This window comes from Pseudarthrobacter sp. NPDC080039, assembly GCF_040702335.1.
In the GTDB taxonomy this organism is placed as follows: domain Bacteria; phylum Actinomycetota; class Actinomycetes; order Actinomycetales; family Micrococcaceae; genus Arthrobacter; species Arthrobacter enclensis_A.
Map to the genome: position 1 here is coordinate 1 of NZ_JBFBKY010000011.1, position 56,559 is coordinate 56,559.

A 56,559-nucleotide genomic window follows, 5' to 3' on the forward strand; every position below is an offset into this window, starting at 1 on the left:
ACCCACAACACACCCACATTCATCCCGCCACCCCACATCGACCCCACCCAAACACCCCAACAAAACCACTACTTCAAACCACCCCCACCACCCCATCCACAAGAATGATCACTGGTGAGAGCCGTCGGTTAGGCTTCACGCATGACTGAATCCAGCAGCGCCAAAGCCTCGGAACTTCTCCGCCTCCACCGCGCCCCCGGGATCCTCCAGCTGGTCAACGTCTGGGACGCCATCACCGCCAAAGTCATCACCGAAGTTCCCGGAACCACTGCCCTCGCCACAGCAAGCCACTCAATCGCCGCAACGCTGGGATACGAGGATGGTGAGAACATTCCCGTCGACGAGATGATCAGCTTTGTGGGCCGCATCGCCGCAGCCACCCATCTGCCGGTAAGCGCGGATCTTGAAGCCGGTTACGGCAATCCGGGCGAGACCGCCCGCAAGGCCATGGGAGTGGGCATCGTCGGGGCAAACATCGAGGACCAGATGCGGCCGCTGACAGACGCCGTCAACCAGATGGCAGCCGTCGTTCACGCCGGCGCTGCTGAGGGAATTGACTTCGTCCTGAACGCCCGAACCGACGCTTTCCTGAAAGGCAGGGACCGGGAGCCCGGTGACGTACTGGCGGATGCCATCGAACGCGGAAGGGCATTCCTGGACGTAGGTGCCACCACGGTCTTTGTCCCGGGCCTCCTGGACGAAACGACGGTGGCTGCCCTGGTGGAAGGCATCGGCTGGAACAAGATCTCTGTCATCAACGTCCCCGGATCGCTGCCGCCTGCCAGACTGCAGGAATTGGGCGTCGCCCGCATCTCGTACGGTCCCTGGACGCAGCGGGTCGCCCTGACCGCGCTGGCTGACGCCGCCGCCGGGCTTATTGCAGGTGGCCAGCTCCCTGAGAACACGCGTCAGTTGAACTAGCGGCTACCGCGGCCGTACCGAGCAAAGGAGCCAAAGACCTTGACGAGGAACTTGAGTGCAGCAGAACTGTGGCCGCTGCCGGCCGCCTTGCCGCAGCCGGTGTTCTCGGACCAACGGTGGCTCGACGCCGTCTTCCTCCACTGGCGCATTCCGGAAGCCTTGGCTGCCAGCTTCATGCCTGACGGTGTACAACCGGATGTGTTCGACGGCAGCTCGTGGGTTGGCCTTATCGGATTCCGCATGGAGCAAGCCGGGCTCGGACGCGGACCCGGCATCCCCTACCTGGGAAGCTTCAACGAGGTCAACGTCCGGCTCTACTCGCGGGAGCCGGACGGGACCCGCGGGGTAGTGTTCCTGACCCTGGATGCAAATCGGCTGCCCGTTGTCCTGGCCACCAGGGCAGCGGGAATCCCCTACGTGTGGTCGCGGATCCGGCACTGGCCGCCCTTTCCCGGGAACGGCGGCCAGGTCCAGGGGACCACCGGCGAAGCCGCTGGCGGCAGCCGTGCCGGTGACTTTCCCCTGGGCTATTCCGTCCACAGGTTCGGCGGCTCAGGGGCACGAAGCGACTTCACTGTGATCCCCAGGCTCCGCACCGCAGCAAGCGATCCGCTGTCCATCTTCCTGACCGCCAGGTTCGGGATGCACGGCCGGTTCCACGGCAGGACAATTTACGTTCCGAATACCCACCACGAGTGGCCACTCTTCGAGGCTGACGTCCACCAAATCACCGACGAATTGGTCGGAGCGGCGGGCATCCCCGTTAGCGGGCCGCCGGAATCTGTCCTGTACTCGCCAGGGGTCCGGACGAGGTTCGGCAGGCCGCGCCTGCTCGGAAACGGCGGCTAGAAAGTGGCGTCCTGAACGTCCTGAACGTCCTGCCAGCCGCTGCCCTCCGTGTAGGTACTGACCAACGTGCCAATCCCTGACTGCAGAGAGTTGGAAGGGTCGAAGTACAAGGACGCTGTTGACGCACGGCTGTGGGTGATCAACTGCTCAGCCTCAAGCTTCGCTTCGGGTACGGTGGCACCGATAATTCCGGTCCGCGCCGGCAGATCGGGCGTATGCACACGTTCGGCGTGTGTCTGGGTGAGGGGGACCGTCGTGCCGGAGTTGATTTCGTCGTGCGGGAACTCGAATTCGGCTTCGCCAGGGACGGCAGGAACGCTGTACTCCAGGAAATAGGTCATACCCCACCCTCGCAGAAAAGCCGTCCGCACCAAAAGCCCACTCCGCTACTTCCCCAGCCCAGCCTTCCTCAGCGCCTCGGCCATTGCGGTGTTGACGGGCTGGGGTTTCGGGGCGGGACGTCCACCGCTACCGCCGCTGCCCGGCACTTGCTTTCCCTGCTGCTGCCGGTCCGGCCGGCCGCTGCGCCCAGCCTTTTGGTCCGCCGCTCCCCCACGGTTCCCTTGCCCGCCCGGCTTGCCCTGGCCGGCCGGCGCCGTCGTGCCTTGTCCGGAAGGACGGCGGCTGGAACCCGAACCGACGGCGGCAGGTTCGTCGTCGAGCCTTAGTGTCAGGGAGATGCGCTTCCGGTCCGGGTCAGCCTCCAGGACCTTGACGCGGACGACCTGCCCGGATTTCACCACCTCGCGCGGGTCGGACACAAAGCGGTTGGACAGGGCCGAGACGTGGACCAGGCCGTCCTGATGAACCCCCACGTCCACGAATGCGCCAAAGGCGGCAACATTGGTCACCGTTCCCTCGAGAACCATGCCCGGCCGCAGGTCCGAGATCTTTTCGATTCCTTCGGAGAAGGTTGCGGTAGTGAAGGCAGGACGCGGGTCGCGGCCCGGTTTGTCCAACTCGGCGAGGATGTCCTTGACGGTCGGCAGGCCAACGGTATGGTCCACGAACTTGTGCGGGTCCAGGGACGACGCGGGTGCCGGGCCGGCGGCCACCAGGATCTTCCGCGCGACCGCGTAGGACTCCGGGTGCACGCTGGAGGCATCAAGCGGCTCCGCTCCCCCGGTGATCCTTAGGAACCCGGCGCACTGCTCGAACGCCTTGGCGCCCAACCGCGGCACCTTCTTGAGGTCGGTCCGCTTCTTGAAGGGTCCATGTTCGTTCCGGTAGGCCACAATGCTTTCGCTGAGCAGGGGCCCGACGCCGGCCACCCGGCTTAGCAGCGCGGGCGACGCCGTGTTGACGTCCACCCCCACGGCGTTCACGCAGTCCTCCACCACGGCATCCAGGCTGCGGTCCAGTTTTGATGCCGTTACGTCGTGCTGGTACTGGCCCACGCCGATGGATTTGGGGTCGATCTTGACCAGCTCCGCGAGCGGGTCCTGCAGGCGTCGGGCGATGGAGACGGCCCCGCGCAGGGAAACGTCCATTCCCGGCAGTTCGGCGGCAGCGAGCGCCGAGGCGGAGTACACGGACGCGCCGGCTTCGGACACCACGAGTTTTTGCGGCTTCCGGTCCACTTCGGGCAGCAGTTTGATCAGTTCGGCGGCGAGCTTGTCCGTCTCCCGGGACGCCGTCCCGTTGCCGATGGCCACGAGTTCGACGGCGTGCTGCCGCGCCAAACGGACCAGAGTGGCCAGGGCATCGTCCCATTTACGTGCCGGTGCATGCGGGTAGACCGTGTCAGTGGCTACCACCTTGCCGGTACCGTCCACCACAGCAACTTTCACGCCGGTCCGCAGCCCCGGATCGAGGCCCAGCGTGGGACGGTTTCCCGCCGGGGCGGCCAGCAGCACGTCCCTCAGATTGGCGGCAAACACCCGGACTGCTTCGTCTTCGGCTGCCATGAACAACCTGGAGCGGAGGTCCGAGGTGAGGCGTGCCAGCACCCTGGTGCGCCAGGCCACCTGTGCAGTCTGCATCAGCCACGCGTCGGCGGCCCGGCCGCGGTCAGCGACCCCGAGGAACCTGGCCACAGCGGACTCGTAGCGGGCGCGGGCGGCGGTGAGGGCGGCGTCGTCGGACGGGTCGGCTTCGGCAAGGTCCAACTCAAGGATGCCGTCCTTCTCGCCGCGGAACAGCGCGAGCACCCGGTGCGAAGGCATGCGATCTGGCGACTGGGCGAACTCGAAGTAGTCCGCGAACTTCTGGCCTTCCGCTTCCTTGCCCTTTTTGACGCGCGACACCATCCGGCCCTGCGTCCACATCCGGTCCCGGAGGTTCGCGGCGAGGTCGGGATCCTGCGCTACCCGCTCGACCAGAATGGCCCGCGCGCCCGCCAGCGCGGCAGCGGCGTCACCAATTGAGTGTTCGCTGTTGAGGTACTTTCCGGCCTCACGCTCGGGATCCAGGTCCGGGCGCTTGAGCAGCGAGTCCGCCAGCGGCTCAAGGCCCGCTTCCCGGGCGATCTGGGCCTTGGTCCGGCGCTTGGACTTGAACGGCAGGTAGATGTCCTCGAGCCGTGATTTGGTGTCTGCTGCGAGGACGGCCTCGCGCAGTTCCGGCGTCAGTTGTCCTTGCGCCTCGATCGCTTCGAGAACGGCGCGACGCTGGTACATGAGTTCGCGGAGGTAGCGGAGCCGCTCGTCGAGGTCACGGAGTTGGGTGTCGTCCAGCGTCCCGGTGGCTTCCTTGCGGTACCGGGCGATGAACGGCACTGTTGACCCGCCGTCGAGCAGTTCCACCGCCGCCTTCACCTGCCAGGCCTTCACGCCCAGCTCTGCCGCGATCTGCGTGAAGATCGCGTGTTCCTCCGAGGCATCGGAGGAAGTGGGAACGGGAGAAGGTGCAGGCACTTGAGTCACCAGAACATCTTGCCCTACCGGCTTGCCGGGCTCCACCGGACGCTGCCTCTATGTGGATGGCGCGGCTGGGAGAGGGTATTCCTTTGGGCCCTGCAAAGTGCTGTAGTGGACATGCCGTTACTGGCGTTCCGTGTTCGAGGAAGAGGCCGTCATGCGGGAGCTGCTTGTGGTGTTTCAGGAGGGGTTCGAGGACGCCAACATCACCATGACCGTCAACGGCAAGGAGGTGCGCAGGGAAGTGGGCGTCTCCACGAATCCCCTGCTGGGCATCGCGTCGGAGGTGTCCGTGGAGCTGCCGGCGAAGGGTGCCCAGGTGGGAGTGGAGGTCACCAACCGGGGACTGAAGGCCATTACCAAGGTCAGTGGCAAGCCTAAGAGCGTGCTGGTCTCCATTGAGGACGGGCGGCTGCAGATGAAGGAAGGCACCGGCCGCGAAGCCGTGCTCTAGACAGTTTGCCCGGTCCGGAAACTGGCTCTGGTAAGAGTCCATTCGTTGGAGTAGCATCTGATCACCGCCGGCTTCCGTTGGAGTCCGGCGGGCCACATGAGTCTTCAGCCGGGGGTCGTCGGATGGCCTCCGGCGCCGCTGCCCGGGACCAGCACCCCAGACAGCCAACGACGGCGGCACCCGTGGTGGGTGCCGCCGTCGTCGTTTTGATGCGGTTGGCCGGTGGGCCCTACTTTAGCCCTGGTACACCGGGTAGTCCGTGTAGCCGGTGGCGCCCTCGGCGTAGAACGTGGAAGCGTCGGGCTCGTTGAGCGGAAGGCTTTCCTTCCAGCGGCGGGCAAGGTCCGGGTTGGCGATGGCGGGCCGGCCAACGACGACCGCATCAGCGTGTCCCCCGTCGACCAGGCTTTCGGCTTCTTCCCGTGTGGTGATCACGCCGAAGCCGGTGTTGACCAGGAAGGTGCCGCCGAAGCGTGCGCGGAGGTCCTGGACAAGCTCACCGGTTGGCTCGTGGTGCAGGATGCTCAGGTAGGCCAGGTTGAGCGGGGCGATGCTGTCCACCAGGACTTCGTAGGTGGCACGGACATCTGCGGCGTCAGTCTCGGCAATGCCCTGGACGTTGTGCTCCGGGGAGATGCGCAGCCCCACCCGGTTCGCACCGAGTGCAGCCACCACAGCATTGACCGTTTCGATGACGAAGCGGGCCCGGTTTTCCGGCGACCCGCCGTAGCTGTCGGTGCGGACGTTGGAGTTCGGGGCCAGGAATTCGTGCAGGAGGTAGCCGTTGGCGGAGTGCAGTTCCACACCGTCAAACCCTGCCTCGATGGCGTTCAGCGACGCGTTGACGATTTCCTGGATGACCATGGGCAGCTCGTCGGTGGTCAGCGCGTGCGGAACCGGGTACGGCTGCTTGCCGGCGGGAGTCCGGACGACGCCGTCGATTGCCACAGCGCTGGGAGCAACGATGGGAAGCCCACCGGTAATGTCGGAGTGGGACACCCGGCCGCCGTGCATGATCTGGGCGAACATGCGGCCGCCCTCGGCGTGGACCGCGTCGGTGACCTTCTTCCAGCCGGCAACCTGCTCCTGGGTCACGATTCCCGGCTGTCCCGGGTAGGCCTGGCCTGCAGGAGTGGGGTACGTTCCTTCGCTGACAATGAGGCCGAGGGAAGCGCGCTGGCGGTAGTGCTCGACCAGCAGCGGGCCCGGGATTCCCTTTTCGCCGGCGCGGAGGCGGGTCAGGGGCGCCATCACCAGGCGGTTGGGAAGTTCAAGTTCGCCGAGGGTGAGCGGGGAAAACAGCATGCGCAGTTCCTTTCAGAGGCTGAAAACGTACTGCCTATGCCAACTGTGGGGCGCGTGCAACTATTCCGATATCGCGCTCATGCGACGGGGATCACAGTATCCGGTGGTCGGGCCTACCGTTCTGCGGCTCTCAGCGGACGCCCCCGGCTCCGACACCCGGGCAGCCCTGGCCTTGCGGATTCACGTGGCAGTCGTCGGCGTAGTTGCGGGTGAGCGAGCGCCACACACTGATGGTTTGCGGCGGGGCGCTGAACTGGCCCTGGCCCGGGATTTGCAGCGGCGGCCCGGAGTTCACGGAATAGGTGCCTTGGAATGAGGTGGTCAGGACAACCTGGAAATCTCCCGTGGCACCGTAGGCGTGGCTGGTCCGCGTCTTCTCACCCCATCGGTCCTGGGGCAACGGGCCCCCCATCGATGGTTGCGGCCCGAATACCGTCCCGTCCCCATAGTTCCAGGTGTACTGGACTGGCGTGGCCACCACGTGAACTTTCTGGCCAAACATGGTGATATCGAACTGCTGCTCAACTGCGTCGGCATAGAAGTTCGTTTCTGCGCCGCGGAGGGTGTTCGGGCTGGGCTGCGCGACGACCTGCCCTGCACTGACCGGGAGGTTCTGGAACTGCCGCTGGATGTCCGCGGCGATCCGGGGCAACAGGTCTTCAGGCTTTGGATCGTAAAGGCAGGTCGGTCCCGAATGATGTGCCCAAACCGCGCCTGGCACGCCTCGGGGCCGGGACAGCCACGTGACGGGGATGCCCTTGGCGCCGTCCTCCCGGTCCTTGCAGTCGAGCTGGCGTGCGAGGCAGGGAGTGTCAAAGTCTCCTCCACCGAGGTGGCACTGGAGTTCGTATTTGTACTCGTTGGGGTCGGTGCTTACCGCGCCTGGTTCGGCGCGTACTAGCTTCCCGCTGTCTGAATCCTTTACCCATTGGTCAGCGCCAACCGTCAAGCCCCTGTCCTCATAACCCACCGCGACGTCCGCGTACGCAACAGACGGCGCGACAGCTAGGAGGAGCAAAACTACAGACAGAATCTTTGGTCCCGGTGCCCGCATTTCAGTTACCGGATTAGTCCGAGGTCTGTCATTGTCCATCCGGACGCCCCGAACGTGATGCCGGCCCTGCTACCTGTGTTGGTGGCAGGAGTTGGTTTTTGAAGCAGGGTTCCGTCAGGTTTCCTGATCTCGATTGTTGATTGAATGACCTGGACCACCGCGAATGGTTCCGTTCCCGGTTCGATCGTGGCAGTGATCGCAGGTGTCTGAATCTTCCCACCTGATATCCAACGACCATCACTCCAAGCTTCGGCTATACCGTCTCTAAGCCCTTTGCAGAAGACGCAGCCAGGCCCGCTGATTTTTTCTAGACTTGCCGTATCGCCCGTTTCGTAACCAAAGCTCAAAGTCTCATACCAGAAGCGAACAAAGGCCTCTGCACCCTCCTTCGTCTCCGTCTTAGCGACCTCCGGGAGCACAGGAACGGGGACGTTTTGGGCGGGCCCTGACGCGTCGGCGGGCTTGTAGACAGCGCTGGGTGTCGGGGTGGGAGTGGCAGACGGGGTGCTCGTTGCGCCGTCTGTTGTAGGAGGCGACGTGGAGCCGGGATCTGCAGGGGCTCCGCCCGCGCACCCGGTCAGGCCGAGCGCAACAGCGACGAACAATGCTCCTGCGCCGGAGCGAAAGGCTCCCGTCGGCACAGCGAGGGACGTAAGGAAGTTCTGTAATGTCATGGGCCGCTATTTCCCCCAGTAGTTTCAAGACGGCTTGCTCCGAACAGTGAGTTAAGGGTAGCCCACGTCACAATTTCGCGATCAAACTTATCCACAGGCACCGCCACCGTTGTAGCACCACAGCCGCACGCACAGAAGTCAAAAAGGAAGCCGGCGCAAAAGCTGCGCCGGCTTCCCCTGGGATGGAAACAAATTTATTGCTGGCTCGGCAGCACCAATTCCCCCGTCTTATCCGTCGACAGGGCGAGCGATGAAACATACTGGGGGCCGCCGTCGGGAGCGTCCTGGGCGGAACGAACCATGTCCGGACGTTCGAACTCCAACCCGGTCACGTGGCACAGCAACTTGGCGTCGCTGGGGTTCCCGTCGGTATCGAACATGGGCAGATCGATTCCGTCGTCAGCACGCCGCAGGTAGTACCGCCCGCGGGTCAGTACCGCCAGGACCGGCGGCAGCACCAGCGCCAGGCCCACCGCGAAGATGGGTGAATACGGCTGGATCATGGCACCAAACGCCCCGAAGAACACCGCGATGGAGACCCCCGCCGACACCAGCATGGACACAAAGCCCACCGGGTTCACGGCGTACAGCATGCCGCGGCGGAACTCCGGCACTTTCGGGGAAATCTTGAGGAGGTACTTGTTGATGGCGATGTCGGACGCCACGGTGACCACCCACGCCATGGCGCAGTTGGCGTAGAACCCAAGGATGGTGTTGAGGAAGTCGAACATGTTCGCTTCCATGAGCACCAGCGCGATCAGCAGGTTGACCACTACGAACACCATCCGGCCCGGGTACGTCTTGGTGATGCGTGTGAAGGAGTTGGTCCAGGCCAGCGAGCCCGAGTACGCGTTGGTGACGTTGATCTTGATCTGGGAGATGACCACCAGCACCACGGCCAGGGTCATGGCCAGCCACGCCGGCATCATCTCCTGGTAGACGCCCAGGAACTGGTGCACGGGCTCATTGGCGGTGGCGGAAGCGGCGGGGTCGAGCGTGGCGATCAGGTAGATGGCAATGAACATGCCCACGGTCTGCTTAACAGCCCCGAAGATCACCCAGCCCGGACCGGCAAGGATCACCGCGCGCCACCACGCTGACCGGTTGGCATCGGTGCGGGGCGGCATGAAGCGGAGGTAGTCGATCTGCTCGGCGATCTGCGCCATGAGGGACAGGCACACACCCGCCGCGAGCATTACAGACGCCAGGTTCGGTCCGCCGTCCCCGGATGCGCCCGTGTAGGCGAAGAAGCTGTCGATGCTTTCCGGATGGGAGACCAGCAGGTACCCCACGGGAACCACCATCAGCAGCAGCCACAGCGGGGTGGTCCACACCTGCAGCTTGGCCAGCGTGTTCATCCCGTAAATTACCAGCGGGATGATGACCATGGTTGACGCCGCGTACCCCAGCCACTGCGGAATGCCGAGTCCCAGCTCCAGCCCCTGCGCCATGATGGAACCCTCGAGCGCGAAGAAGATGAACGTGAACGTGGCGAAGATGACGTTGGTGACCACCGAGCCGTAGTAGCCGAAGCCGGAGCCGCGGGTAATCAGGTCCAGGTCGATGTTGTAGCGCGCGGCGTAGTAGGCCAGCGGAAACCCCGTCGCGAAGATAACGACGGCTGCCACCACAATCCCCAGGATCGCGTTGACCGTGCCGTAGGAGATTCCGATGTTCGCACCGATCGAAAAGTCGGCCAGGTAGGCGATACCCCCGAGTGCGCTGGTGGCCACCACCCCGGCGCTCCACTTGCGGTAGGACCGCGGAGCGAACCGGAGCGTGTAATCCTCAAGGCTTTCCTTCGTGGCGTTGAGCGCGGCCGTGCTGGCCGCCGTCGGGGTTGCCGGAGGATGTCCGACGACGGCGGCACCACCAGGTGCCCCCGGTTCCAGCAGTTGGGTTGTTTCCAAGTCGTTGCCCATGGGGTGCGTCGCTTTCGTTTGGGTCCGGGATTCTGCGACTGACGCTATCCATCCCAAAAGACAGCCCGATCACCGTCCTGTTTCTGCCGTGTAAAGCCTTGACTGGACTTGTCAACAAAACGGTGGGGCCGGCATTGTTCCCACCCAACAAAACTGGCCCGCGACGGCCGAACTAGCGTCGGAGGAGACTTATCCCGAGCAAAAGGACGGCAATGACCATTCCGCATCATTCCGTGGAGCACCCCATCCTGGAAACAGCCCGCCAGCAGGTCCTTGAACAGGGCGTCGGCCTGACGGAGACACAACTTGTGGACGTCCTGAGACTGCCCGATGACGCCCTCCCGGCTGCCCTTGACCTGGCACATCAGGTGCGCCTGCGCCACTGCGGGGAGGACGTGGAAGTGGAGGGCATCGTCTCCATCAAGACAGGCGGCTGCCCGGAGGACTGCCACTTCTGCAGCCAATCCGGCGTCTTCGACAGCCCCGTCCGAGGCGTCTGGCTGGATATTCCGGAGTTGGTCAAGGCCGCAAAGGAAACAGCCGCGACCGGGGCGACCGAGTTCTGCATCGTGGCAGCGGTCCGGGGGCCCGACGTCAAGCTGATGAACCAGATCAAATTTGCCATCGACCGGATTCGGCAGGAAGTGGACATCAACATTGCCTGCTCCCTTGGCATGCTCGCCCGCAAGCAGGTGGACCAGTTGGCTTCGTGGGGTGTGCACCGCTACAACCACAACCTCAAGACCGCGCGCAGCTACTTCGCCCACGTGGTCACTACCCACACTTATGAGGAACGGCTGGAAACCTGTGCCATGGTCAAGGACGCCGGAATGGAGCTTTGCTGCGGCGCGCTGATAGGCATGGGGGAAACCCTGGAACAGCGTGCCGAACTCGCCGCCCAGCTCGCAGCGCTGGAACCGCACGAGGTTCCCCTGAATTTCCTCAACCCCAGGCCCGGCACACCGCTGGAAAACCAGCAGGTCATGGACGGGAAGGACGCCCTGCGCGCCATCACGGCCTTCCGGCTGGCCATGCCCCGGACCGTACTGCGCTATGCGGGCGGAAGGGAACTCACCCTCGGCGACCTTGGCACCCGGGAAGGCCTCCTTGGTGGCATCAACGCCGTGATCGTGGGGAACTACCTGACCACCCTGGGCCGCCCCGCCTCTGCCGACCTCAACCTCCTGGTGGACCTGAACATGCCCATCAAGGAACTGCAGAAGACGCTATGAGCACGCCGCACCCGTCGCACGCAACTGACGCCCCATACTGCGAACTCTGCGGCCTCCTCCTTCAGCCTCAGCCCACCCAGGATGACGCGTCCCTGGAGGAGAAGCACGACGGCGGCCACGCACCGCCGTCGTACCACCACTCCAGGTGCGCGGACCTTCTCCAGCTTGAGCCCCCGCGCTACTGTGCCTTCTGCGGCCGCAGGCTCAAAGTCCAGGTTTCCCCAACGGGGTGGTGGGCCAGCTGTGCCCGGCACGGAAGGAACGCCTCGTAACCGGGCCTTCCGGCCTCTGGTGTGTTCCTGCCCGGCTGGGAAGAATGGCCGCATGATGTTTGAACACGCGGACGGCAATCCCGTCCTGGAACTCGATGACGAGCAATCGTGGCGGCTTTTGGCGGCAACCCAGCACGGCCGGTTGGTGGTATCCGTCGCAGGGGAACCTGACATATTCCCCGTGAACTATGTGACCTCCCACCGCAAGGTTTATCTCCGCACGGCGCCCGGCAATAAACTCGCCCAGCTGACAATCAACGCCCAAGTGCTTTTTGAGACAGACGGCATCCTCTCCCAGGAGGCGTGGTCGGTCATCCTCCGGGGGACAGCCCGGGTGCTGAGCAACTCGGACGAGGTCGCCGCTATCGAGGAACTCGGCCTGAAGACCTGGGTTCCAACGCTCAAAGACTTCTACGTCGAGATCGAGCCCAAGTCCGTCAGTGGACGGCACTTCGTGTTCGGCGAACAACCGGAACGGGAGATCTAGGGACTCCTAGACTGGAAGGATGCCGGACCCTTCCAGCGTGGACAAGCGCCCCGCAGACAAGCCCAGCGCAGACAGGCTCACACCTGAGCAGCGGAGCTGGAACATGTCCCGTATCCGCGGTAAGAACACCAAGCCCGAGCTGCTGGTCCGGAGGCTCCTGCACGCCAAGGGCTACCGGTACCGGCTGCACGGCCGGTCCGGGGGTGCCAAACTCCCGGGAAACCCGGACCTCGTCTTCGCCGGCCGCCGCAAGGTGATCTTCGTGAACGGCTGCTTCTGGCACTTCCACGAGTGCAGGGTGGGGCTGCACGCGCCAAAGGCCAACGCCGACTTCTGGGCCGCAAAGCGGACCCGGACGCGGGAGCGTGACGCGGGCCAGCGGCGCGAACTGCAGGACGCCGGCTGGGAAGTGCTGACAGTCTGGGAGTGCGAACTGAAGAACCACTCAGCGCTCGAAACCCAGTTGGTGCGCTTCCTCGAAGCCGGCGCCTGGCAGACAGGGAAATCTTGAGGCAATCTTTAGCGGCTGCCGGGGGTGGCCTTGATCCTGGCAAGGCAGGATAAACGGGTTGCCGCGATCAGGCAGCCACTGGAAGTTTCGGAGCAGCTACCCTATCCCCTAGCTCCTTCGGGCCAACAGGGCGGACTTGAAAGCAGCAGACGAATCACTGCTGTTGATGCGCCAGTCTGTTTCCTTCTGCATGTCGAACCAGACGAAGCCCATCACATCGGACTGGGCAGCCAGGTAGGACACCAGGTCCGTGTTCCAGGTGGCTTTGGACCCGCCCAGTTCGCTGGACGCCGTCTCTGCGATCAGGACCGGCTTGCCAGGTGCCAGGCTGCGCAACTGCGAGATGCCGGGGGCGAAGAGATCCACAGGGGAAACCCAGCTGCTCCAGGTTTGTGAGGTGCCCCAGTTGTAGCCGTCCAGGGCCACAATGTCCACGTAACCGGCCCCGGGAAACAATCCGGCAAGGTCGGTGGAGCCCCAGTAGGGCACGTTCGGCGACCAAACCCACTGGACGTTCGTAGCACCGGTGGCGGCGACCACGTCATGCACGTGCCGCCAGGCGGCCACGTAATCTCCCGGCTGGTTGCCGTTGACGCCCTCAGCCCACGGGTACCAGTTGCCGTTCATCTCGTGCGCAAAACGCAACATGACCGGCTGGCCCCAAGCGGCGAAGGACTGGCCCCACTGGGTGATGTACGCATCAAAGTCACCTGCCGTGATCCGGGCCAGAGCGTATGCCGGCTGGTCCACGCCGCCTCCCCATGCCCAGGGTTCCCAGGTGACCAAGGGTGTTGCTCCGCGGGAACGGACAGCGTCCATCTCGGTAATCGGCGGAGACTGCAGGAAGTCCTTGTAGCTCATCACGATGGACGGGCTTTCCCCTGCAAGGGTGGCAACCTCGTCCAGCTCTGTGCTGGCCAGCGGTCCTCCGGCAGTGGCCACGCCAAAGCGCAAGGCTGCTGTGCTTACGGCCGGCGGCTGCGGGGCTGGAGCTGCCTGCACCACAAACGTGGCAGAGGCCTTGATGGAGGATGTCTTGGCTGTGATGGTCAGGTTCCCGGTGGACCCGGCGGGAATCGTGATGCCGGTGCTGAAGGCGCCGGTTGATGTGGTTTGGAACGCGAAGGTAGTGGAGCCCACAATCACGGTGCCTGTGGTAGTGGCCTTGAAGCCTGTGCCGGCAACTGTGACAGCTGAGCCGGCCGGCCCGGAGGTCGGATTGAGCGTGATTTGCGCTGACGCGGCTGCGCTGGCCGGCTGGACGATGGACAGCGCCAACCCAGCCCCGACTATGAGCGCGACAAATAAGGTCCTCATGGTTCGGAACACGGCAATCTATCCCCAGATTGAAAGGCGGCAACGGCCGCAGACGGCATCAATGCAGAAAGCATTGGCCTCGATTTTATGGGCAAAAATCCGCAGTCCCATCAAGAAAGCCACAATTCTTGCCGAGTCTTCTGCCAGGAAAAGGCATCAGTCCTAACCTGAAAAAGTACTCGGCACCACCCCCACAAACCCCTGTTTCCCCCGCCCGCAACACCAGCAGAAAGGAGTGTCATGAGCACATCGGACGATGCGCCCAGGCCGCTGGTGGACCAGTCCGTCCTGGACCGGCTGCGGGAGGAACTCGAAGAGGAAGAAGGCTACAGCCGCGTCTTCGTGGGGAACTTCATCGAGTACCTGCCACAGCGGCTGGGCCGGCTGCGGCTGGCCCTGACCACCGGTGACCTTGAGGGCTCCCTGGACGCCGTCCTGAGCCTCAAGACGTCAAGCCAGATGGTGGGAGCCGAGCGACTGGCTGGACTGGCGCTCGAACTGGAGAACGAGATCCGGGCCGAAGCCCGGCACGCTGACATGGCAGTGGTATTGCCCAGGCTCGCGGCCACATTCCTGCGGCCCATCACGCAGTGCAGCAGGCAGACCATGCACCGGTTGCAGGCTCAGTGCTGTCCCGGTGCCAAGCGGTAACCCACCCCGCGGACGGTCTGCAGCCAGCGCGGCTGCTGCGGGGAGTCGCCCAGCTTTTTGCGCAGGTTCCCCATGTGGACTTCCACGGAGCGCTCGTCGGCCTCGCTGATGTAGCTGCCGACGTCGTAATCCTCGTCGCGGAGCCGGCGCACCAGGTCTGACTTGGTCCGCACCGTCCGGCCAGCTTCGAGGAGCGCATAGAGGAGTTCGAACTCGGTACGGGTCAGGTTCATCTCCCTGCCGTCGACGGTGACGGTGCGTGAGGCGTAGCTCAGGTCCAGCCCGTTGTGGCTGAAGTTTCCACGCTCGGGGTGTGCTGCGCTGTCCGGCGACGAGTCAACAGCCACGTCAGCGGGGTCCGGAACCGACCGCGGCCGGCGCATCATGGCCGCCACCCGGGCCCGCAGCTCACGCGGGCGGAACGGCTTGGTGAGGTAGTCATCGGCCCCGGACTCGAGCCCGATCAGGGTGTCCAGCTCCTCGGTACGGGCCGTCAGCATCACAATGTAGGCATCGGAAAACTCGCGGATCTGCCGGGAAACCTCAAAGCCGTCAATGTCCGGCAACCCCAGGTCCAGGGTGATGACGTCCGGGTTAAGGCTCTTCGCCATCAGCACGCCTTCCGCCCCGCCGCTGGCGACGGTGACGTCAAACCCAGCCTGGGTCAGCACAGTGCGAACCAGTTCCCGAATGTCGTGGTCATCTTCGATGACCAGACCCACACGTGCCTCACTCATAGAGCCCCCTCAGTGCCAACGTCAGAAGTATAGCTGGCTGCGGATATCCTGCTGGTATGGTCCCGCACACCCCCACTTCCGCGTCCCCGGCGCCATGACCACCCCCACGGCCTGGTCATCGGGACGGCTGCGGTTTTTCAAGCGCCCCTTTCACGAATACCGCCTGACGGACAGGGTGGCCATGAGCCAGATGCCCCTGTTCGTGACCACCATCCTGACGGCCGCGCTGATGTGGGCGTTCTTCCCGGACACGATGAACAACCCCCTGTTCGTGGCGTTCCTCGTCTCGCAGCTGGCGATCATGGTGCTGTGCTACGCCATCCCGTGGGACCGGCTGCCCTACACCAGTTTCCTTGCCATCCCGCTGCTTGATTTCGTCTCCATTGCCGCGGGCAGGGAAGGCGGCCAGGACGGCCTGACGGGGATCAGCCTGCTCGCCGTGTTTCCGGTCATCTGGTTCTGTGCGTCCGGATACCACGCGCGGGCGGCCCTGTGGTTGTCCTTCCTGGGACCGCTGGCCATCATCTGGGTGCCGCTCGTGCTGAACGGCGACCACAATCCACAGGATTTTGCGCGGTCCCTGTTGCTTCCGGTCATGATGCTGGGCATCGGCGTGTCGGTGAGCGTCCTGACCCTGAGCATGATGCGCCAGCAAAAGCAGCTGGAGGAGAAGGACGAGCTGCTGCGGGCCAACCTCCGCACCAGCAAACGCCAGGAATCACTCCTCAACACCATTCTGGACACCGTGCACCTGGGCGTCCTGGCCGTGGATGCGGACGGCCACGACGTCCTCATGAACCGTAAGCAGCGCGCAAACCATGAGCTGGCCCGGCCCAAAGACATTGCGGACCCCAACGAGTCCCAGCTGCTGGTCTTTGGGCAGGACCGGAAGACGTTGATCCCCGTCCAGGAGCGCCCGGTCCGGCGGGCCGTTCTTGGCGAAACCTTCACGGACTACCTGGTGTGGCTGGGTGAAGGGAAGGACCAGCGCGCCCTGGTGACGACGGCGCGTGCCATGAAGGATTCCGACGGCAACTTCACCGGCTCCGTCATCGTATTCAGCGACGTGACGGATCTGGTGAACGCGCTGGCCGCCAAGGACGACTTCGTCTCGAACGTTTCCCATGAATTCCGGACCCCGCTGACGTCCATCCTTGGCTATGTGGAGATCCTGCTCGCCGATCAGCCGGACGAATCGCAGCGGGACATGCTGGAGATCATCCGCCGGAATTCGGAGCGGCTGCTGACCCTGGTCTCGGACCTGCTGTCCAGCCGGAACGGGCAGCTGATTGTCATGCCCCATGCGGTGGACGTGGCCGAACTGGTGCGCAGCAGCGTGTCATCGGCAATGCCACGGGCGGCGGCCGCCGGAGTGGAATTGCGGGCCGAAACCCCGGAGCAGCTGGAGGCCCACGTGGACAGTGCCCGCATTTCCCAGGTCCTGGACAACCTGGTGTCCAACGCCATTAAATACTCGCCCGACGGCGGTGAGGTGGTGGTATCGCTGGCACAGGAGGACGGGCACCTGGCCTGTCACGTTTCGGATACCGGAATGGGCATGAGCCCGGAGGACGCTTCAGAGGTGTTCGCCAAGTTCTTCCGCACCAGCAGCGTGCGCCGCACGGCCATCCCCGGCGTGGGCTTGGGGCTGCCCATCAGCAAAGCGATCGTCGAGGCGCATGGCGGCACCATTGGCGTCGACAGCAGCCTGGGCAAGGGAACGACCTTTACGTTCCGGGTGCCGGTGTAGTCCCCACCCGCACCCTAACCACTTCGCCCCAGGACTGGCGGGCAAGTTCCTGGATCGAGGCAAGAATGGCCGACGGCGGCTGGCTGAGGTCCAGCGGGTACTCCACGATGTCGATGTCGGTGTTGAGGATGCGGCGGAGCTTGACCTCACCCTTGCCGGCGTAGACGAGCCAGGCAGTGGGCACGGCGAGAGCGGTGCAGTGGGCCAGCATTTGGTAGTGGTCAGCCGTCAGGGAGGCACCGGCGTCCGAGGCGGCCTTGTACTTGGCGTTGTACGCCACCACAGGTCGGCCGCCGAGCATGTGGACCGCGTCCGGACGCACGCACAGGCGGTCGGCGTCGTTTACGGCCTCGCTGAGCAGGACGTTGAAGCGCAGCCGCAGCTCCCCTGGGTACGCGGCCATTGCGCTGCGCAGCGCGGTGCCCACAAAATCCCCGAACACCTGCGCCATGTCCACGACGAACGAGGCCGTCTGCTGCTTGCCCTCGCGGGCTTCCGCCGATGCGTTCCGCAGGATCAGGTCGGCCAGGCGAAGCACGGCGTGGTAGCGCTGGTTCATCCGGGTGGCCTGCCAGGCTGGGACCGGGGCGCCGGACGGAAGGCGGGTGACGCCGTCGAGCTTTCCCTTCAGCTGGCGCAGCCGGCCCAGCACCTCGGGGCGGACACCAGGCACCTGCCCCATCCGCTCAAGCGCGGCGCGCAGTATCCGGTTTTCGGCGATGTCCTCGGTGAATTCGTCGTACGACACCTCCAGGGGAACCAGCATGCCGGGGCGCCGGGAGATCTGGTCGGAGATCCGGATCCGCCCCTTGACCGTACGCAGCGACTCGTCCACGGTGAGATAGCCCTGCAGGACACCCCGGCCCAGGGCCCGTTCGGCGAGCTGCGCCAGCGATTCGGCCAGCGCACTCCAGAGGTCCTGTTCCTCCTCCGCTGCCACCAGGCCGGGCCGGAAGCCCTGCTCCCCCGCGTAGCTAAGCAGGAACAGGAGCCGGCTGAGGCCCAGCCGGTCCTTGGGCCGCACGTCCAGCTGGATGGTCGGCGTCCGCACCGACCCCACCTTGCCCACCGGCTCGATCCGGTACAGGCCCATGCCCAGGGGCGATGCCTTGGCCAGCCCGCTGGAGTTCAGGAATGAAGCGCTGGGCGCGTCCAGCCGTTCCACCAGGCCGCTGGACAGTTCGTCCAGGACCAGGTGCCGAACAGACGCCCGGGGATCAGCGCGCTGCAATGCGTCCCAGCAGCTGGTCCAGCCCGAACCGCTCCTCCAGCTGCGACCGCGTCAGCTGGCCGTGGTAATGCTCCTCCAGCAGCGGCATCAGCTCGTACTTCCAGATCCGGCGCAGCCCGGCAGGGGTCTGGGCGGCGGCCTTCATGAAGTAGGACGGTCCGATCATCAGGTCGCGGTCCCATTCGTCAATGGCCCCGTTGAGCGCATCCAGCAGCAGCGCCGGGGTGGGGTCGAGCTGGCGGGCCTGCAGGAACCGGTGGAGGGATCCCTTCACCGGCTCGGTCTGCGGGTGCAGTTCAATGAAGGAGAACCGGCGCCGGATGGCGGCGTCCATCATGGCAATGGACCGGTCCGCGGTGTTCATGGTGCCGATGATGTACAGGTTGTCCGGCAGCGTGAACGGCTCATTGGGGCTGTACTGCAGGTAGATGCGGTCATCGCGGTATTCCAGCAGGAAGTACAGCTCGCCGAACACCTTGGCCAGGTTGGCCCGGTTCATCTCGTCGATGATCAGGAAGTACGGTTTCTTCTCGTTGCCGGGCTTCGCGGCTTCCTCCGCCAGCCGGCGCAGCGGGCCGGCCACGAGTTTGAATGACACCTGGCCTTCGTCGGTTTTGTCCGGCCGGTAGCCCTCGAAGAAGTCCTCGTAGGCGTACGACGGGTGGAACTGGACGAGTTTGACCCGCTCGTCCGTGCTGTCGTCCGCCAGCTCGGCAGCAAGGTGCTTGGCCAGGTACGTCTTGCCGGTGCCGGGTGGACCGTAGAGGACCAGCTGCCGGTTTTCCTCCAGCAGGTCGGCGATCTCCTGCAGCGGTTCCAGTTCCATGTGCAGCGACGCGGCGAACTCCCGGGTCAGCGGGCGGAAGCCCTCCTGCACGGGAGGGACGACGGCGGCGCCCTCCGTGTCGGCGTCAGGTTCGGTCTCCGCTTCCGGCGGCAGCAGCGCCTGCAGCGCCTGGACCACGCGGGTCACGTCCACCACGATGCCGGGGGTGGCCAGCTGGCGCTGGACGTGCCGGGGCAGGCTGGTGGTGGTGTGGCCGTCATCGAACCAACGCACCTTGCGCCGCAGCCGGCGGTTGTCGTCGTTGTACTCGGGCTCCCCCAGCACACCGCCGAGGCGTACCGTTCCGGCGTGCTGGTACAGCACCAGGTCGCCCGGCTTCATGACGGTCAGGAAGGCGAAGACCGCCGTCTTGGTGTCCTCGCGCTCCACGTAGCCCAGGTGCTTGTAGTCCTCGTCCACGGCGTGCTGAACCACACCGGCGGTGACGCCGGGGTCCAGGTGGCGGAGATGTTCGACGTCGAGAGTCACCTTTTCCTCGCCGTGCCACGCGGTGAGCAGCTCGGCATGGTCGCTGTGCGTCCGCAGCAGCCACGCCCGCCGGCCGGGGTCGCCCACCTTCCGCCACTGGCTGACCAGTTGCCGGGAGTACCAGTCGATGCGCTGGCCGGCCTGCTCGTCCAGGTGCCGGCGGATGCGGTGGATATCGGCCGTGATGTCTTCTTCGGTGTCGCCGTTGGCCCCGCCCACCAGCGAGGCGAACGCGTCCCGGATCTCCTGCCGCTCCACGTCCGCCACCACGGGCTCGAAGTAGCTGGGCCACGCCAGGAATTCAATGCTGCGGCGGATGGCGGGCTGGTCCTCCGGGGTGGACGCGGCCAGGTGGTGGAACTGCAGCGGGTCCTTGATGGCGGCCTGCACCACGGCGGCCGGGCGCTGCGCAACGTTCCGGACAAACCGGCACAGCCACTTGAGGTGGTCCCAGATGGTCCAGTTGAACTCGGCGGTCCGGTCGCGGATCACACCGTGGTCCGTCATGCCGGCGTACAGCTCCTCGGGGAGCTCAAGCGGCGGTTCCAGCCAGCCGGCGGCTTCAGCCACGCGGGCGCGTTTGACCTTCAGGGACTTCACTTCGTGGGCCAGCGGCAGTGACTGCAGGAACAGCAGCTCGACGGCGAGCTGCTTGGCCCCGCGCGTGGCACCATCCAGGTTCTCCCGGAGGTTGGTCATCATCGGGGCCTTTGGATCCGGGATGCCGCGGTCCAGCCGGTCAAGCAGCTCGGCGGCCGCCGGAACGGACCAGGTCCTGGTGCGGCCGTCCAGGGGTGACGCTTTTCCCTGCAGGCCGGGCCCCAGCACGAACCATGCAGCGTCCTCGATCTCCTTCGAGATGCCGAGGGCGCGGGTCATGGCAGCAGTGGCAGTGGGGGTCATGCCCTCAAATTTACAGGGTGAAGCTGGACGCCCGCTCCACGGCACCTGGCCGCCCCTGCCCCGCCAGGGTTCCGGACCTGCCTATTTGCCGGTGGCGGACCGCCTCCTGCCGAACACGAAGTACCCCATGGGACCGATGAAGTTAACAAAGGACGCGGCCCGCCACGCAACCTTGGGGCCGTTGATGAGCTCGGCAGGCCGGCGCGAGATGTCCCGCTGGGCGGCAACCAGCAGGGATACCTGCGCCACGGCGCCGAGGATGGTGCCCGCCTTGCGTGAAGGCGACATCTCTTTCCACGTCTTCTTCTGCCTGCCTGCGTGGGCCTTGTTCCTGCTGCTCCTGTTCAGTGCCATCTTGTTCGGGGCCTTGCTCTTGTTCCGGGCCATCGGGCTTCCTTTCGCTCTGGTGGTTGTTCCAGTCCAATGTGTCCGGTGCAGGCCTGACCAGAGTCTTAGTGCCTGTAGGGCGCCATCCGGTCTTTTTGTTCCTGGGTAATCCGCTGCACCCGGCCGGTGGCTTCGTCCACGAACGCGAGGTGGCTGCTGGCCTTCACGCAGTCCTCCCTGGTGACAGGGTCCTGGAGCAGGTAGTGGATATCGAAGCTCGCGCCTTTTACGGCACCAATCCACACCTGCACCACCGCCGGCACGTTGCGGTACTCCAGCGTCCTGACATACCGGATCTTGTGGTCCACCACCAGCGCCAGGGTTCCGTCCGGGACGTCGTTGAACAACGACACGGGAGGTTCGATCCCCGGAAGCCCTGCTCCCCGCGGCGGCCCGAAGGCCGCGATCCTCGCTTCCTCCAGCATCCGCACAATCTGGACGTTGTTGATGTGGCCATAAGCGTCCATGTCACCCCACCGCATGGGCACCAGGACTTCGATCCTCTGGCCGCCGTGCGCGCTCAGCTGCGCACCGCCGTCGAATCATCCGCGGTCTCCCCCGCGTCCGCACCCGCAAACTGTGACATGTAGAGGCGATGGTACGCACCGCCCGCCCCCAGCAGCACCTGGTGGTTGCCCTGTTCCACGATTCGTCCGTTCTCCATGACCAGGATCGTATCGGCATCGCGAATGGTTGAGAGACGATGCGCGATCACGAAGCTGGTCCGGTCCGAGCGCAGGGCCGCCATTGCTTTCTGGACCAGGAGTTCGGTGCGGGTGTCCACGGAACTGGTGGCCTCGTCCAGGATCAGCAGCGATGGGTTGGCCACGAAGGCGCGGGCGATGGTGATCAGCTGCTTTTCGCCGGCGCTGACGTTGTTGCCCTCTTCATCGATGACGGTGTCATAGCCCTCGGGCAGGGCCCGGACGAACCGGTCCACGAACGTTGCCTTGGCCGCCGCCATGACCTGTTCCTCTGTGGCCCCAAGGTTGCCGTAGCGGATGTTGTCGTAAATGGAGCCGCCGAACAACCATGCGTCCTGCAGGACCATCCCCACCTTGGAGCGCAGCTCGGAGCGGCTGAGGTGGGTGATGTCCACGCCATCCAGCAGGATGGACCCGGAATTGAGCTCATAGAACCGCATCACCAGGTTCACCAAGGTGGTCTTGCCTGCTCCGGTGGGACCGACGATCGCCACGGTGTTGCCGGGCTCGGCAGTAAAGGAGAGGTTTTCGATGAGCGGCTTGTCCGGGGTGTAGCTGAAGGTGACGTTCCTGAAGTCGACGTGCCCGTCGGTCTTGGCCGGCAGGTGTTCGGTGGCGGTCTCCTGGTCCTGTTCGTCGGCGTCCAGGAATTCGAAAACTCGTTCCGAGGACGCCACCCCGGACTGGAGCATGTTGGCCATGCCGGCCATCTGGCCCAGCGGCTGGGTGAACTCGCGGGAGTACTGAATGAAAGCAGTGGCATCGCCCAGGGACATGGCCCCGGATGCCACGCGAAGACCGCCCACCACGGCGATGCCCACATAGCTGAGGTAGGAAACGAACTGCATGACGGGGAAGATGATCCCGGACACGAACTGCGCCCCGAAACTTGCCTTGTAGAGCGCCTCGTTGCGTTCCTCGAACCGTGCCAGCATGTCAGCGTCCCGGCCAAAAACGCGCACCAGGTCGTGGCCCGAGAAGGATTCCTCGATCTGGCCGTTCAGTGACCCGGTGTTCTTCCACTGGGCAGCGAAGAGTTTCTGGCTACGGGCACCGATGATGCCTGCTGCCACCCCTGACAGCGGCAGGGCAACCAGGGCGATCAGGGCAAGCTGCCAGGAAACGATGAACATCATGATCACGATGCCCACCACGGTCAGCACGGAGTTGACCAGCTGTGCAAACGCCTGCTGGAGTGCCTGCTGGATGTTGTCGACATCGTTTGTCACCCGGGACAGCACGTCGCCGCGCTGGCGGGTGTCAAAGTAGTTCAGCGGCAGGCGGTTCAGCTTGGTTTCTGTGTCGTCGCGCAGCCGGCGGATGACCTTCATGACGATGCGGTTCAGGACGTACCCCTGCAGCCACATGAAGATGTTCGCCACGAAGTACATCAGCAGGACGATGGCAATGAGCATGGTGAGCTTGTCGAAGTTGATGCCGGTGCCGGGCACCACCTCCATCCTGGACAGCATGTCCGCGAAGTTGTCCTGGCCCTGCTGGCGCAGGCCTGCAACAAACTGTTCCTTGCCCGCGCCGGCGGGCAGTTGTTTGCCCACCACCCCGGCGAAGATGACGTCCATGGCCTGGCCCAGGATCTTGGGGGCAATGACGTTGAGGACCACGGAAATGACTACAAGGCCCACCACTGCGGAGATGCCCGGGGCCTCGGGCTTCAGCAGCCCCATGAGCCGTTTGGCGGAAGGCCAGAAGTGCTGGGCCTTCTTGGCGGGCATGGCGCCGAACATGCCGCCGTCGGCTTCGGTGGGTTGGAATTCATCCTCGATGAAATCGTCGTCCGACGGCTTTTGCGTGGCGGGCTGGGCCTCCCCCGGAACAGGCTGGGCGGGCAGCAGTATCTCCTCCACGGGAGCGGCGTCCTTCTTCCGGAGCCTCATGCCACTTCCTCCACGCTCAGTTGGGATTCGACAATTTCCTGGTAGGTGGGCGACGTTTCAAGGAGTTCCTCGTGCGTGCCGCGGTCCACGATCCGTCCGTTGTCCAATACCAGGATCTGGTCAGCCCCGGTGATGGTGGAGATCCGCTGGGCCACGATGATCACCGTGGCGTCGGTGGTGGTGTCCTTGAGTGCGGCACGGAGCCGGGCATCGGTAGCGACGTCCAGTGCGGAGAAAGAGTCATCAAAAAGGTAGACGCGCGGCTTGGTGACCAGGGCCCGGGCAATGCAGAGGCGCTGGCGCTGCCCGCCGGAAACGTTGGTCCCGCCCTGGGCGATCCGGGAATCCAGCCCGTTCTTCTTCTCCCGGACAAAGGAGTCGCCCTGGGCCACCCGGAGGGCATTCCAGAGTTCCTGGTCTGTTGCCTCGGTCCTGCCGAACCGCAGGTTGTGCGCAATGGTTCCGGAGAACAGGTAGGGACGCTGCGGGACCAAGGCCACGCGTTTGGTGATTTCGGCACGGTCAAGTTGGTCCACGGGCACTCCGTCCAGCAGCACCTGGCCCTCCACGGGGTCGTACAGCCTCGGCAGGAGGGACAGTAGAGAGGTCTTGCCGGCGCCCGTTGACCCGATGATGGCGATCGTCTGCCCGGGACGGGCAGTGAAACTGATGTTACTGAGAACCGGAGACTCGGCGCCCGGGTAGGCGAAGGTGACGTTGCGGTACTCCACCACGCCGGCGAGCGAGGCCGGCGATTGCGGATGCCTGGGCTCGTGGATGGAGGGTTCGACGTCGAGCACCTCACCGATGCGGTCGGCGCACACTGAGGCACGCGGGATCATCATGGCCATGAAGGTGCCCATCATGACGGCCATCAGGATCTGCAGCAGATACTGCAGGAACGCGGTCAGCGATCCCACCTGCATGGCGCCGGCGTCCACCCGTTGCCCGCCGAACCAAAGCACGGCGGCGGTGGAGAGGTGCAGGATCATGGTGATGGCCGGAAACATCAGGACGAACAGGGCGCCGATGCGGAGCGACACGTCCGTGAGCTCCTGGTTGGCAGCGCCGAAACGTTCCGTTTCATAGGGTTCCCGCACGAACGCACGTACGACGCGGATGCCGATGATCTGCTCGCGCAGTACGGCGTTGATGCGGTCGATCTTCCGCTGCATGGAACGGAACAGCGGGATAAGCCGGACCACCAGGTAGCCCACCACCACGCCCAGGAGCGGCACTGACACCCAGACAAGCCAGGACAGGTTGAGGTCCTCGCGGAGCGCCATGACGATGCCGCCTATGCACATGATGGGTGTGGCCACCATGAAGTTCAGCCCCATGAGCAGCAGCATCTGCACCTGTTGGACATCGTTGGTGCCGCGGGTGATCAGGGTGGGAGCTCCGAATGCGTTCACATCCTTGGCCGAGAAGCTGGTGACCTTCCGGAAGACTGCGCGGCGCAGGTCCCGGCCCACTGCCATGGCGGCCCTGGAACCGAAGTAGACGCCGGCGATGGCTGCAGCCACCTGCGCCAACGCCACCAGGAGCATCAGCGCACCCGTGCGCCAGATGAAATCGGTGTCTCCACGAGCCACCCCTTCATCGATGATCTGCGCGTTCAGGCTGGGCAGGTAGAGCGCGGCGATGGTGGATGCGAGCTGGAAAATGACGACAGCCAGGATGTACGGCGCATAGGGTTGGGAATAGCGCCGTATCAGGGTGAGGAGCATGGACCCAACTCTAGTGACGACCACCGACAATGGTCCCCCTGGACAACAATTTCCCCGTGGAAATCCTGCACGGAACGCACGGCTGCACCGGCCGGGGCCACGGCCTCCCACCACGCAGGAAAGCCGCGGTCCGACGCCGGAAATCATCCGGCGCGGACCGCGGCCGTCACGTTGATGCAGTCAGCCTGGCCGGCCTGCGCAGCCTGGCTGCGCACCCGGTGGGACAGCTGCTGCCGACTACAGCCCCTGGCCCGAATCCACAGCGGAACCGGCGCCCGGGTCTGCCGCTGGCTGGACCGCGGCGCTGTGCCTGCCGTGGCCGACCAAGTACAGTGCCGCGGCAGCCTGGAGTTTCCGTTCCTTCAGGAGCTTGCGCTGCAGCCTGCTGAGCTCTGCCGCCGTGGCGGCCTGCTTGGCGGCCACCTCCCGCTGGGAGCGCAGCTGTTCCTGGATGTCCAGGACCAGGCTGCCCAGTTCCGCCTGCTGGCGCGCCAGCAGGTGCTGGGTTTCCTGCAGTTTCTGCAGCGTGGCCGCGGCACTGGCAACCGCGTCCGCAGCCTTTTCAACGCTGTCAGCGGTTCCCAGTCCCAGCCCGTCGGGGCTGCCCAGCCCCTCGGAGCTGAAGCTGCGTGCGAACACTTCCTCAAAGTCCTCCGTGGCCAGCCGGCCGGATGCCGCGGCGGCTGCGGCAGCACCGCCGTCGTACCTCTTGGCGGGTGCAGCGGCCGAGCCTGCGCGGACTGCACTGCGGCCAGTCATCGCGGCGGGAAGGTCCCCTTGCGGGGCGTTGCCGGAGACCATGGGCAGTTGGCCGGTCATCGCCGTCATGCCCGCTTCGCCGGCTGCGTTTGCCTGAAGGCTGGCTTCCGGGGTGATGTCGACGGTCTTGCGCAGCGGCACTTCCTTGATGAAGATCACGGCGATCAGGGCAACCGCGCTGACTACTGCGGAGATCATGAAGATGCCCGCCGTGGCGTCGCCGTAGGCAGCGCGCATGACGTCGGCGACCGGCGCGGGAAGGTCTGCCAGGTCCAGGCTGGCACCGCCGTTTCCGCTGGCCGGGATACCCAGCTTCGCGAGCCCGTCAGTGGCAAGGTCTTTGACGTGGTTGGACATGACCGCGCCCAGGACGGACACGCCAATGGCGCCGCCGAAGGAGCGGAAGAAGGCGACCGAGGCACTGGCTGAACCGATGTCCGTGGCACGGACGGTGTTCTGGACCGCAAGGACCAGGTTCTGCATCAGCATGCCCAGGCCCACGCCGAAGACCGCGGTGTAGAGCCCTGCCAGCCAAAGATCGGTGGTGTGGGTCAAGGTTCCTGCCATCGCCAGGCCGCCGATCAGCAGGATGGTGCCGCCGATGAGGAACCGCTTCCACTTGCCATAGCGGCTGATGAGCTGGCCGGAGACCACGGAGCCCACCAGGTTGCCGGCGATCATGGGCAGCGTCAGCAGGCCGGCTTCGGTTGGGGTCGCGCCGCGGGCCACCTGGTAGTACTGGCCCAGGAAGGTGGAGGAGCTGAACATTGCAACGCCGACGGCAACCGAAGCGACGATGGCCAGTGCGGTGGTGCGCTCGGAGATGATCTTCAGCGGGATGATCGGCTGGGACACCTTGGACTCAACCAGCACCAGCAGTGCGAGCAGGAGGACGCCGCCGCCCACCATCACCACGGACTGCCAGGACCACCAGTCGTAGTAATCGGGGTTGCCGGCGAAGGACACCCAGACCAGGAGCAGGCTGACGCCGGTGGTCAGCAGGATGGCACCCAGCCAGTCGATCTTGGCGGGACGCTTGACGTGCGGAACCTTGAGCGTGATCTGGAGCAGGATCAGCGCGACAACGGCGAGCGGCACGCAGACGAAGAATGTCCAGCGCCAGCCGAGTGAGCTGTCCACGATGAAACCGCCCAGCAGCGGGCCGCCGGCGGTGCCGACAGCCATGACGGCACCCATGTAGCCGGAGTACTTGCCGCGTTCGCGGGGCGGGATGATGGAGCCGATGATGGCCTGGGCGAGGGCCGTGAGGCCGCCCATGGCGATGCCCTGGATGACACGGGCGGTCAGCAGGAACGGGATGTTCTCGGAGAAGCCGGCCATGACGGATCCGGCCACGAAGATCACGATGCTCAGCTGGACGAGGACCTTCTTGTCGAAGAGGTCGGCGAGCTTGCCCCAGATGGGGGTGGTGGCTGCGTTGGCGAGCAGCGCGGCCGTGATGACCCATGCGAAGTCCGTCTGGGTGCCCTTGAGCTCGGACATGATGGTGGGCAGCGCGTTGGCCACGATGGTGCTGCTCAGGATCGCGGTGAAAAAAGCGGCCAGCAGGCCGGTCAGGGCCTCCATGATCTGGCGGTGGTTCATGGGGGCGCCGGGTTCGTGGCGCTTGGATTGCCGCGATTCCTGTTTGGCGGTGCGTTGGCGCTGGCGCTCCTGCTCCTGGTCCGCGGCGGCGGTGACGTTAGCCATTGATGGACTCCTGCGTGTGATCGTTGATGGTCCCGGCCGCCCTTGCCCGGATGGAATTCTTCAGGGACGTGGTGAGCTTGTTCAGCATCGCGGCCGTGGCCACGGCGTCGTCCTCATTCCAGTCGGAGAGGTAGGCCTGCAGCGTTTCCGCCCGGTGCCGCACCAGCTCCGCCAGCTTCTCCTTGCCCCTGGGGGAAAGGGCCAGCAGCTGGGCGCGGCCGTCGTCCGGGTCCGGAGTCCGCAGCACCAGGCCCGCGTCCGCAAGCTCGGCCACGTGCCGGCTGAGTACCGGAGCGCTGACCCCCAGCCGTTCGGCGAGGTGCGCGGCGCGGGTTTCCCCTTCGCCGATGAACTTGAGCACGCCTTGGAGTGCGATGCCCGTGTCCTGACCTTTGACGTTGACCATGGTGACGCAGCGCAGTGCGCGCTGGAGGTCATAGATATGGCTGACGAGGTCGGCTGCGGTGGCCGGTGCGACAGACATGATCCTCCCTAAAGAATTAGTTGCTGCAAGCAACTGTAACAGAAAAAGGTTGCTTAGGGAAACGAATTTCTTCTGTTGGGCCGTTAAAGCACAACGCTCCCCCCATTTCCGCGGACTGCAGGAAAGGGAAGGAGCGCGTGACGCCGGGTGGCGGTTCAGGTGGCCAGGTGGGTGGGGCCAAACATCTTCAGCAGGGTCTCAACGACGACGACGTTGGGGCCGTCCGCAGCGAATCCGGCCCTGAGCGCGTCCCCCACGTCCCCGGTAGCCACCCGGGTGGCAGGCACGCCAAAGGATTCCGCGAGCTTCACGAAGTCCGGGCGGGCGAGTTCGGTGGCGGTGGCCTTGCCGAAGGCACCCACCATGTACTCGCGCAGGATGCCGTAGCCGCCGTCGTCAACAATCAACCAGGTCACCGGGACATTGTGCTGTTTAGCGGTGGCAAGCTCGGCAATGGAGTACATGGACGAGCCGTCGCCGGAGACCGCAAGCACCCGGGCAGGTTTGCCCACCGTTTCCAGCCCAACGGCCGCGCCAATGGCTCCGGGAAAGGCATAGCCCAGGCCGCCCGCGCCCTGGGCCGAGTGGAACTGACCCTGCCGCGCGTCCCAGCAGGACCAGCCCCAGTACGCAGCGATGGTCATGTCCCAGAACGTCTGCATGTCCGCTGGCACCGCCTCGCGGATGTCGGCCATGAACTTCAGTTCCGTGGCCAGGTCCTGCGATTCCAGCCGGGCCCGGACCTTGGCGAGGGACTCCCTGACAAGATCTTCCGGGGTGCTGCCGTGCCAGTCCGGCGTGGTTGTCCTGCCCGACTCAAGTGCCTCATCCAGGGCGGCCAGCGCCTGGCCTGCATCGGCCCGGATGCCCAGGCCCGGCCGGTTGGACTCCAAAACCCGTGGTTCGGCGTCGATCTGAATGATGCGGCCGCGCGGCTCGAAGGTGAAGTAGTTGGACGTAACCTCACCCAGGGAGGAGCCGATCACCAGCAGGACGTCCGCATCCTCCAGGACGTCGGTCATGTACCGGTCCTCGATCCAGGACTGCAGCGACAGCCCGTGGTTCCAGGGGAACGCGCCGTTGCCGCCGGGGGTGCAGATCACCGGCGCCCGCAGTTTTTCGGCAATGGAGAGCAGCGACTTCTCCGCTTTGCCGCGCCGGGTGCCGCCACCGGCGATGATGGCGGGGCGTTTGGCCGCTTCCAGCCACTTCACGGCCTCGCGCACCAGCTCGATGCGCGGCGGGTTGTCCGCCGCCTCGGCCAGGGCGTCCTCCACGGGTGGCACCATGATCGGATCCAGCAGGACGTTTTGCGGGATCTCCAGCCATACCGGGCCCTGCGGGGACGAGATGGCTTCGGTCCAGGCGTCCTGGATGGCGGAGGGGATGCCGGACGCGTGCTGGATCAACCGCTGGCTTTTGGTGACGTTGGCCGCGGACGCCTTCTGGTCGTCGAGCTGGTGCAGCATGCCCTTGCGCCGCGCACCCAGGCCTTCCAGCGGAATCTGGCTTGCCACCACCACCATGGGCACCCCCGTGGCATACGCCTCCTGGAGACCGGCCAGCGACGTCAGCGCGCCGGGGCCGGTGGACAGGAAGAGCACGCCCACTTCGCCCGTGGCGCGGGAGTAGCCGTCCGCGGCGAACGCGCTGTTGTTCTCCACGCGGGAGGAGACGAACTGCAGGTTGCCGCGGCCCATGGCGTCGAAGAGTCCCAGGGCATGCTGTCCAGGGATGCCGAAGACGGTCTTCGCCCCCAGCGCCTCGAGGGTCTCGACGACGAGGTCGCCGCCGTTCCGCACGCCGCCCGCCTGGATCGGGACGGGTGCACCCAGTTCCGTCATGGCCCTACTCCTTGGCGGCTGCGGCGAAACCGGCGGGGCGGCGGGCTTCCCGCCCCAATGCTTGGGCCTGGTAGCCGGTGTCGGCTCCGAAGCGGTCGCCGGGCGTGGCATTGTCGGCCATGAGGGTCACCAGTTCGTAGGCGACGTGGCTGGCGGCGACGCCCGTGATCTCAGCGTGGTCGTAGGCAGGTGAGACCTCCACGACGTCGGCGCCTACAAGGTTCATGCCGCGGAACCCGCGGATGATTTCGAGGAGTTCGCGGCTGGTGATGCCGCCGGCCTCGGGGGTGCCGGTGCCCGGGGCGTGGGCAGGATCGAGGACGTCGATGTCCACGGAGATGTAGAGCGGGCGGCTGCCGATCCGGTCGCGGACCTTGGCCACGGTTTCCAGGACGCCCTGGTAGTAGACGTCCGAGGAGGTGACGATGCCGAACCCAAAGCGGTGGTCGTCGTCGAGATCCTTCTTGCCGTAGAGCGGACCCCGGGTGCCGATGTGGCTGATGGCTTCGGTGTCCAGGATGCCTTCCTCCACCGCGCGGCGGAAAGGCGTGCCGTGGGTGTATTCGGCGCCGAAGTAGGTGTCCCAGGTGTCCAGGTGGGCATCGAAGTGCAGCATGGCGATGGGTCCGCCGGCACGCTCGGCGGCGGCGCGCAGCAGCGGCAGCGCGATGGTGTGGTCCCCGCCCAGGGTCAGCAGTTTGCTCCCGGCGGCCGTGAGGTCCAGTGCGTTCTGCTGGATGGTCTCGATGGCTTCGTTGATATTGAACGGGTTGACCGCCATATCCCCGGCGTCGGCCACCTGGATGTTCTCGAACGGGCTGACGTCCCAGGCAGGGTTGTACGGACGCAGCAGGCGGCTGGCCTCACGGACGTGGTTGGCGCCGAAGCGGGCGCCCGGCCGGTAGGAAACCCCCGAGTCGAAGGGGACGCCCACTACGGTGACGTCGGCCTTGTCCACCTGGTCCAGGCGCGGAAGGCGGGCATAGGTGGCAGCTCCGGCGTAGCGGGGGATCCGGGATGAATCGATGGGGCCAAGGTTGCCGTTGGCTTCAATGCGCAGCTCTTCCATTGGAGGCCTCTCCTTCGAGGAGTTGAGGGGACGTCTGTGACTGCCATCATACACCTTGGTTTTCTAATGAGCATCAAGTGTTTACCTTTGCAATGGGCATGCCAGCGTCACGCAGAGCACGCTTTGGGCAGGCGGGAGCGGAAGGATGCCCTCGTTTGCAGGCGTGCGCGGGCGCAAAGCCGGCGAAAGGATGCCCTGTGTGACGCCGGGCCGGAGCAAAACAGGGCGGCCGGCCGAGGGCTACCGGCTGGCGGCGGGCACCAGGACCCAGAGCACCTCGACCGGCTTGTCCGTCATGTTGACCCAGGTGTGGGGTTCGCGGCCGGGGAAGGTCACCGTATCCCCCGTATCGAGGTCATACTCCTCATTCGTGAGGATCAGCTTGATGGACCCTTTGATAACGTGCAGCACATCCACGTCGCAGTCCACCGCATACAGCTCAGACTCCCCGCGGCCGTGCGGCTCGATGACCGCCTGGATAATCTGGACGCGGCGTTCGGAGCGGGCGGTCAGCAGCCGCTCCACGATGCCCTGGCCGCCCAGTGAAATGCGGGGCCCGTCGTTGCGCTTGGTCAGGTGGGTTTCCGGGGCCGCGAAAAGGTCGCCGATGGAAATGGACAGCACCTGGCAGAGCGTCACCAGGGAAGCCACGGAGGGAGAGGTAAGGTCCCGCTCCACACGGCTGAGGAAGCCCTTGGTGAGCCCGGTGGCCTCGGCAACCTGCTCGATGGTGAGCCGCTGGGACTGCCGGGCGGCCCGGATCCTGGAGCCAATGGCTACGGGAACGTTGCTCGGCTCAACTGGCAGTGCCTTCATCTACGAACCTTTCATGGCCGGCAATCCGGCTCCACTCTGGAGCCATACTAATGGGCGCCGGTTTTGTGACGCGCCCATGCCACACGGGTGGAAGCGGGCCGTTTCCACCCGTGACGGCCGCAGCCGTCACAGCCTAGTCTTTGGAAACCTCTGTTGCCTATAGGGCAATAGAACACCACTCCCGTCTTACCGCGGCGCTGGACGGCATTTGCGCCAACGAGCCCATTTCCTACGGCCTGATCGCCTCGGCCGTCGTCTACGTCGCGGACTCGCTGCTCAGCCACCCCACCGATCCCGGGGTGATGCGCGCCTGGCAGCTCCGCATTGCCGGCCAGGAGCAGGACGGAATCCCTGAGGAAGTCCTCGCCGGCCTCTGAGCTTGTCAGGCAACAGCAAAGACGTAAGGCACGACGACGGCGCCTCCTTTCGCATCCCGGCGAAAGAAGGCGCCGCCGTCGTAAGTCCTGCTTTCCTTGTCCCTACCCCTCGGTGTCCCGCGGCTCATCATCATCCAGCGGGACCTCGCGGTCCTCGGCATCGATGACCACCGGCGGCGCCTGCACCACCGGCTCTTCCTCGTCGATGGACTCGTCCTCCGCGTCCCAGTCCGCATCGTCTACCGGTGCATCCTCGGCGTAATCGTAGGCGGGATCCGCCTCGACGGCGTCCAGGTGCGGCATGTCCGGGTGCTGTCCGGTGGTGCTCATGATTCAACCTCCGTATATTCGCCTGACGTGCTCTTTCAGGTAGGGCGCAGCCCGCGCCTCCCCTTCATCACAGCACCGCCCACCTAACGGGTCAATAGCTGCGGCGGTCCGTGGACAGGTGCAAAGCCAGGACGCGGACAGCCGCCGATTTAAGGCAAACCGAAACTTCGCAGCGAGGTTTGCCAGCCAAAAAACCGCGGAAAATCGCAGTAGGCTTGCAGGGCAAAGGCGCGAGTACATGCCCTTTCAAGCCCAGGAGTTACAGTGTCGCAGCACGCCCGGTCCGAATCCCATGCCACGCCCCCGGAGGTCCCTACCGGCCCAAACCAGCCCTCGCCGTCGAACATCAAACGGTGGCGGCAGTACCTGGCCGACGAGCGCGCCGAAGCCGCCGTCTACAGGGACCTTGCACAGAACCGTGAAGGCGAGGAACGGGACATCCTCCTGGCTCTGGCAGAGGCGGAAGGGCGGCACGAAGCCCACTGGCTGGCGCTGCTGGGGGAACACGCGGGCAAACCAAAGCGGGCGTCCTCGCGCAGCCGTTTCCTCGGATTCCTGGCCCGGCACTTCGGCTCCGTGTTCGTGCTGGCCCTTGCCCAGCGCGCTGAAGGCCGCTCCCCCTACGCCAAGGACCCCAACGCCACCGACGCCATGGCCGCCGATGAACAAATCCACGAGGAAGTGGTGCGGGGCTTGGCAACCCGCGGCCGCAACCGGCTGGCCGGCACCTTCCGGGCCGCTGTGTTCGGCGCCAATGACGGCTTGGTCAGCAACCTTTCCCTGGTCATGGGCATGGCCGCGTCCGGAGTGGCCAGCAGCGTGGTGCTGCTCAGCGGCATCGCCGGGCTGCTGGCAGGTGCCATGTCCATGGGCGCCGGCGAATTCATCTCTGTCCGCTCGCAGCGCGAATTGCTCGCCGCCACCCGGCCCACGCAGGTCACGCTGGCGGCCGCGCCCAAGCTGGACCTGGAACACAACGAACTCCTCCTGGTCTACCGCGCCCGCGGGATGTCCCTGGAAGCGGCCGAACACCGCGTCGCCGAGCGTATGGGGCTGCTGTCCTGCGACTGCGATCCCAGCCTGTCCCTGCAGCCGGACCTGCCGGAGGAAGTGGACCAGCACGAGGCTGTTGGTACTGCGTGGGGAGCGGCGCTGTCCAGCTTCTGCTTCTTTGCCTCCGGCGCCATCGTTCCCATCCTGCCGTTCCTGTTCGGCCTGACGGGAGTCACCGCCCTCGTGGTGGCAGGTGCCCTGGTGGGGATCTCCCTCATGACCACCGGCGCCGCTGTTGGCCTGCTGTCCGGCACGTCCCCGCTGACCCGCGGCCTGCGCCAACTCGCCATCGGGCTGGGCGCGGCTGCCATCACCTACCTGCTGGGCCTGCTGTTTGGCACGGCGGTCGGCTAACAGCGTCCCGAATATATTGCGGAGGTTCTCCGACGGCACTCAGCGCCGCTGGAGGACCTCCACCGCTTCATCCACGGTGTCCACCAGGAAGATGTAGTCCGCCATCGCACGCCCCGCGGCGAGGCTGCGCAGCATGGGCCACGCCGGATACTCCTGCTCCCAGTGGCTCCGCCCCACCAGGACCATGGGTGCCACCTTTTCACGCGCACCGTAGTAGTTTTCGCAGGCATCCTGGAAAATCTCCTGGACCGTGCCTGCGGCCCCGGGAAGGAAGACAATCCCGCCGTGGCACAGTTCCAACAGGATGGCTTCGCGGATGGCGTTGGCGAAGTATTTGGCAATGTGCGTGGCAAAGTAGTTCGGCGGCTCGTGCCCGTAGAACCAGGTGGGGATGCCGATCGAGGGCGTCCCGCCCGGATGGCGTTCGACGACGGCCGCCGCCGCACGCGCCCACGCCGACACCGAGGGACGGAACCCGGGAACAGCGGCGAGCGCTGAGAGCGCGGCCTGCACGTCGCCGTCGGACGCCTGGCTCAGGTATGCGCCCAGGTTGGCCGCTTCCATGGCCCCCGGCCCGCCCCCGGTGGCCACGGTATAGCCGGCGATGGCAAGTTTCCTTCCCAGCAGGGCGGCCTGGGCAAAGTCCGCGCTGCCCCGCGGCGCCGCATGCCCGCCCATCACACCGACGATTGACCGGCGGGTCCACGTCCCGGTGCGGGTCAGCTCATCCAGGGCGTCTCCGATGGCGTGGTCGTGCAGCGCGGAGGCAAGGGTCGAGTCCACGCGGTGGCGCTGGCCCGGCTGGATGCTCCAGTGGTAGATGCGGGCGTCCGGCAACGCCTCGTAGGGGGACGTTGCCAGCCCGGCGTAGAGCTCGGCCGGTGAATACAGTGCGGCCCGGTAGGGGTCGAAGGGGACGCCCTCGAGCCGCGGAAAGATCAGGGCACCGCGGCTGCGGAGGTTTGCCTCCATGCCCTCGTCAAAGGTGCAGCCCAGGAACAGCGCGCCCTCGACACTGACGTTCTTCAGCGCAGCGGAGCGGCCCCGCAGGTCCAGTGACTGGGCATGCCATCCGTGCAGGTTGACCGCTCCGCCGGCCACCAGCCGGTCAAAGCTGGCCAGGTCCTGGACCTCTAGGTTGCGGGGACGGGGACCAAGGCTGCCGGCAAAATTCATGGCTGCTGCCCCGCGCTCCTCATCATGGAGCCAGCCTAGGCCAACCAGCACGAAAAGCGGGGCCGGACCGTGCCGGTCCGGCGCCCGGTTGCTGAGGCGCTCTCGTATTGATCGTCAGGAAAAAGTCCTAATGTCAGCACCATTAACTTCCATAACGTTCCCTCCTGCCTGCAGGCCCATTCCTGGAGGCCCTCTTGACCGCGGCAACCGGGCTGCTACGATCGAGGAAGAAAGTATGTCCTATCAAGCGAACATACGGCGGCAAAGTGTCCGCTGGCGCCGCCGCGTGCCGGACGGAGGCGCAGACACCGAAAACGAGGGAACGCACCGTGGCGAACAACCTGGGACTCACAATCGACCGCTCCTCCCCCGTGCCTCTGTACCACCAAGTGGTCCAGGGCATCGAGGCAGCGATCTACAGCGGGGTCCTGGAGCCCGGCAGCAGGCTGGACAACGAGATCGACCTTGCAGCCCAGCTCAGCCTGTCCCGGCCCACCATGCGCAAGGCCATGGATGAACTGGTCCGCTCCGGCCTGCTGGTCCGCAAGCGTGGCGTCGGAACGCAGGTGGTCTCCAGCCAGGTCCGCCGGCCCCTGGAGCTTTCCAGCCTCTACGACGACCTCACCAACAACGGCAAGAAACCCACCACGGAGGTGCTGAGCTTCTCGCACCTGGAGGCGGACGACGCCACGATCACCACGCTGCAGCTTCCCGCCGGGTCGAAGGTGTACCACTTCACCCGGCTGCGGCGGGTGGGTGGCAAGCCGCTGGCCCTCATGGAGAACTGGGTGCGCGACGACATTGCGGAGATGGACGAGGCCATGCTGGCGGCAGAGGGTCTTTACTCGATCCTCCGCCGCGGGGGCGTGAATTTCCGGTTGGCCAACCAGCGCATCGGCGCCATGAACGCCAACGATTACCAGGCTTCCATGCTGGACACCGCGGCAGGATCAGCGCTGGTCACCATGGAACGCACGGCCGTGGACGACACCGGCCGCCGCGTCGAAACCGGCAACCACGTCTACCGGGCCGATTCCTACAGCTTTGAAATGACTCTCGTACAGCGATAATCCAAGGAGCCACCTTCATGACCAACTGGGTCTATCCCCTGGGCACTGCCGCGGACGGCACCTGGGACGTGTCGATCGGAACCTCCGATTCCGCCCTCACCGTGGACGGCTGGGCCCATACGGGACTGAAGGTTGCTACCCTCGCCGCGGGCGCTGCCGTCGAACTTCCCCCCGCGGACGAGGAACGGATTGTGGTGCCCCTCAACGGATCCTTCACCGTGACCGTGGACGGCGCGGAATACCCGCTGAACGGCCGCACCTCCGTATTCTCCGGTCCCACGGACGTGCTCTACTCCGGCATTGGGCGCGCCGTCAGCATCAGCTCGTCCGACGGCGGCCGCGTCGCCGTTGCCACTGCCCCGGCCAAGGCGTCGTACCCCACCCGGCGGGTGCCCGCGGCGGAAACGCCGGTGGAGCTGCGCGGCGCGGGCAACTGCTCGCGCCAGGTCCACAACTTTGGCACGCCTGCGGCACTGGAAGCCGACCGCTTCATCGTCTGCGAGGTCCTCACGCCGGCCGGAAACTGGTCCTCCTACCCTCCGCACAAGCATGACGAGGAGAAGGACGGCGAGACCTCGCTGGAGGAGATCTACTACTTCGAAACGCAGGTTGCGGCCGGCGGTGCCGCACCCGGCGACGCCGACGCCATCGGCTACCAGCGCGTGTATGCCTCGGACGAGCGGCCGATCGACGTCTCCGCCGAGGTCCGCACGGGTGATGTCGTGCTGGTCCCCTACGGCTGGCACGGCCCGGCCATGGCAGCACCGGGGTACGACCTCTACTACCTGAACGTGATGGCGGGCCCCGGGCCCGTGCGCGAGTGGCTGATCAGCGACGACCCGCACCACGGGTGGGTGCGGCAAACCTGGGACAGCCAGAACATCGATCCCCGGCTCCCGTTCGGCGCATAGGCGTCCTTCCAGCCAGGCCGGGCAGGCCGTGACCCGGAAGCTTGAACCAGCGTTGATGGTGCGCCGCTCCTTCGACCCGTCCGCCTAGCGGCTGACCAGTTCCTCCGCGGCCTGGACCTCATCCCGGTCACCGCCCCGCTGTTCGCTCTTCCTGGCCCCAGCCGCGGCAAACGCCATGACGGCAAGGCCCAGCAGGGTGATCAGCGCGCCGGCCCAGATGGGCGAGGTGTAGCCGAAGCCCGCGGTGATGGTAACCCCGCCAAGCCAGGCACCCAGGGCGTTGCCCACATTGAAGGCACCAATGTTGGCGCCGGACGCCAGCGTGAGGGCACCGGGGGCATACTTCATGACCCGCATCTGCAGGCCGGGCACGGTGGCGAAGCCGAAGCCGCCCATGAGTACCAGGGAGATGACCGTCAGGACAGGATTGGCGGCCGTCAGGGCAAAGGCCAGCAGGACGAGGGTCAGCACCGCGAGCACCACGAGCAGCGTCCGGTCCACATTGCGGTCGGCGGCCTTACCGCCCAGGGTGTTGCCGGCAAAGAGGCCCACACCGAAGACGATGAGCAGCCACGGTACGGTGGAAGCGGCAAATCCTGAGACCTCGGTGAGGGTGTAGGCGATGTAAGTGAACGCACCGAACATGCCGCCGAAGCCCAGAATGGTCACCACAATGGACAGCCATACCTGGCCGGACCGGAAGGCGCGGAGCTCAGAGCGGAGGCTGCCCCCTTCTTCCGTTTCACCGGCCGAAGCGGGGACGAGTGCGAGGATGCCCGCGAGCGCGGCCACGCCAATGACGGTGATGGCCCAGAAGGTGGCGCGCCAGCCTGCGGCCTGGCCCAGCAGGGTTCCGAAGGGCACGCCAAGGACGTTCGCCGCCGTCAGCCCGGTAAACATCAGGGCAATGGCGCCCGCCTTCTTGCTGGGCGGGACCATTCCAGCTGCCACCACGGCCCCAATCCCGAAGAAGGCGCCATGTGAAAGGGCTGCGATGACGCGGCCCAGCATCATGGGCCAGTACCCGCCCGCAGTGGCTGAGAGCAGGTTTCCTGCGATGAACAGGACCAGCAGGGCAGCCAGCACGGGTTTGCGGGGGAAACGGGTGACGGTCGCCGTGAGGCCCAGCGCTCCCACCACAACGGAGAGGGCGTAGCCGGAGATGAACCAGCCGGCGGACGCCTCACCGACGCCAAAGTCGGCTGCCACCTGCGGAAGCAGGCCCGCAATTACGAATTCAGTAAGTCCAATACCAAACCCGCCCAGGGCGAGTGCTATCAGGCCAATAGGCATGGGAATGCTCCTTTGAGCTGTGGGTGTGGTTGTCCCGGAGACGGGAAGGCGCCTAAGATAGTTGCAGGCGCGGTATTTATTGTTGCACATGCAAGTATCCCGCGCAAGCAACTATCTCTGTCGGCCGCAAGGGGTGGCCTCTATCCATCCATGAAGGAGCAAGCGTGGGCATCAAGGACGACGCTGTTGAAGTCCGCGCCCAGGGCTGGCGTACCCTGGCAGCACTGCACGGGCTGATCGAAAACGAACTGGAACGCTCGCTGCAGGCGGAGTCAAAGCTGTCGGTGGTGGAGTACACCGTCCTGGACGCCCTCAGCCGGCAGGACGGGTGGCACATGCGGATGCAGCAGCTGGCCCGTGCCACGGCACTGAGCCCCAGTGCCACCACCCGCCTGGTGAACCGGCTGGAGGACCGCGGGCTGCTGACCAGGATCCTGTGCGACGACGACCGCCGCGGCATCTACACCGAGCTCACCCCCAGCGGAAGCAGCCTGCTGGCGGAGGCACGGCCGGTTCACGACGCCACCCTGGAGCGCGCCCTCGAGGAGGCGACGGCTATTCCGGAGCTGGCACCACTGGTTGATGCCCTGCCACGGCTGCACGCCCGAATGTAAGATTGCCCGCACCAACAGCAACGCCCCGTGAGGATCCTCGCGGGGGCGTTTCGGTGTCCGGACGTGTGGCTGCTCCGGTCAGGGTGCCTGGTCCGGTCAGGGAACGGTGGCCCCGGCGGCCTGCGGCGCGTTGCCGGCGACGTTCTTGAAGTGGTGCTCCAGGTCCTCAAGGCTCTTGTCCTTGGTCTCGGGCACATACTTGGCGGCGAAGGCGATAGCGGCCACGCCCAGGACGGCGAACACGAAGAACGTGTTGGAGATGCCGATGGCGGCCAGCAACTGCGGGAATCCGAACCCGATCAGGAAGTTCACGATCCACAGCAGGAACGCCGACGCGCCCATGCCCAGGCCCCGGATCTTCAACGGAAAGATTTCCGAGAGCATCAGCCAGGTCACCGGGGAGATGGCACCCTGCTGGAACGCCAGGAACGTCACGGTGAGGGCCAGGATGACGAAGCCACGGGCTGTGCCTTCCGGCAGGATCAGCGAGAAGAGGCCGATCAGCAGCAGCGCCGTCGTCGTTCCCACCTGGCCGGTGAGCAGCATCCGGCGCCGGCCCACCTTGCCCAGCAGCCAAATGCCGACGAAGGTAGCCAGGACCGAGATCACACCGTTGGCGATGTTGGCCGTAAGCGCAGCCTCGCGGCCAAAGCCGGACTGCGCCAGGATCTGGGTTCCGTAGTACATGATCGAGTTCACGCCGGTGATCTGCTGGATTACTGCCAGGCCCAGGCCCGCGAAGAAGATCCGGCGGAGCCACGGGATGCCCAGATCCTTCCATGAGCCCATCTTGGACTTGTAGTCCTCCACGGCCATGGCCTTGACTTCCTCGAACTCCTTGCGGGCCTCCGCCTGCGACCGTATGCGCTGCAGCACGCTGAGCGTCTCGCCGAAGCTGCCGCTGGAGGCCAGCCAGCGCGGGCTCTCGGGCATGAAGTTCGTCCCGATCCAGAGCGCGATGGCCGGCAAAGTGGCGATGACCAGCATCCAGCGCCAGATCCCAAGGGGCTCCCCAAAAGAATTGCCCAGGTAGGCGTTGAAGACGAAGGCCAGCAGTTGGCCGGTGACGATCATCAGCTCGTTCTGGGTGACGATCCGCCCGCGGCGGTCGCTCGGCGACACCTCGGCAAGGTAGACCGGGACAGTCACGGAGGCGCCGCCCACGGCCAGGCCCAGGACGAACCTGGCCGCGATCATCACCTCGGTGTTCGGCGAAAAAGTGCAGGCAAGCGTGCCGGCGAGGAAGAGGACCGCCAGCACCATGATCATCTTCCGGCGCCCGTTGCGGTCCGCCAGCCGGCCACCGAACAGGGCACCGAAGGCTGCGCCAAACAGCAGGGACGACGTGACCAGGCCCTCGGTGAGCGGCGTCAGCCCGAGGTCCTCCTGCATATACGGCAGCGCACCATTGATCACACCTGTGTCGTAGCCGAAGAGCAGGCCGCCAAAGGTGGAGATGATGATGACGGTGCGCAGGACCCGCTTGTGGTTTCCGGGCCGGCCGGCCGTTTCCTTCCCAGGAACAGGCGCACTCACAGGCTTACCTTCTGGACGTACTGCTTCATGGCTTCCGGGCCGGGTTGCCCGGCTGTTTGGTGAAGTACCGCAGCCCGTACGACGCATGGTGGTCAAGAGTGAATTTCACATAAACAGTCCATTGTGGATGAGTCAGGACAGGGACGCAAAAGGGGACGGACGGCTCCGCCCCCTTTCCGGTCCTACTTGTAGAGGTCGGGCTTGGCCGCCAGCTTCACGGCGACCTTTTCGCCGTTCTTTTGCGCTTCAACACCTGCTTCGCAGCACGCGGCGGTGGCGTACCCGTCCCAAGCGGAGGGGCCGCCTATTTCGCCCTTAAGCGCCGCGTCCACCCACGACTGGATCTCGACGTCGTACGCCGGACCGAAGCGCTCCTCGAAGCCGGGGGTGACGTGGCCGCCCCAGCGGCCGGAGCTGCGGGTGTAAGGTCCCCTGTCGCCGCCGATGCTGACGATGCCGTCCTCGAAGGAGGCCTGGGTGGCCACCTCGTAGCCGAACTTGGCGTTGACGTAGATTTCGACGTCGGCCAGGACGCCGGACTCGGTCTCGATCAGGACGTGCTGGGGATCGTGCTGCCCGTTCGGGGCGTTCCGGGTGGGCTTGCCCAGGCGTACCTGGACGCTGGTGATTTCCTCGCCGGTGAAGAACCGGATGGCGTCGAATTCGTGGACCACGGAGTCGTTGATGAGCATCTCGTTCGTGAAGCCGGCGGGGGTGCTCGGGTTACGGTGCTGGTGGTGCAGCATCAGCAGTTCGCCCAGTTCGTGGTTGCGGATGATCGAGCCCAGCGTGGCGTATTCAGCGTCGAAGCGGCGCATAAAGCCCACCTGGATGCGTTTGTGGCCCAGCGCCACCTCGGCCTCGACGATCTTCCAGGAGGATTCGGCGTCGGGAGTGAGCGGCTTTTCGCAGAGGATGGGGATGTCCTTGGCAAGGGCCTTGAGCAGGATGTCCTCGTGCAGGAAGCCCGGGGTGGCGATCAGGACGGCGTTGACGTCGCCGTTGTTCAGGGCCTCCTCGGCATCCGCCAGGGCCACGGCGCCCGGGATTCCTTCAGTGGCGGCCTGGGCGCGGGCGAGGTCGACGTCCACGACGGCGGCAACGTCGGCTCCGTGGATGCGCTTGCTGAGGCGCTGGATGTGGTCGGTGCCCATGCGGCCTGCGCCGATGACGGCAACGCGGAGGGTTCCAGTCATTGTTCTGTCCTTTGTGGTCTCAGTGGCGGGGGTTAGCTGACGGCGGTGCGGGAGCCGCAGGACAGCAGGTAGTTGCGGGTGCGCTTGGCGATCGGCATGGGAACGTCGAAAGCCACCGGGTACATGTCCTGCTCCACGATGCCGAAGATGGGCCGATCCAGGGCCTCCACGGCTTCGACGACCGCGCGGAGGTCCGGCAGGCCGTTGGGCGGTTCGGTCATAACGCCGGCCAGGTTGGCTGCTGCCCAGGTCATGTTTTCCTCGTTGACCTTCCTGAGGATCTCCGGGTTGACCTGCTTCAGGTGCAGGTAGCCGATCCGGTCCGGGTAGTTCTTGATCAGGTCCAGGCTGGAGGCGCCACAGTATTCCGCGTGTCCGGTGTCCAGGCAGAGGTTCAGGTACTGCGGGTCGGTGGCGGCCAGCAACGTTTCGATGTCCGCCTGCGCACCCACGTGGGAGTCGGCGTGGGAGTGGAACTGCTGCTTCAGCCCGAAGTCCTCCAGCAGGGTCTTGCCCAGGCGGTTATGGCCGGCGAACAGGTCGCTCCATGCCTTTTCGCCCAGCGTGCCGCTTTCCACGGCTTCGCCGGTGACGTCGTCGCGCCACATCGCCGGGATGACCACGATGTGCTCGCCGCCCATGGCAGCGGTCAGCTCAGCCGCTTTGCGGGCCGGCTCCCAGGCGGTTTCCCACTGGTCCAGGCCCCGGTGGAAGGCGGTAAACACGGTGCCGGCGCTGACCTTCAGGTCCCGCTGCTTGAGTTCTTCCGCCAGGCGGGTGGGGTCGGTGGGCAGGTAGCCGTACGGTCCCAGTTCGATCCACTTATAGCCGGACTCGGCCACCTCGTCGAGGAAGCGTTCCCAGGGGGTCTGCTTGGGGTCGTCCGCGAACCACACGCCCCAGGAGTCCGGCGCCGTGCCGATGATCAGCTTGTTCTCTACGTCAGTCATTGCCTGTTCCTTTGAATCGATTGCTCCGCAGTTGTCGTTTTGGTCGTTCAAAACGACAGGTACGGAGCAATCGATGGGTTGTAGATCGGTGTCAGTTGGAGGGGAAGTTGTAGGAGGCGCCTGAGGCGTGGTGGGTTTCGGGCCAGCGGGAGGTGACGACCTTGCCGCGGGTGTAGAAGGAGACGCCTTCGGGGCCGTAGATGTGCTTGTCGCCGAACAGGGATGCTTTCCAGCCGCCGAAGGAGTGGTAGGCCACGGGGACGGGCAGGGGGACGTTGATGCCGATCATGCCCACGGTCACGGAGCGCTGGAATGTGCGGGCGGCGGCGCCGGAGGAGGTGAAGATGGCGGTGCCGTTGCCGTAGGGGTTGGCGTTGATGAGCTTGATGCCGTCTTCGAGGGTGTCGACGCGGACGACGACGAGGACGGGTCCGAAGATTTCTTCCGTGTAGGCGGTCATTTCGGTCTTCACGTGGTCGAGCACGGTCGGGCCGACCCAGAAGCCGTTTTCGTGGCCGGGAACGACGAGGTCGCGGCCGTCCACCACCATGGCGGCGCCGGCAGCTTCGGCTTCGGTGACGATCCTGACGATGCGTTCCTTGGAGGCCGGGGTGATGACCGGTCCCATTTCGGCGTCGGGGGCGGTGCCGTTGTTGACCTTGACGGCTTCGGCGCGATCCTGGACTTTCGCGACCAGGGCGTCGGCGGCGTCTCCGACGGCGACGGCGACGGAGATCGCCATGCAGCGTTCGCCGGCGGATCCGAACGCGGCGGCGGCGAGGTGGTCGGCGGCGTTGTCCAGGTCGGCGTCGGGCAGGATGATGGCATGGTTCTTCGCCCCGCCCAGGGCCTGGACGCGTTTGCCGTGCTTGGTGGCGGTCTCGTGGACGTACTGCGCGATCGGGGTGGAGCCGACGAAGGAGATGCCGTCCACGTCCGGGTGGGTCAGGAGACCGTCGACGGTTTCCTTGTCGCCGTGCAGTACCTGGAACACACCGTCCGGCAGGCCGGCTTCCTTCCACAGCTTGGCCAGGAGCAGTGAGGCGGAGGGGTCGCGTTCGGAGGGTTTGAGGATGAACGCGTTGCCGGTGGCGATGGCCATCGGCGCCATCCACAGCGGCACCATCACGGGGAAGTTGAACGGGGTGATGCCCGCAACGACGCCGAGCGGCTCGCGGAAGGAGAAGACGTCGATGCCGGTGGAGACCTGGTCGGAGTAGTCGCCCTTGAGCAGGGTGGGGATGCCGCAGGCGTATTCCACTACTTCCAGGCCGCGGCCGATCTCGCCCTTGGCGTCGGAGAGGACCTTGCCGTGTTCGGCCGTCACCAGCTGCGCGAGGTCGTCCACGTGGGCGGCGACGAGTTCTCGGAACTTGAACAGCACGGCGGTGCGCTTGGCCAGGGAAATGTCGCCCCAGGTATCGGCGGCCTTGCGGGCGGCGGCGACGGCGGTTTCCAGGTCGGCACGGTTAGCCAGGCGCAGTTCGCCGGACACGGCACCGGTGGCCGGGTTGTACACGTTCGCGGTGCGGTCACCCGCGCCAGGAGTCTCGGCTCCGTTGAGAAAGTGGTTGATGACAGTCGTCTCAGTGGTGATGGCAGTCATGGGACTCTTCCTTGAGTAGTGAAAAAGTGTGGTTAGCCGAGCAGTTTGCGCTGGCGTGACTTGTGGTCGACGTACGTCTGGAAGGCCTGCCTGGTGGATTCCAGTTCGGAAACCTGGGAGACTGGGACGTCCCACCAGGACTCGGAGGACGGGGCGTCCAGGAGCGGATCGGACTCGACGTGGATCAGGATCGGACCTGTGCCCTCGGGGGCGGCCTTGGCGTCGCGGATGGCCTGCTCGAGTTCGGCGATGACCTTCTCCCCGGGTTCGATCCGGATGACCTTCACGCCGAGGGACTGGGCGTTCAGTGCCAGGTCCACGGGCAGGGTCTCGCCGTCGTCGAAGCTGTGCTGTTCCTCGTCCAGCGCCCGGTACTTCGTGCCGAAGCGCTGCGAACCGACGGATTCAGACAAGGAGCCGATGGAGGCGTAGCCGTGGTTCTGGATCAGGACCACGATCAGCTTGATGCGTTCGGCGACGGCGGTGACCAGTTCGGTGTGCATCATGAGGTAGGAGCCGTCCCCCACCATCACGACGACGTCCCGCACCTGTCCGCCTGACGCGCCGGCCGCCGTCGTGCTTTTCGCTTCGGCGATCGCTGCGCGCTTGACGCCCAGGCCCCCGGGGATTTCGTAGCCCATGCAGGAGTAGGCGTACTCCACGTGGTAGCCGAACGGGTCGCGGACCCGCCACATCTTGTGCAGGTCCCCGGGCAGCGAACCCGCCGCGCAGATGACGACGTCGCGGGCGTCCATGGCCCGGTTGGTGGCGCCGATGATCTCGTTCTGCGCCGGCAGCGGGGTGTAGCGGGTGTCGAAGGCCTCGTCCACGGTGGCGTTCCAGCGCTTCTTCTCCGCCGCGACCTTCTGCTCCAGGTCCGCGCCTACACGGTAACCGCCCAGGGCTGCGTTGAGCTTGACCAGGGCCTTGCGGGCGTCGGCGACGATCGGCAGCGCTGTGCCGTGCTTGTAGGCGTCGATCGGGGACACGTTGATGTTCACGAACTTCACGTCCGGGTTCTGGAACGCGGTCCGGGACGCGGTGGTGAAGTCCTCGTAGCGGGTGCCGATGCCGATGATCAGGTCCGCCCCGGCAGCGATGGCGTTGGCCGCCGTCGTGCCAGTGGAGCCAATGGCCCCCAAGGAGAACTCGTGATCCCAGGGGAGCACGCCGACGCCGGCCTGGGTGTTGCCCACCGGGATGCCGGTCATCTCGGCGAACTTCGCGAGTTCGTCGTTGGCGTAGGCGTAGAGGACGCCGCCGCCGGCGATGATGAGCGGACGCTTCGCGGCGCGGATGGCCGCGGCGGCGCGGGCGATGTCGTCGTCGTCAGCGTCGGGGCGGCGGATCCGCCACTCGCGTTCGGCCAGGAACTCGGCGGGGACGTCGAACGCTTCGGCTTGGACGTCCTGCGGCAGGGAGATGGTCACCGCGCCGGTCTCGGCGGGGTCGGTGAGGACGCGCAGGCCGTTGTGGAACGCGGAGAACAACTGCTCCGGCCGGTTCACGCGGTCAAAGAACTTGGACAACGGCCGGAACGCGTCGTTGACGGTGACGTCGTAGGCGTAGGGCTGCTCCAGCTGCTGCAGCACGGGGTCGGCGGCGCGGGTAGCGAATGTATCGCTCGGCAGCAGCAGCACGGGCAGCCGGTTGGTGGTGGCCAGTGCCGCGCCGGTCAGCAGGTTCGACGAACCCGGCCCAATGGAGGTGCTGACCGCGTAGGTCTGGCGGCGACGGGTGTGCCGGGCGTACCCGACGGCCTGGTGGACCTGGGCCTGTTCGTTCCGGCCCTGGTAGTACGGCATCAGGGCGGGGTCCTGCTGCTGATACTGCTTCAGCGCCTGGCCCACGCCGGCCACGTTGCCGTGCCCGAAGATCCCGAAGGTGCCGGGAATGAGCCGCTCACGGTAGTCAACGCCGCCCACCGTGTCCACGGTGTACTGCCGGGAGAGGTATTCGACGACGGCCTGCGCCACCGTCATTCTGCGTGTTCCTGTTGTTGTGGCCATGGCTAGTTCTCCAGGAGTTCTGTGGTGTGGTGCAGGAGCGAAGCTGCCGCGGCGACGGCGCCGGCGACGTCCCCGTCTGCGGGGTAGAGCAGGGTCCGGCCCACCGTGAGGCCCTGCACGCCGGGCAGGGCCAGCGCGGCACCCCAGGTGGCGAAGACCTCGTCCTGGGACCCGTCCGGGTCACCGCCCAACAGGACGGTCGGCATGGTGGTGGCAGCCATGACCCGTTCCATCTCCGCGACGACCGGCAGCTTCATCCAGGTGTAAGCGCTGGTGGAACCCAGGCCCTCGGCGATCGCGATGGACTTGATCACGGCGTTGGGAGACAGGTCGTTGCGGACCCGCCCGTTCTCACGGACCGACAGGAACGGCTCCACCATCGCGATCAGCTTCCGTTCGGCCAGGGAGTCGATGGAACGTGCCGTGGCCTCCAGGGTGGCAACCGTGTCCGGGTCGCCCAGGCAGATCCGGGTCAGCATCTTCCCGCCATCCGCGCCCAAGGCCTCCAAAGCGGCGGCAGTGTGGCCCGTGAACCGGTCATCGAACTCGTTGACCAACCCGGCCAGGCCGCCGCGGTTCATGGAACCGAACAGGAGCTTGCCGTCCAGGGCACCCAGCAGGAGCAGGTCATCCATGATGTCCGGGGAGGCCAGCACACCATCAACGGCAGGGTTCGCCAACGCGATCTGGAGGCGGTCCAGCAACTGCCGGCGGTCCGCCATCGCCACAGGATCGGAACCGACAGCCAGGGCGCCGCGGGCCGGGTGGTCAGCGGCGACAATGAAGTTCTGCCGGCCTGCCTTCAGGCCCGGGTGGCGGCGGCGTGCCTTCGCGGCGCGAGCCACCGCGCCTGGATCTTCGAGACGGATGATGCTCAGGTGCTCATAGCGGCGCGGGTCATCATCCACGGCATTGTTCGATGCTAGGGGTGTGAGGGTCACAGTGCTGCTCCTTCGGTGGCAAGCTGAACGGTGCCGGGGACGGCGCGGCCGCGTTCGGCCAGCAGCGAGGTGACCTCGTCCGGCGTCGGCATCGCATCGGCGCAGGAGAGGCGGGAGGCTACGATGGCACCGGCGGCGTTCGCGTAGTCCAGGACCTGGGCCAGCGGCCAGCCGGACAACAGACCGTGGCAGAACGCGCCGCCAAAGGAATCGCCGGCACCCAGTCCGTTCAGGGTTTCCACCGGCACGGGCGCGGAAACCACGCGCTCCGTACGGGTCTTCGCCATCACGCCCTCCGGACCGAGCTTGACGACGGCGATTTCCACACCGGCCGCCAGCAACCGGTCCGCCTGCTCATCCGGCGTTCCCTCACCGACGGCGACGGCGCATTCCTTGTCATTGCCGATGGCGACCGTGACGTGCGGCAGGATCTTGGCGACCTCGGCACGGGCCTCTTCCTCGGAGGCCCAGAACATGGGGCGGTAGTCCAGGTCCAGGACGGTGAACTGTCCCTCGGCAAGTTCGGTCCGGGGACGGGCCTCGTGCGCGGCGATGTGGGCGGACCGGGACGGTTCCTGGGACAGGCCGGTCACCGTGGACCAGAAAATCCCCGCCTTCCGGATGGCGTCCAGGTCCAGCTCTTCGGCCTTGATCTGCAGGTCCGGAGCGGTGGGAAACCGGCCGTAGAAGTACAGCGGGAACTCATCGGTGGCCGGCTTGATCGCACAAAACGTCGCCGGCGTCTGCAGGCCGGCGACCGGCGTCACGAACGAATCGTCCACATTGAACCTGCGCAGTTCGCGATGCAGGTACGCACCGAAGGGATCATCCCCAGTCCGGGTGATGACCCCGGTCCGGCGGCCGTGGCGGGCAGCGGCAACGGCAACGTTGGACGGCGAACCACCCAGGTATTTGCCGAAGGAATTAACGTCCTCCAGGCCAACCCCGATGTCGTTCGGGTAAATATCAACGCTGATGCGCCCGATCGTAAGAAGCTCGTGGATCACGGGAATCGCGGACCTTTCTGGTGTGGAACTTTTGCCCCTTGACGGGATGGAGTTCCGGGACTGGCAGGCCGTGGTGTGGGCCACACGCACTACTTTGCCTTAGAACAAATGTCCCGTCAAACGTTTGTACTGACATATTTACAACTGGGGCGAAGTTCCCGCCCATGGCTTCATGGGCGGGCGCCCCCGCGCTACTTCTTGGGAACAGCCAGTTCGCCTGTCACGTATTGGGCGCGGCCGAAGCCGAACGACCAGTCGCCAGCCGTATTTTCGACATAGCCAATGAAGACGTCCTCGCCAGCCACCCCCAGGGCAGCAAGCCTGTCGGCCACTGCGGCAAAGAGTTTCTGCTTGGCTTCCTGGGTACGCCCCTCCTGCGTGAAGATCTGGATCATCACTACTCCCCGGCTGCGATCAAAGCCGAGTCCCGCGTCCTGGGCGAAAATCCGTCCCTGCGGGTGCTCGGTGAGGATATGGAAGTAGTCGCGTTCCGGAATTCCATATTCGGCGAGGATGGCGTCATGGATTCCGCGGCTCAGCTGCTGCAGTTCCAAGGACGTGCGTCCTTCGTTGACATCAATGCGGACCAGCGGCATGAAAGTTTCTCCCTCAACTAGTTTGTCCTGACATAATAACAAATAAGACTTCAGGGGCGACAAGACCCCTTGAAAGGGAACAGCAGTGGGGTTACGCTTAATCAATCAATAAGTTGATAAACAAGAAAGTTGATTAGGGACTCGACATGACTGATAACGCGGAGCTGGACTCAGCGTTCCTGGCCTTGGCCGACCCAGTCCGCCGCAGCATCATCGCCCGCTTGAGCCGCGGCCCGGCCACGGTCAATGAGTTGGCGGAACCCTTCGAGATTTCCAAGCAGGCAGTCTCGAAGCACATCCAGGTACTCGAGCAGGCGCAGCTGGTGACCCGCAGCAGGGATGCCCAGCGCAGGCCCGTCCACCTGAACCCCGCACGGCTGGAGGCGCTCACTGCCTGGATTGACCAGTACCGGTTGGTCCGCGAGGAGCAGTTCCGCAGCCTCGATGCCGTGCTTGAATCCAGCGCCGGGCAAACGGCGCCAACGGCAAAGGAAGACAAATGAGCAATCCACTGACGATCACCGCGCCTGAGGGACTTCCCTACATCGACTTCGAGCGGGAGTTCGACTATCCGGTGTCGGACGTATTCCGCGCCCACAAGGACCCCGAATTGGTGGCCCAATGGCTGGGACCGCGGGGCATGAAAATGGAGATGGATTTCTACGATTTCCGCACCGGCGGGAGCTACCGGTACATCCACACCGGCCCCGACGGGGTGCCGTACGAGTTCCGGGGAATCTTCCACACCGTGCGCGAGAACGAGTTTGCCCTGCAGACTTTCGAGTTTGGCGGCTATCCGGATTCGGTCAGCCTGGAGTCCATGACCTTTGAGGAGCTCGACGGCGGCCGGTGCCGGTTGCGGGGCCACGCCATGTACCAGAGCATGGAGGCGCGGGACGGCATGCTGCACTCAGGCATGGAAGGCGGCATGTCCGAAGGCTACGAGCGGCTGGATGAACTCCTGGCGGGCGCGTCGGCCTGACGCAGGAGGAGGGCTTCGTCCAGTACGCGGCCCAGGTTCGTGGCGTCGTGGGCAAAGCGGCCCAGGAAGAGCCCGTCCGCAGCCGGCAGTTGGGGAAGCAGCTCCGGCCCCGCGCTGCCGCCGTAGATGAGGGGGCAGTCCGGACCCAGCTCGGCACGGATCTGCGCCAGGACGGCGTTGACATGCTTCGGCGGGGCCGGCTCCTGCGCCCCGATGGCCCACACCGGTTCGTAGGCCAGGACCAGGCGGCGCAGCAAGCCAGAGTCGCCGCCGGTTGCAGCACGGACCTGCTCCACGCAAAAGGCGGCGGCTGCTCCGGCGTCGATCCTCTCCGGCTCCCCAATGCAGAGCAGCGGGGTGAGGGATTGCCCGACGGCGGCACGCACCTTGCGTGCCACCACGGCGTCGTCCTCACCGAAGAGTTTGCGCCTTTCGGCATGGCCTATCTCGACGAGTGAGACGCCGAGTTCGGCCAGCATCCCGGGGCTGACTTCCCCGGTCAGCGGCCCGTCCCCCCACGCGCAGTTCTGCGCGCCGAGGAGTACCGGCGAGCCGGCCAGGATGCGGGCGGCAGGCTCGAGGACCGGGAAGGACGGGATGACGAAGACCCGGATGGGAGAATCCTGGACGCCGGAGCCCGTACCCAGTCCCGGCCTGTCATCGACAATGGAACGCACCTCCGACAGCCAGCGCAGGCTCGCCTGGTACCCCATGTACATCTTCGTGCTGACACCGATGTAGAGGGGTCCGTTGCCTGTGCTGCTGCCGGAGGTGCTCATGGTTTCCTTGCCTGGATGGGGGACGGCTCAGTCGAGCAGGTCGTCGGCCTTGTTCTTGAACCGCTTGGTGGCGTACATCATTGCGGCGGCCACGAATGGCAGGACACCCAGCGCGTAGACACCCATGGAGCCGGTGGGCGATTGGGTTGCCTCGTTGACGGCGGTCCGGAGGATCGGCGCCACGAAGCCGCCCAGGTTACCCAGCGAGTTGATCAGGCCGATGCCGGCTGCGGCGGCTGAACCGGCGAGGAACGCTGTGGGATAGGACCACACCACCGGTCCGACGGCCAGGAAGCTGCAGACAGCCAGGGTTATGAAGATCATGCCCAGGAACGGCTGGTGGTTTGTGCCCGCCCAGGCCGAGCCGAAGATGCACAGGCCTGTGGAGATGAACAGGATGGTGCCGAACTTGCGGCGCTTGGCCACCGTGTCCGCGGCCTTGCCGATGAAGTAGCAGGCGAAGATGCCGAAGAACCACGGCACGGCGATCAGCAGGCCGACGGCGAGCCCCACCTTCTGTCCGGTCAGCGACGATACCTGCTGCGGCAGGAAGAACGTCACGCCGTAGACGGCGATCTGCAGGCAGAAGTAGATCAGGGTGAAGTACCAGACGCGGCCGTTGCGCAGGGCCGCGAGGATGCCGCGCGGGCCGTGCTCGTCCTTGACGGTGTCCTCCAGCGCCATGACTTCCTTCAGCGCGTATTTCTCGTCTTTGCTGAGGAACTTGGCCTTCTCCGGGCCATTGATCAGGAAGAAGAACGCCGCAATGCCTGCCAGCACGGCCAGCATGCCTTCGACGAAGAACATGACCTGCCACCCGCGCAGGCCGGGCACCTGGTCACCGATGTTAATCAGCCAACCGGAGAGCGGGTTGCCAATCATCTGGGAGAAGGGCTGGGCCAGGTAGAAGATGGCGAACATCTGCACGCGGACCTTGTTGGGGAACCACTCTGCGAGGTACATGATCACGCCGGGGAACAGGCCGGCTTCGGTCACGCCCAGCAGGAACCGAAGGACCACGAACGAGGTCTCACCCTGGACGAAGGCGAAGCACGCGGAGACGATGCCCCAGGTGATGGCAATCCGGGCCAGCCAGATCTTGGCGCCCACCTTCTTGAGGAGCAGGTTGCTGGGGATTTCAAAGATGGCGTAGCCGATGAAGAAGATGCCTGCGCCCAGGGCGAAGGCTGCGGCGGACACTCCCTTGTCCGTTCCCAGGGCCGCCTCGGCAAAGCCGACGTTGGTGCGGTCAAGGAACGAAACGACGTAGAGGATGACCAGCATCGGCATGAGCCGGCGGGCCGCCTTGTAAATCGCGGACTTCAGGACCGGACGGGCCAGAAGCTCCTTGGATGTTGCGGTGGTTTCTGACACAACACTCTCCTTCGAGTGGTGACGTTGGTGGTGCCCCGCAGGCCGGCGGCCGGCGGGTTTTGGATGGCGCCTGCTTTCCTGACAGCGGAAGGCGGGTGCCGTTAGTGCATGTACAGGCCGCCGTCGACGTTCAGCGTCTGGCCGGAGATGTAGCCGGCGTCCTCGCCGATAAGGAAGGAAATGGCCGCCGCGACATCCCGGGTGGTGCCCACGCGGTTCACCACGAGGTCCTTCACCAGCTCATCCTTGCGTTCCTCGCTGAGGGTGCCGCCCATGATGTCCGTATCGATCGGGCCCGGCGAGATGGCGTTGACGGTGATGTCGTACTCGCCCAGTTCGCGGGCGGTGGCACGGGTCAGGCCGATGACGCCCGCCTTCGCCACGGAGTACGGGGTTTTGCTGAAGGTTCCGCCGCCGCGCTGCGCCGAGACCGAGGAGATGTTGACGATCCTGCCGAGCCGGTTCTTCGCCATGGACTCGGCGGCCCGGCGGGTGGCGTAGTGGACGCCGTTCATGTTGATGTTGACCACGCGGTCCCACTCCGCCCCGTCGAGTTCCAGGTAGGGAACCGGAGAACTGACCCCCGCGATGTTCGCGAGCGCCACCAGCTGGGGCAGTTCGGCCTCAATTTCGTCGATGGCGGCGCGGACGGACGCCTCGTCACCGATGTTGGCCCCGGCGCCGTGGGCTTTGACGCCGTGCTTTTCGGCCAGTTCCCTGGCGAGATTCTTGCTGGCCGCGTCATCGAGGTCGATCACGCCGACGTTCCAGCCGCGCTCGGCAAGGTAGTCGGCGGTGGCACGGCCGATGCCGCGTTCGGAGACGGCACCGGTAACGATGACGGTGCGGTCTGCGGGAAATGCTGTCATGAAGTGTTCCTTTGTATGGAGGGTCGGCGCGCTGCAGTCCAAAAAGCTCAGGACAGCGGGGCCGGGCCCAGTTCCTCGATGAGCTTCTGCATGGCCACGTACGCCTTGTTCCGGTAGGCCACCAGGGCTGCGGTACGGTCGGCGGGGACGTCGAGGAAGCCGGAGCCGGTCTTGGTGCCAAGCTGGCCGGCGTCGACCTTTTCCTGGAGGATCTTCGGGGTGGCGAACCGCTCCGGGAAGCCGGTCTGCAGCGACTTGTAGCAGAAGGCGTACACGTCCAGGCCGGCCATGTCGGCGATGGCGAAGGGGCCGAAGAAGGGCAGGCGGAAGCCGAAGGTGGTGCGGACCAGGGTGTCCACGTCTTCGGCGCTGGCGATGCCTTCCTCCACCACCTGGGCAGCTTCGTGGAAGAGGGCGTACTGGAGCCGGTTCAGCACGAAGCCGGTGACGTCCTTGACGGTGGCGGTTTCCTTGCCGGTCTCCCCCACGATGGTGCGGGCGGCCTGGACGGTTGCCTCGGAGGTCCCTTCATGCGGGATGACTTCTACGCCGGGGATGAACGGGGCCGGGTTGGAGAAGTGGACGCCCAGGAAGCGCTCCGGGTTTTCCACTACCTCGGCCAGCTTGGCGATGGAGATGGTGGAGGTGTTGGAGCCGATGATGGCGTCAGGCCGGGCGGCCGCGCTGATCCGGCCCAGGGTGGCGTGCTTGATCTCGAGGACTTCCGGCACGGCCTCCTCGATGTACTCGGCGTCCGCCACTGCTTCTTCGATGTCCTTGGCGGCCCAGAGGTTTTCCTTGAGCAGGTCCGTGGCGTTGGCCGGGAAGAGGCCTGCCGCGACGAACTCGTCGGATTCCTTCAGCAGCCGTTCGTAGTTGCCCTGGGCGATTTCGGCAGAGACGTCCGCCAGAGCCACACGGGCTCCGGCGAGTGCCAGGACCTGGGCGATTCCGCCGCCCATGTAACCGGAGCCGACGACGGCGATGTTGCGGGTGCTCATTTGGTTTCAAGTCCTTCCGACGCGCCCTCATAGGAGCAGATGGCGTCTACTTTGGCCGCGGATGCGGAGTTTTCATCGAAGCGGTAGTTGAGCCATTCGCCCACCAGCTTCTTGGCAAGTTCCAGGCCGATGACGCGCTGGCCCATGGTCAGCACCTGTGCGTTGTTGGACAGCACCGAGCGTTCCACCGAGTAGCTGTCGTGCGCGGTAACGGCCCGGATGCCCGGGACCTTGTTGGCTGAAATGGCGACGCCCAGCCCGGTTCCGCAGATCAGCAGGGCGCGGTCCGCTTCGCCGGCGGCCACCTTGCGGGCCGCGGCGACTGCCAGGTGGGGGTAGGCCGTGGCGTCGTCGGCGCCGACTCCCACGTCCTCCACCGAGGCAACGCGGGGGTCCGCCTCCAGCAGTTCACGCAGGGCGTTCTTGTATTCCACGCCGGCTTCGTCGTTGCCGACGACGATGCGCCAGCCCGGCTGGGATTGCTCAGTCATGAGGGTTCTCCTTTAGTGGCTTTCGATGGTGGCGGCGTAGTCGGCTACCCTGCGGGCGATAAGGCCGAAGGAGACGGCGCCGGGATCCGGGTGGCCCAGGCTCTTCTCTGCCAGAGGACGGGCGCGCCCCTTCTTCGGGCTGAGCGCGGCAGTCGCGTCAGCGGCCTCTGCCGCCGCCTCCGCTGCCGCACGAAGGCTGCCGGCCAGGCTGCCGCCGTCGTCAAGTGCCTTGGCGAAGGTGTCAGCGAAGGGAAGCAGCGCGTCCACCATGGTCTTGTCTCCGGCTTCGGCCTTGCCCAGGGTGACAATGGCGTCGCGAAGGGCGTTGACAGCCGCCGCTGCGTCTGCCGATGTGTAGGAATCCTTGCTGCCCAAGGTCCTCCCGACGGCGGTGACGGCCGCACCCCAGAGGGCACCGGAAGTACCGCCGGCACGTTCGGCCCATTGCTCCCCCGCCGCCGCGAGGAGTTCCTCAAGGCCGGCGCCGGCAGCGTGCGACTTTTCCGCGGCGGCAACGGCGGCGTCCACACCGCGGCGCATGCCGATGCCGTGGTCCCCGTCCCCGGCAATGGCGTCCAGCTTCCCGAGTGCCTCCTCATGTTCGACGACGACTGCCTGGGCTTCCTTCAGCGCGCCCACCGCGGTGGCGGCAAGGGCTGTCGAGGCGGCGGTCGCGTCGAGGGCGGGCGCGGTTGCTTCCTCCGCCAGGGACGCCACGGACCGTGCCTTGCGGGGCGCCAGGTTGCCTTTGCGGAAAGCGGGCGTGTCAGCCGGGGCGGACCAGAACTTCTCCAACTCATCGTCCAGCCAGAACAGCGTCAGGGACAGGCCGGACATGTCCAGGCTCGTGACCAGCTCACCGCACTCGGGTTCCACGATTTTGAGTCCGGCCGCAGTCAACAGGGCCTCGATCCTCCCGAACAGCAGGAACAGCTCGTCATATTTGACCGTGCCGAGGCCGTTGAGGATCGGCACAACGCGGGTGCCTGAGTTTTCCGGCTTGTCCTTCAGCAGCCCGTCCACCAGCAGCTTGGCAAGCTCGCTGGCGGTGGGCAGCGGCTGCTCCGAGATGCCCGGTTCGCCGTGGATGCCAAGCCCCACGGACATCATGCCTTCGGGCACCGTGAACAGCGGCTCGCCGGCTCCCGGCAGGGTGCAGCCGGCGAAAGCCACGCCGAGTGAGCGGGTGTGGTGGTTGGCCTTGACGGCGAGGCGCTCCACCTCGTCAAGGTCCAGCCCGGCCTCCGCTGCCGCCCCGGCCACCTTGAAGACCGTGAGGTCACCGGCGATGCCGCGGCGCTTGCCGATTTCGCCGGGCGGAGCGCTGGCGATGTCATCGGTGACCAGGACCGTGCGGGTTTCGATGCCCTCGGCGTTCAGCTTTTCCTGGGCCTGCCCGAAGTGCAGGACATCACCGGCATAGTTGCCGTAGCTGAGCAGGACCCCACCACCGGTTTGGGATGCCTTGGCCACCCGGTACACCTGGCCTGCGGAGGGGGAAGCGAACATGTTGCCGCAGGCACTTCCGGCAGCGAGCCCGGCCCCCACCAGGCCGGCGAAGGCCGGGTAGTGGCCGGAGCCGCCGCCGATGACCACCGCCACCTGCCCTGCGGGTGATTCGGTGGAGCGGACCACACCGCCGTCAACGCGGGCAACGTACTGGCGGTTGGCGGCGACGAAGCCGTCGAGGGCGTCGTCTGCGAACTGCGCTGGATCGTCAAATATCTTTGTCATGATTCCTCGTTGAACCTGTGGGGATGGCTCTGCCGGTCAGCGTGCGGGGACAGCGGCGGGGGTCTGCCGCCCCTGGGCGACCAGGCTGGTGCCCAGGGCGTAGCTGTCACGCTTGGGCAGGACCTGGCGCCGCAGGTAGTCCTGGTTGGCGGCCGTGACGCTCAGGCCGTCTCCGCCGTAGTGCTCGGTGCAGATGACGCCCTGGAAACCGACGGAAAGGGCGAACTGGAACGCCTCTCGGTAGCTGATGAGGCCGGATTCCATGGGGGCCGGGATGGCGACGTAGTGGTCGCGGGCCTGGTCCTCATCGCGGATGTAGTTCTTCACGTGCCAGTAGTTGGAGTACGGCAGCGTCTTGTGTACCAGTTCGCGCCAGTCCTCGATGGGACGGTGCAGGCGGATCAGGTTGCCCAGGTCCGGGTTCAGCCCGACGTTGGGCAGATCGATGTCCTGGACCAGCTGCACGGAG

At 65.6% G+C, this 56,559-nt stretch carries 52 protein-coding genes (1 of these 52 only partly in view); 15 read left to right on the plus strand and 37 right to left on the minus strand.

What is annotated here, in order from left to right:
• Nucleotides 1-141 precede the first annotated feature (141 nt).
• Entirely contained in the window at nt 142-921 is a 780-nt protein-coding gene (locus AB0313_RS13140; protein ID WP_366305989.1) for an isocitrate lyase/phosphoenolpyruvate mutase family protein, read from the plus strand.
• Nucleotides 922-960: 39 nt separating this feature from the next.
• The gene (locus AB0313_RS13145) at nt 961-1,770 is read left to right on the plus strand and encodes a DUF2071 domain-containing protein (protein WP_366305991.1); all 810 of its coding nucleotides are present in this window, start codon (nt 961-963) and stop codon (nt 1,768-1,770) included.
• Here the strand turns inward: AB0313_RS13145 and AB0313_RS13150 are convergent.
• Together AB0313_RS13150 and AB0313_RS13155 are read right to left on the minus strand one after the other, a co-directional pair.
• The gene (locus AB0313_RS13150) at nt 1,767-2,111 is read right to left on the minus strand and encodes a hypothetical protein (RefSeq protein WP_366305993.1); all 345 of its coding nucleotides are present in this window, start codon (nt 2,109-2,111) and stop codon (nt 1,767-1,769) included. The genes AB0313_RS13145 and AB0313_RS13150 overlap by 4 nt on opposite strands.
• A 45-nt stretch (nt 2,112-2,156) precedes the next feature.
• Complete coding sequence (locus AB0313_RS13155; protein ID WP_366305995.1) at nt 2,157-4,634, minus strand: Tex family protein; 2,478 nt, start codon at nt 4,632-4,634, stop codon at nt 2,157-2,159.
• A gap of 130 nt (nt 4,635-4,764) precedes the next feature.
• Here AB0313_RS13155 and AB0313_RS13160 point away from each other — a divergent pair, with 130 nt between their 5' ends.
• Entirely contained in the window at nt 4,765-5,082 is a 318-nt protein-coding gene (locus tag AB0313_RS13160; protein ID WP_366305997.1) for a hypothetical protein, read from the plus strand.
• 234 nt (nt 5,083-5,316) lie between these two features.
• Here AB0313_RS13160 and AB0313_RS13165 read toward each other — a convergent pair whose 3' ends face one another.
• The 4 genes from AB0313_RS13165 to AB0313_RS13180 all read right to left on the minus strand — a co-directional run bounded on the left by AB0313_RS13165 (nt 5,317) and on the right by AB0313_RS13180 (nt 10,037).
• Nucleotides 5,317-6,387 (minus strand): alkene reductase, encoded by a 1,071-nt coding sequence (locus tag AB0313_RS13165; RefSeq protein WP_366305999.1) that lies wholly within the window; start codon nt 6,385-6,387, stop codon nt 5,317-5,319.
• A gap of 130 nt (nt 6,388-6,517) precedes the next feature.
• Nucleotides 6,518-7,336 carry a hypothetical protein gene (locus AB0313_RS13170; RefSeq protein WP_366306001.1) on the minus strand — a complete coding sequence of 273 codons (819 nt, stop codon included), beginning with the start codon at nt 7,334-7,336 and terminating at the stop codon, nt 6,518-6,520.
• A gap of 110 nt (nt 7,337-7,446) precedes the next feature.
• Complete coding sequence (locus AB0313_RS13175) at nt 7,447-8,115, minus strand: DUF6318 family protein (protein WP_366306003.1); 669 nt, start codon at nt 8,113-8,115, stop codon at nt 7,447-7,449.
• Nucleotides 8,116-8,309: 194 nt separating this feature from the next.
• The gene (locus tag AB0313_RS13180) at nt 8,310-10,037 is read right to left on the minus strand and encodes a hypothetical protein (RefSeq protein ID WP_366306005.1); all 1,728 of its coding nucleotides are present in this window, start codon (nt 10,035-10,037) and stop codon (nt 8,310-8,312) included.
• A 212-nt stretch (nt 10,038-10,249) separates the two neighbouring features.
• On the opposite strand from AB0313_RS13180, the gene bioB reads away from it, so the two are divergent.
• From bioB to AB0313_RS13195, 3 genes are all read left to right on the plus strand, one after another.
• Nucleotides 10,250-11,269, plus strand: a complete 1,020-nt coding sequence (bioB, locus tag AB0313_RS13185) for a biotin synthase BioB (protein WP_366306006.1) — start codon at nt 10,250-10,252, stop codon at nt 11,267-11,269.
• Between the two features lie 324 nt (nt 11,270-11,593).
• Nucleotides 11,594-12,028, plus strand: a complete 435-nt coding sequence (locus tag AB0313_RS13190; protein WP_141943377.1) for a pyridoxamine 5'-phosphate oxidase family protein — start codon at nt 11,594-11,596, stop codon at nt 12,026-12,028.
• 19 nt (nt 12,029-12,047) lie between these two features.
• The gene (locus AB0313_RS13195) at nt 12,048-12,539 is read left to right on the plus strand and encodes a very short patch repair endonuclease (RefSeq protein WP_366306008.1); all 492 of its coding nucleotides are present in this window, start codon (nt 12,048-12,050) and stop codon (nt 12,537-12,539) included.
• A 108-nt stretch (nt 12,540-12,647) separates the two neighbouring features.
• On the opposite strand, the gene AB0313_RS13200 is transcribed toward AB0313_RS13195, so the two are convergent.
• Nucleotides 12,648-13,856, minus strand: coding sequence for a glycosyl hydrolase (locus AB0313_RS13200; protein ID WP_366306010.1), 1,209 nt, complete (start codon nt 13,854-13,856; stop codon nt 12,648-12,650).
• A gap of 240 nt (nt 13,857-14,096) precedes the next feature.
• On the opposite strand from AB0313_RS13200, the gene AB0313_RS13205 reads away from it, so the two are divergent.
• The gene (locus AB0313_RS13205; RefSeq protein WP_141943383.1) at nt 14,097-14,507 is read left to right on the plus strand and encodes an Hpt domain-containing protein; all 411 of its coding nucleotides are present in this window, start codon (nt 14,097-14,099) and stop codon (nt 14,505-14,507) included.
• Here AB0313_RS13205 and AB0313_RS13210 read toward each other — a convergent pair.
• A complete protein-coding gene (locus tag AB0313_RS13210; RefSeq protein WP_174237535.1) occupies nt 14,480-15,244 on the minus strand; it encodes a response regulator transcription factor in 765 nt (254 codons plus the stop codon). The genes AB0313_RS13205 and AB0313_RS13210 overlap by 28 nt on opposite strands.
• A gap of 94 nt (nt 15,245-15,338) precedes the next feature.
• On the opposite strand from AB0313_RS13210, the gene AB0313_RS13215 reads away from it, so the two are divergent.
• A complete protein-coding gene (locus AB0313_RS13215) occupies nt 15,339-16,994 on the plus strand; it encodes a HAMP domain-containing sensor histidine kinase (RefSeq protein ID WP_366306012.1) in 1,656 nt (551 codons plus the stop codon).
• On the opposite strand, the gene AB0313_RS13220 is transcribed toward AB0313_RS13215, so the two are convergent.
• The 11 genes from AB0313_RS13220 to AB0313_RS13270 all read right to left on the minus strand — a co-directional run bounded on the left by AB0313_RS13220 (nt 16,972) and on the right by AB0313_RS13270 (nt 31,841).
• Complete coding sequence (locus AB0313_RS13220) at nt 16,972-18,225, minus strand: restriction endonuclease (protein WP_366306014.1); 1,254 nt, start codon at nt 18,223-18,225, stop codon at nt 16,972-16,974. The two genes, AB0313_RS13215 and AB0313_RS13220, sit on opposite strands and share 23 nt — an antisense overlap.
• Nucleotides 18,212-20,443 carry an AAA family ATPase gene (locus tag AB0313_RS13225; protein WP_366306016.1) on the minus strand — a complete coding sequence of 744 codons (2,232 nt, stop codon included), beginning with the start codon at nt 20,441-20,443 and terminating at the stop codon, nt 18,212-18,214. The genes AB0313_RS13220 and AB0313_RS13225 overlap by 14 nt, the downstream gene beginning before the upstream one ends.
• An 81-nt stretch (nt 20,444-20,524) precedes the next feature.
• Nucleotides 20,525-20,830 (minus strand): PLD nuclease N-terminal domain-containing protein, encoded by a 306-nt coding sequence (locus AB0313_RS13230; RefSeq protein WP_366306018.1) that lies wholly within the window; start codon nt 20,828-20,830, stop codon nt 20,525-20,527.
• 65 nt (nt 20,831-20,895) lie between these two features.
• Entirely contained in the window at nt 20,896-21,312 is a 417-nt protein-coding gene (locus AB0313_RS13235; protein ID WP_141943389.1) for a thioesterase family protein, read from the minus strand.
• A 38-nt stretch (nt 21,313-21,350) separates the two neighbouring features.
• Nucleotides 21,351-23,429 (minus strand): ABC transporter ATP-binding protein, encoded by a 2,079-nt coding sequence (locus tag AB0313_RS13240; protein ID WP_366306020.1) that lies wholly within the window; start codon nt 23,427-23,429, stop codon nt 21,351-21,353.
• The gene (locus AB0313_RS13245; RefSeq protein ID WP_366306022.1) at nt 23,426-25,159 is read right to left on the minus strand and encodes an ABC transporter ATP-binding protein; all 1,734 of its coding nucleotides are present in this window, start codon (nt 25,157-25,159) and stop codon (nt 23,426-23,428) included. The genes AB0313_RS13240 and AB0313_RS13245 overlap by 4 nt, the downstream gene beginning before the upstream one ends.
• 237 nt (nt 25,160-25,396) lie before the next feature.
• A complete protein-coding gene (locus AB0313_RS13250) occupies nt 25,397-27,628 on the minus strand; it encodes an MDR family MFS transporter (RefSeq protein ID WP_366306024.1) in 2,232 nt (743 codons plus the stop codon).
• The gene (locus AB0313_RS13255; RefSeq protein ID WP_307310112.1) at nt 27,621-28,112 is read right to left on the minus strand and encodes a MarR family transcriptional regulator; all 492 of its coding nucleotides are present in this window, start codon (nt 28,110-28,112) and stop codon (nt 27,621-27,623) included. The genes AB0313_RS13250 and AB0313_RS13255 overlap by 8 nt, the downstream gene beginning before the upstream one ends.
• A 155-nt stretch (nt 28,113-28,267) precedes the next feature.
• Nucleotides 28,268-29,956, minus strand: coding sequence for a thiamine pyrophosphate-binding protein (locus AB0313_RS13260; RefSeq protein WP_366306026.1), 1,689 nt, complete (start codon nt 29,954-29,956; stop codon nt 28,268-28,270).
• A gap of 4 nt (nt 29,957-29,960) precedes the next feature.
• A complete protein-coding gene (speB, locus tag AB0313_RS13265) occupies nt 29,961-31,025 on the minus strand; it encodes an agmatinase (protein ID WP_366306028.1) in 1,065 nt (354 codons plus the stop codon).
• 240 nt (nt 31,026-31,265) lie between these two features.
• The gene (locus AB0313_RS13270) at nt 31,266-31,841 is read right to left on the minus strand and encodes a cupin domain-containing protein (protein ID WP_141943405.1); all 576 of its coding nucleotides are present in this window, start codon (nt 31,839-31,841) and stop codon (nt 31,266-31,268) included.
• Between the two features lie 140 nt (nt 31,842-31,981).
• Here AB0313_RS13270 and AB0313_RS13275 point away from each other — a divergent pair, with 140 nt between their 5' ends.
• Complete coding sequence (locus AB0313_RS13275) at nt 31,982-32,218, plus strand: hypothetical protein (RefSeq protein ID WP_366306030.1); 237 nt, start codon at nt 31,982-31,984, stop codon at nt 32,216-32,218.
• Between the two features lie 102 nt (nt 32,219-32,320).
• Here AB0313_RS13275 and AB0313_RS13280 read toward each other — a convergent pair whose 3' ends face one another.
• Nucleotides 32,321-32,548 carry a hypothetical protein gene (locus AB0313_RS13280; RefSeq protein WP_141943407.1) on the minus strand — a complete coding sequence of 76 codons (228 nt, stop codon included), beginning with the start codon at nt 32,546-32,548 and terminating at the stop codon, nt 32,321-32,323.
• A 264-nt stretch (nt 32,549-32,812) separates the two neighbouring features.
• Between AB0313_RS13280 and AB0313_RS13285 the strand changes: the two genes are divergently transcribed.
• Nucleotides 32,813-33,955 (plus strand): VIT1/CCC1 transporter family protein, encoded by a 1,143-nt coding sequence (locus AB0313_RS13285; RefSeq protein ID WP_141943409.1) that lies wholly within the window; start codon nt 32,813-32,815, stop codon nt 33,953-33,955.
• 39 nt (nt 33,956-33,994) lie between these two features.
• On the opposite strand, the gene AB0313_RS13290 is transcribed toward AB0313_RS13285, so the two are convergent.
• Nucleotides 33,995-35,131, minus strand: coding sequence for an LOG family protein (locus AB0313_RS13290; protein ID WP_141946538.1), 1,137 nt, complete (start codon nt 35,129-35,131; stop codon nt 33,995-33,997).
• A 329-nt stretch (nt 35,132-35,460) separates the two neighbouring features.
• On the opposite strand from AB0313_RS13290, the gene AB0313_RS13295 reads away from it, so the two are divergent.
• Together AB0313_RS13295 and iolB are read left to right on the plus strand one after the other, a co-directional pair.
• Entirely contained in the window at nt 35,461-36,201 is a 741-nt protein-coding gene (locus tag AB0313_RS13295; RefSeq protein ID WP_366306033.1) for a GntR family transcriptional regulator, read from the plus strand.
• A gap of 17 nt (nt 36,202-36,218) precedes the next feature.
• Nucleotides 36,219-37,112 carry a 5-deoxy-glucuronate isomerase gene (iolB, locus tag AB0313_RS13300; RefSeq protein WP_366306035.1) on the plus strand — a complete coding sequence of 298 codons (894 nt, stop codon included), beginning with the start codon at nt 36,219-36,221 and terminating at the stop codon, nt 37,110-37,112.
• An 84-nt stretch (nt 37,113-37,196) separates the two neighbouring features.
• Here iolB and AB0313_RS13305 read toward each other — a convergent pair whose 3' ends face one another.
• Nucleotides 37,197-38,405 carry an MFS transporter gene (locus AB0313_RS13305; protein ID WP_366306037.1) on the minus strand — a complete coding sequence of 403 codons (1,209 nt, stop codon included), beginning with the start codon at nt 38,403-38,405 and terminating at the stop codon, nt 37,197-37,199.
• A gap of 164 nt (nt 38,406-38,569) precedes the next feature.
• Between AB0313_RS13305 and AB0313_RS13310 the strand changes: the two genes are divergently transcribed.
• Nucleotides 38,570-39,019 carry a MarR family transcriptional regulator gene (locus AB0313_RS13310; protein ID WP_141943417.1) on the plus strand — a complete coding sequence of 150 codons (450 nt, stop codon included), beginning with the start codon at nt 38,570-38,572 and terminating at the stop codon, nt 39,017-39,019.
• A gap of 96 nt (nt 39,020-39,115) precedes the next feature.
• On the opposite strand, the gene AB0313_RS13315 is transcribed toward AB0313_RS13310, so the two are convergent.
• The 8 genes from AB0313_RS13315 to AB0313_RS13350 all read right to left on the minus strand — a co-directional run bounded on the left by AB0313_RS13315 (nt 39,116) and on the right by AB0313_RS13350 (nt 48,860).
• On the minus strand, nt 39,116-40,555 hold the full coding sequence (locus tag AB0313_RS13315) for a sugar porter family MFS transporter (RefSeq protein WP_366306039.1): 1,440 nt from the start codon (nt 40,553-40,555) through the stop codon (nt 39,116-39,118).
• A gap of 182 nt (nt 40,556-40,737) precedes the next feature.
• Nucleotides 40,738-41,751 (minus strand): Gfo/Idh/MocA family oxidoreductase, encoded by a 1,014-nt coding sequence (locus tag AB0313_RS13320; protein WP_366306041.1) that lies wholly within the window; start codon nt 41,749-41,751, stop codon nt 40,738-40,740.
• Nucleotides 41,752-41,783: 32 nt separating this feature from the next.
• Nucleotides 41,784-42,701 carry a sugar phosphate isomerase/epimerase gene (locus AB0313_RS13325; protein ID WP_366306043.1) on the minus strand — a complete coding sequence of 306 codons (918 nt, stop codon included), beginning with the start codon at nt 42,699-42,701 and terminating at the stop codon, nt 41,784-41,786.
• Nucleotides 42,702-42,792: 91 nt separating this feature from the next.
• Nucleotides 42,793-44,307: a CoA-acylating methylmalonate-semialdehyde dehydrogenase gene (locus AB0313_RS13330; RefSeq protein ID WP_366306045.1), complete on the minus strand. Its 1,515-nt coding sequence runs from the start codon at nt 44,305-44,307 to the stop codon at nt 42,793-42,795.
• Nucleotides 44,308-44,339: 32 nt separating this feature from the next.
• On the minus strand, nt 44,340-46,289 hold the full coding sequence (gene iolD / locus AB0313_RS13335; RefSeq protein ID WP_366306103.1) for a 3D-(3,5/4)-trihydroxycyclohexane-1,2-dione acylhydrolase (decyclizing): 1,950 nt from the start codon (nt 46,287-46,289) through the stop codon (nt 44,340-44,342).
• 29 nt (nt 46,290-46,318) lie between these two features.
• Nucleotides 46,319-47,257 (minus strand): deoxyribose-phosphate aldolase, encoded by a 939-nt coding sequence (locus AB0313_RS13340; protein WP_307310148.1) that lies wholly within the window; start codon nt 47,255-47,257, stop codon nt 46,319-46,321.
• Nucleotides 47,254-48,264 carry a 5-dehydro-2-deoxygluconokinase gene (gene iolC, locus AB0313_RS13345; RefSeq protein WP_141943430.1) on the minus strand — a complete coding sequence of 337 codons (1,011 nt, stop codon included), beginning with the start codon at nt 48,262-48,264 and terminating at the stop codon, nt 47,254-47,256. Before iolC ends, AB0313_RS13340 begins: the two co-directional genes overlap by 4 nt.
• A 191-nt stretch (nt 48,265-48,455) precedes the next feature.
• A complete protein-coding gene (locus tag AB0313_RS13350) occupies nt 48,456-48,860 on the minus strand; it encodes a tautomerase family protein (RefSeq protein WP_141943432.1) in 405 nt (134 codons plus the stop codon).
• Between the two features lie 146 nt (nt 48,861-49,006).
• Between AB0313_RS13350 and AB0313_RS13355 the strand changes: the two genes are divergently transcribed.
• Nucleotides 49,007-49,363: a metalloregulator ArsR/SmtB family transcription factor gene (locus AB0313_RS13355; RefSeq protein ID WP_366306048.1), complete on the plus strand. Its 357-nt coding sequence runs from the start codon at nt 49,007-49,009 to the stop codon at nt 49,361-49,363.
• Nucleotides 49,360-49,842 carry an SRPBCC family protein gene (locus tag AB0313_RS13360; protein ID WP_366306050.1) on the plus strand — a complete coding sequence of 161 codons (483 nt, stop codon included), beginning with the start codon at nt 49,360-49,362 and terminating at the stop codon, nt 49,840-49,842. The genes AB0313_RS13355 and AB0313_RS13360 overlap by 4 nt, the downstream gene beginning before the upstream one ends.
• Here AB0313_RS13360 and AB0313_RS13365 read toward each other — a convergent pair.
• The 7 genes from AB0313_RS13365 to AB0313_RS13395 all read right to left on the minus strand — a co-directional run.
• A complete protein-coding gene (locus tag AB0313_RS13365; RefSeq protein ID WP_366306052.1) occupies nt 49,800-50,621 on the minus strand; it encodes a triose-phosphate isomerase family protein in 822 nt (273 codons plus the stop codon). The two genes, AB0313_RS13360 and AB0313_RS13365, sit on opposite strands and share 43 nt — an antisense overlap.
• A 27-nt stretch (nt 50,622-50,648) precedes the next feature.
• Entirely contained in the window at nt 50,649-51,995 is a 1,347-nt protein-coding gene (locus tag AB0313_RS13370; protein WP_307310164.1) for an MFS transporter, read from the minus strand.
• A 101-nt stretch (nt 51,996-52,096) separates the two neighbouring features.
• Nucleotides 52,097-52,864 (minus strand): SDR family NAD(P)-dependent oxidoreductase, encoded by a 768-nt coding sequence (locus AB0313_RS13375; protein ID WP_366306054.1) that lies wholly within the window; start codon nt 52,862-52,864, stop codon nt 52,097-52,099.
• A 47-nt stretch (nt 52,865-52,911) separates the two neighbouring features.
• Nucleotides 52,912-53,865, minus strand: coding sequence for a 3-hydroxyacyl-CoA dehydrogenase family protein (locus AB0313_RS13380; protein WP_366306055.1), 954 nt, complete (start codon nt 53,863-53,865; stop codon nt 52,912-52,914).
• Nucleotides 53,862-54,356, minus strand: a complete 495-nt coding sequence (locus AB0313_RS13385; RefSeq protein ID WP_366306057.1) for a ribose-5-phosphate isomerase — start codon at nt 54,354-54,356, stop codon at nt 53,862-53,864. Before AB0313_RS13385 ends, AB0313_RS13380 begins: the two co-directional genes overlap by 4 nt.
• Before the next feature lie 12 nt (nt 54,357-54,368).
• Nucleotides 54,369-56,090 (minus strand): dihydroxyacetone kinase family protein, encoded by a 1,722-nt coding sequence (locus AB0313_RS13390; RefSeq protein ID WP_366306059.1) that lies wholly within the window; start codon nt 56,088-56,090, stop codon nt 54,369-54,371.
• A gap of 36 nt (nt 56,091-56,126) precedes the next feature.
• On the minus strand, nt 56,127-56,559 hold the end of the coding sequence (locus AB0313_RS13395; RefSeq protein ID WP_141943449.1) for a sugar phosphate isomerase/epimerase family protein. Its footprint extends 566 nt past the window's final position; the window shows 433 of its 999 coding nt (coding positions 567-999); the start codon falls outside the window, past its right edge; the stop codon is at nt 56,127-56,129.

What these genes read in the sequence shown, in the direction of transcription:
- AB0313_RS13360 (WP_366306050.1), top strand. Translation starts at nt 49,360, where the DNA reads ATGAGCAATCCACTGACGATCACCGCGCCTGAGGGACTTCCCTACATC.
- bioB (WP_366306006.1), top strand. Translation starts at nt 10,250, where the DNA reads ATGACCATTCCGCATCATTCCGTGGAGCACCCCATCCTGGAAACAGCC.
- AB0313_RS13380 (WP_366306055.1), bottom strand. Translation starts at nt 53,865, where the DNA reads ATGAGCACCCGCAACATCGCCGTCGTCGGCTCCGGTTACATGGGCGGC.
- AB0313_RS13250 (WP_366306024.1), bottom strand. Translation starts at nt 27,628, where the DNA reads ATGGCTAACGTCACCGCCGCCGCGGACCAGGAGCAGGAGCGCCAGCGC.
- AB0313_RS13175 (WP_366306003.1), bottom strand. Translation starts at nt 8,115, where the DNA reads ATGACATTACAGAACTTCCTTACGTCCCTCGCTGTGCCGACGGGAGCC.
- AB0313_RS13365 (WP_366306052.1), bottom strand. Translation starts at nt 50,621, where the DNA reads ATGAGCACCTCCGGCAGCAGCACAGGCAACGGACCCCTCTACATCGGT.
- AB0313_RS13180 (WP_366306005.1), bottom strand. Translation starts at nt 10,037, where the DNA reads ATGGGCAACGACTTGGAAACAACCCAACTGCTGGAACCGGGGGCACCT.
- AB0313_RS13140 (WP_366305989.1), top strand. Translation starts at nt 142, where the DNA reads ATGACTGAATCCAGCAGCGCCAAAGCCTCGGAACTTCTCCGCCTCCAC.
- AB0313_RS13210 (WP_174237535.1), bottom strand. Translation starts at nt 15,244, where the DNA reads ATGAGTGAGGCACGTGTGGGTCTGGTCATCGAAGATGACCACGACATT.
- AB0313_RS13230 (WP_366306018.1), bottom strand. Translation starts at nt 20,830, where the DNA reads ATGGCCCGGAACAAGAGCAAGGCCCCGAACAAGATGGCACTGAACAGG.
- AB0313_RS13270 (WP_141943405.1), bottom strand. Translation starts at nt 31,841, where the DNA reads ATGAAGGCACTGCCAGTTGAGCCGAGCAACGTTCCCGTAGCCATTGGC.
- AB0313_RS13245 (WP_366306022.1), bottom strand. Translation starts at nt 25,159, where the DNA reads ATGCTCCTCACCCTGATACGGCGCTATTCCCAACCCTATGCGCCGTAC.
- AB0313_RS13255 (WP_307310112.1), bottom strand. Translation starts at nt 28,112, where the DNA reads ATGTCTGTCGCACCGGCCACCGCAGCCGACCTCGTCAGCCATATCTAT.
- AB0313_RS13225 (WP_366306016.1), bottom strand. Translation starts at nt 20,443, where the DNA reads ATGACCCCCACTGCCACTGCTGCCATGACCCGCGCCCTCGGCATCTCG.
- AB0313_RS13390 (WP_366306059.1), bottom strand. Translation starts at nt 56,090, where the DNA reads ATGACAAAGATATTTGACGATCCAGCGCAGTTCGCAGACGACGCCCTC.
- iolD (WP_366306103.1), bottom strand. Translation starts at nt 46,289, where the DNA reads ATGACGGTGGCGCAGGCCGTCGTCGAATACCTCTCCCGGCAGTACACC.
- AB0313_RS13325 (WP_366306043.1), bottom strand. Translation starts at nt 42,701, where the DNA reads ATGACTGACGTAGAGAACAAGCTGATCATCGGCACGGCGCCGGACTCC.
- AB0313_RS13260 (WP_366306026.1), bottom strand. Translation starts at nt 29,956, where the DNA reads ATGACGGAACTGGGTGCACCCGTCCCGATCCAGGCGGGCGGCGTGCGG.
- AB0313_RS13190 (WP_141943377.1), top strand. Translation starts at nt 11,594, where the DNA reads ATGATGTTTGAACACGCGGACGGCAATCCCGTCCTGGAACTCGATGAC.
- AB0313_RS13235 (WP_141943389.1), bottom strand. Translation starts at nt 21,312, where the DNA reads ATGCGGTGGGGTGACATGGACGCTTATGGCCACATCAACAACGTCCAG.
- AB0313_RS13290 (WP_141946538.1), bottom strand. Translation starts at nt 35,131, where the DNA reads ATGAATTTTGCCGGCAGCCTTGGTCCCCGTCCCCGCAACCTAGAGGTC.
- speB (WP_366306028.1), bottom strand. Translation starts at nt 31,025, where the DNA reads ATGGAAGAGCTGCGCATTGAAGCCAACGGCAACCTTGGCCCCATCGAT.
- AB0313_RS13350 (WP_141943432.1), bottom strand. Translation starts at nt 48,860, where the DNA reads ATGCCGCTGGTCCGCATTGATGTCAACGAAGGACGCACGTCCTTGGAA.
- AB0313_RS13150 (WP_366305993.1), bottom strand. Translation starts at nt 2,111, where the DNA reads ATGACCTATTTCCTGGAGTACAGCGTTCCTGCCGTCCCTGGCGAAGCC.
- AB0313_RS13385 (WP_366306057.1), bottom strand. Translation starts at nt 54,356, where the DNA reads ATGACTGAGCAATCCCAGCCGGGCTGGCGCATCGTCGTCGGCAACGAC.
- iolB (WP_366306035.1), top strand. Translation starts at nt 36,219, where the DNA reads ATGACCAACTGGGTCTATCCCCTGGGCACTGCCGCGGACGGCACCTGG.
- AB0313_RS13165 (WP_366305999.1), bottom strand. Translation starts at nt 6,387, where the DNA reads ATGCTGTTTTCCCCGCTCACCCTCGGCGAACTTGAACTTCCCAACCGC.
- AB0313_RS13375 (WP_366306054.1), bottom strand. Translation starts at nt 52,864, where the DNA reads ATGACAGCATTTCCCGCAGACCGCACCGTCATCGTTACCGGTGCCGTC.
- AB0313_RS13320 (WP_366306041.1), bottom strand. Translation starts at nt 41,751, where the DNA reads ATGACTGGAACCCTCCGCGTTGCCGTCATCGGCGCAGGCCGCATGGGC.
- AB0313_RS13280 (WP_141943407.1), bottom strand. Translation starts at nt 32,548, where the DNA reads ATGAGCACCACCGGACAGCACCCGGACATGCCGCACCTGGACGCCGTC.
- AB0313_RS13330 (WP_366306045.1), bottom strand. Translation starts at nt 44,307, where the DNA reads ATGACTGCCATCACCACTGAGACGACTGTCATCAACCACTTTCTCAAC.
- AB0313_RS13200 (WP_366306010.1), bottom strand. Translation starts at nt 13,856, where the DNA reads ATGAGGACCTTATTTGTCGCGCTCATAGTCGGGGCTGGGTTGGCGCTG.
- AB0313_RS13195 (WP_366306008.1), top strand. Translation starts at nt 12,048, where the DNA reads ATGCCGGACCCTTCCAGCGTGGACAAGCGCCCCGCAGACAAGCCCAGC.
- AB0313_RS13215 (WP_366306012.1), top strand. Translation starts at nt 15,339, where the DNA reads ATGACCACCCCCACGGCCTGGTCATCGGGACGGCTGCGGTTTTTCAAG.
- AB0313_RS13240 (WP_366306020.1), bottom strand. Translation starts at nt 23,429, where the DNA reads ATGAGGCTCCGGAAGAAGGACGCCGCTCCCGTGGAGGAGATACTGCTG.
- AB0313_RS13305 (WP_366306037.1), bottom strand. Translation starts at nt 38,405, where the DNA reads ATGCCTATTGGCCTGATAGCACTCGCCCTGGGCGGGTTTGGTATTGGA.
- AB0313_RS13205 (WP_141943383.1), top strand. Translation starts at nt 14,097, where the DNA reads ATGAGCACATCGGACGATGCGCCCAGGCCGCTGGTGGACCAGTCCGTC.
- AB0313_RS13355 (WP_366306048.1), top strand. Translation starts at nt 49,007, where the DNA reads ATGACTGATAACGCGGAGCTGGACTCAGCGTTCCTGGCCTTGGCCGAC.